This window comes from Pseudomonas sp. E45-MNA-CIBAN-0222 (assembly GCF_040310405.1).
In the GTDB taxonomy this organism is placed as follows: Bacteria; Pseudomonadota; Gammaproteobacteria; order Pseudomonadales; family Pseudomonadaceae; genus Stutzerimonas; species Stutzerimonas stutzeri_AC.
Genome location: NZ_JBEOPU010000002.1, coordinates 57,364 through 113,653 on the forward strand (window position 1 = coordinate 57,364; position 56,290 = coordinate 113,653).

54 protein-coding genes and 1 pseudogene (2 of these 55 running past the window's edge) are annotated in these 56,290 nt (G+C 63.6%); 38 read left to right on the forward strand and 17 right to left on the reverse strand.

Features of this window, described 5'->3' with window-relative positions; translation table 11 throughout:
- Window positions 1–168, reverse strand: the beginning of a protein-coding gene (locus tag AAEZ08_RS03335; protein WP_500123709.1) for a pseudouridine synthase. 399 nt of this gene lie to the left of the window's left edge; the window shows 168 of its 567 coding nt (coding positions 1–168); it begins with the start codon at window positions 166–168; its stop codon lies off the left edge, out of view.
- Between the two features lie 363 nt (window positions 169–531).
- On the opposite strand from AAEZ08_RS03335, the gene urtA reads away from it, so the two are divergent.
- The 5 genes from urtA to urtE all read left to right on the forward strand — a co-directional run bounded on the left by urtA (window position 532) and on the right by urtE (window position 6,320).
- Window positions 532–1,800: an urea ABC transporter substrate-binding protein gene (urtA, locus tag AAEZ08_RS03340; RefSeq protein ID WP_102820819.1), complete on the forward strand. Its 1,269-nt coding sequence runs from the start codon at window positions 532–534 to the stop codon at window positions 1,798–1,800.
- 154 nt (window positions 1,801–1,954) lie between these two features.
- Window positions 1,955–3,526 carry an urea ABC transporter permease subunit UrtB gene (gene urtB, locus AAEZ08_RS03345; RefSeq protein WP_500123710.1) on the forward strand — a complete coding sequence of 524 codons (1,572 nt, stop codon included), beginning with the start codon at window positions 1,955–1,957 and terminating at the stop codon, window positions 3,524–3,526.
- Entirely contained in the window at window positions 3,523–4,602 is a 1,080-nt protein-coding gene (gene urtC / locus AAEZ08_RS03350; RefSeq protein ID WP_500123711.1) for an urea ABC transporter permease subunit UrtC, read from the forward strand. Before urtB ends, urtC begins: the two co-directional genes overlap by 4 nt.
- Window positions 4,599–5,450, forward strand: coding sequence for an urea ABC transporter ATP-binding protein UrtD (urtD, locus tag AAEZ08_RS03355; protein WP_003298278.1), 852 nt, complete (start codon window positions 4,599–4,601; stop codon window positions 5,448–5,450). Before urtC ends, urtD begins: the two co-directional genes overlap by 4 nt.
- 171 nt (window positions 5,451–5,621) lie before the next feature.
- Complete coding sequence (urtE, locus tag AAEZ08_RS03360) at window positions 5,622–6,320, forward strand: urea ABC transporter ATP-binding subunit UrtE (protein WP_500123712.1); 699 nt, start codon at window positions 5,622–5,624, stop codon at window positions 6,318–6,320.
- 110 nt (window positions 6,321–6,430) lie between these two features.
- Here the strand turns inward: urtE and AAEZ08_RS03365 are convergent, their stop codons facing one another.
- Window positions 6,431–7,891, reverse strand: a complete 1,461-nt coding sequence (locus AAEZ08_RS03365) for a methyl-accepting chemotaxis protein (protein ID WP_500123867.1) — start codon at window positions 7,889–7,891, stop codon at window positions 6,431–6,433.
- Window positions 7,868–8,425 (reverse strand): annotated as a pseudogene (locus tag AAEZ08_RS03370) (PDC sensor domain-containing protein); the annotation flags it as partial. The pseudogene AAEZ08_RS03370 and the gene AAEZ08_RS03365, both read right to left, overlap by 24 nt.
- Before the next feature lie 306 nt (window positions 8,426–8,731).
- Here AAEZ08_RS03370 and AAEZ08_RS03375 point away from each other — a divergent pair.
- The 8 genes from AAEZ08_RS03375 to AAEZ08_RS03410 all read left to right on the forward strand — a co-directional run bounded on the left by AAEZ08_RS03375 (window position 8,732) and on the right by AAEZ08_RS03410 (window position 17,278).
- Window positions 8,732–9,565 carry an urease accessory protein UreD gene (locus AAEZ08_RS03375; protein ID WP_500123713.1) on the forward strand — a complete coding sequence of 278 codons (834 nt, stop codon included), beginning with the start codon at window positions 8,732–8,734 and terminating at the stop codon, window positions 9,563–9,565.
- Between the two features lie 140 nt (window positions 9,566–9,705).
- On the forward strand, window positions 9,706–10,008 hold the full coding sequence (gene ureA, locus AAEZ08_RS03380; RefSeq protein ID WP_058065049.1) for an urease subunit gamma: 303 nt from the start codon (window positions 9,706–9,708) through the stop codon (window positions 10,006–10,008).
- 59 nt (window positions 10,009–10,067) lie between these two features.
- Entirely contained in the window at window positions 10,068–10,577 is a 510-nt protein-coding gene (locus tag AAEZ08_RS03385) for a GNAT family N-acetyltransferase (RefSeq protein ID WP_003283030.1), read from the forward strand.
- Complete coding sequence (locus tag AAEZ08_RS03390; protein WP_003283029.1) at window positions 10,574–10,879, forward strand: urease subunit beta; 306 nt, start codon at window positions 10,574–10,576, stop codon at window positions 10,877–10,879. Before AAEZ08_RS03385 ends, AAEZ08_RS03390 begins: the two co-directional genes overlap by 4 nt.
- Window positions 10,880–11,276: 397 nt before the next feature.
- The gene (ureC, locus tag AAEZ08_RS03395) at window positions 11,277–12,977 is read left to right on the forward strand and encodes an urease subunit alpha (protein ID WP_095461262.1); all 1,701 of its coding nucleotides are present in this window, start codon (window positions 11,277–11,279) and stop codon (window positions 12,975–12,977) included.
- 388 nt (window positions 12,978–13,365) lie between these two features.
- Window positions 13,366–14,094, forward strand: coding sequence for a hypothetical protein (locus tag AAEZ08_RS03400; protein WP_058065047.1), 729 nt, complete (start codon window positions 13,366–13,368; stop codon window positions 14,092–14,094).
- Between the two features lie 460 nt (window positions 14,095–14,554).
- Window positions 14,555–16,027, forward strand: a complete 1,473-nt coding sequence (locus AAEZ08_RS03405) for an NCS1 family nucleobase:cation symporter-1 (RefSeq protein WP_181065844.1) — start codon at window positions 14,555–14,557, stop codon at window positions 16,025–16,027.
- Window positions 16,028–16,096: 69 nt separating this feature from the next.
- On the forward strand, window positions 16,097–17,278 hold the full coding sequence (locus AAEZ08_RS03410) for a GAF domain-containing sensor histidine kinase (protein ID WP_036991555.1): 1,182 nt from the start codon (window positions 16,097–16,099) through the stop codon (window positions 17,276–17,278).
- Here AAEZ08_RS03410 and AAEZ08_RS03415 read toward each other — a convergent pair whose 3' ends face one another.
- A complete protein-coding gene (locus tag AAEZ08_RS03415; RefSeq protein ID WP_003283024.1) occupies window positions 17,279–17,545 on the reverse strand; it encodes a DksA/TraR family C4-type zinc finger protein in 267 nt (88 codons plus the stop codon).
- Between the two features lie 302 nt (window positions 17,546–17,847).
- On the opposite strand from AAEZ08_RS03415, the gene AAEZ08_RS03420 reads away from it, so the two are divergent.
- The gene (locus AAEZ08_RS03420) at window positions 17,848–18,567 is read left to right on the forward strand and encodes a TorF family putative porin (RefSeq protein WP_500123714.1); all 720 of its coding nucleotides are present in this window, start codon (window positions 17,848–17,850) and stop codon (window positions 18,565–18,567) included.
- Window positions 18,568–18,656: 89 nt separating this feature from the next.
- Here the strand turns inward: AAEZ08_RS03420 and AAEZ08_RS03425 are convergent, their stop codons facing one another.
- Both AAEZ08_RS03425 and AAEZ08_RS03430 read right to left on the reverse strand, forming a co-directional pair.
- A complete protein-coding gene (locus AAEZ08_RS03425; protein WP_500123715.1) occupies window positions 18,657–19,520 on the reverse strand; it encodes an isocitrate lyase/PEP mutase family protein in 864 nt (287 codons plus the stop codon).
- A gap of 109 nt (window positions 19,521–19,629) precedes the next feature.
- Complete coding sequence (locus tag AAEZ08_RS03430) at window positions 19,630–20,502, reverse strand: DMT family transporter (RefSeq protein WP_103456174.1); 873 nt, start codon at window positions 20,500–20,502, stop codon at window positions 19,630–19,632.
- A gap of 265 nt (window positions 20,503–20,767) precedes the next feature.
- Here AAEZ08_RS03430 and AAEZ08_RS03435 point away from each other — a divergent pair, with 265 nt between their 5' ends.
- The 7 genes from AAEZ08_RS03435 to AAEZ08_RS03465 all read left to right on the forward strand — a co-directional run bounded on the left by AAEZ08_RS03435 (window position 20,768) and on the right by AAEZ08_RS03465 (window position 26,582).
- A complete protein-coding gene (locus AAEZ08_RS03435) occupies window positions 20,768–21,253 on the forward strand; it encodes a GNAT family N-acetyltransferase (protein WP_058065042.1) in 486 nt (161 codons plus the stop codon).
- A 163-nt stretch (window positions 21,254–21,416) separates the two neighbouring features.
- Window positions 21,417–21,917, forward strand: a complete 501-nt coding sequence (ureE, locus tag AAEZ08_RS03440; protein WP_500123716.1) for an urease accessory protein UreE — start codon at window positions 21,417–21,419, stop codon at window positions 21,915–21,917.
- Window positions 21,914–22,606 (forward strand): urease accessory protein UreF, encoded by a 693-nt coding sequence (locus AAEZ08_RS03445; RefSeq protein WP_482694467.1) that lies wholly within the window; start codon window positions 21,914–21,916, stop codon window positions 22,604–22,606. The genes ureE and AAEZ08_RS03445 overlap by 4 nt, the downstream gene beginning before the upstream one ends.
- A gap of 187 nt (window positions 22,607–22,793) precedes the next feature.
- A complete protein-coding gene (gene ureG, locus AAEZ08_RS03450; RefSeq protein ID WP_014818985.1) occupies window positions 22,794–23,408 on the forward strand; it encodes an urease accessory protein UreG in 615 nt (204 codons plus the stop codon).
- A gap of 28 nt (window positions 23,409–23,436) precedes the next feature.
- Window positions 23,437–24,009, forward strand: a complete 573-nt coding sequence (locus tag AAEZ08_RS03455; protein ID WP_125883116.1) for a HupE/UreJ family protein — start codon at window positions 23,437–23,439, stop codon at window positions 24,007–24,009.
- Window positions 24,010–24,170: 161 nt separating this feature from the next.
- Window positions 24,171–24,530, forward strand: a complete 360-nt coding sequence (locus tag AAEZ08_RS03460; protein WP_003283009.1) for a hypothetical protein — start codon at window positions 24,171–24,173, stop codon at window positions 24,528–24,530.
- Window positions 24,531–24,539: 9 nt separating this feature from the next.
- Window positions 24,540–26,582, forward strand: a complete 2,043-nt coding sequence (locus AAEZ08_RS03465) for a pyrroloquinoline quinone-dependent dehydrogenase (RefSeq protein WP_003283008.1) — start codon at window positions 24,540–24,542, stop codon at window positions 26,580–26,582.
- On the opposite strand, the gene amn is transcribed toward AAEZ08_RS03465, so the two are convergent.
- Window positions 26,583–28,055, reverse strand: coding sequence for an AMP nucleosidase (gene amn, locus AAEZ08_RS03470; protein WP_500123717.1), 1,473 nt, complete (start codon window positions 28,053–28,055; stop codon window positions 26,583–26,585).
- A gap of 14 nt (window positions 28,056–28,069) precedes the next feature.
- Window positions 28,070–29,479 (reverse strand): aminotransferase-like domain-containing protein, encoded by a 1,410-nt coding sequence (locus AAEZ08_RS03475; RefSeq protein WP_500123718.1) that lies wholly within the window; start codon window positions 29,477–29,479, stop codon window positions 28,070–28,072.
- A 78-nt stretch (window positions 29,480–29,557) separates the two neighbouring features.
- On the opposite strand from AAEZ08_RS03475, the gene AAEZ08_RS03480 reads away from it, so the two are divergent.
- Window positions 29,558–30,511: a threonine dehydratase gene (locus tag AAEZ08_RS03480; protein ID WP_500123719.1), complete on the forward strand. Its 954-nt coding sequence runs from the start codon at window positions 29,558–29,560 to the stop codon at window positions 30,509–30,511.
- A gap of 98 nt (window positions 30,512–30,609) precedes the next feature.
- On the opposite strand, the gene AAEZ08_RS03485 is transcribed toward AAEZ08_RS03480, so the two are convergent.
- Window positions 30,610–31,467 carry a hypothetical protein gene (locus AAEZ08_RS03485; protein ID WP_500123720.1) on the reverse strand — a complete coding sequence of 286 codons (858 nt, stop codon included), beginning with the start codon at window positions 31,465–31,467 and terminating at the stop codon, window positions 30,610–30,612.
- A 323-nt stretch (window positions 31,468–31,790) separates the two neighbouring features.
- Between AAEZ08_RS03485 and AAEZ08_RS03490 the strand changes: the two genes are divergently transcribed.
- Window positions 31,791–32,633, forward strand: coding sequence for an ion transporter (locus tag AAEZ08_RS03490; RefSeq protein WP_003285128.1), 843 nt, complete (start codon window positions 31,791–31,793; stop codon window positions 32,631–32,633).
- A gap of 20 nt (window positions 32,634–32,653) precedes the next feature.
- On the opposite strand, the gene AAEZ08_RS03495 is transcribed toward AAEZ08_RS03490, so the two are convergent.
- Together AAEZ08_RS03495 and AAEZ08_RS03500 are read right to left on the reverse strand one after the other, a co-directional pair.
- The gene (locus AAEZ08_RS03495; protein ID WP_003285129.1) at window positions 32,654–34,300 is read right to left on the reverse strand and encodes an acyl-CoA dehydrogenase family protein; all 1,647 of its coding nucleotides are present in this window, start codon (window positions 34,298–34,300) and stop codon (window positions 32,654–32,656) included.
- A 142-nt stretch (window positions 34,301–34,442) separates the two neighbouring features.
- Window positions 34,443–36,443 carry a sensor histidine kinase gene (locus AAEZ08_RS03500; protein ID WP_003285130.1) on the reverse strand — a complete coding sequence of 667 codons (2,001 nt, stop codon included), beginning with the start codon at window positions 36,441–36,443 and terminating at the stop codon, window positions 34,443–34,445.
- A 222-nt stretch (window positions 36,444–36,665) separates the two neighbouring features.
- Between AAEZ08_RS03500 and AAEZ08_RS03505 the strand changes: the two genes are divergently transcribed.
- The 10 genes from AAEZ08_RS03505 to lnt all read left to right on the forward strand — a co-directional run bounded on the left by AAEZ08_RS03505 (window position 36,666) and on the right by lnt (window position 46,253).
- Complete coding sequence (locus AAEZ08_RS03505; RefSeq protein ID WP_003285131.1) at window positions 36,666–37,460, forward strand: bifunctional hydroxymethylpyrimidine kinase/phosphomethylpyrimidine kinase; 795 nt, start codon at window positions 36,666–36,668, stop codon at window positions 37,458–37,460.
- A 14-nt stretch (window positions 37,461–37,474) separates the two neighbouring features.
- Complete coding sequence (gene thiE, locus AAEZ08_RS03510; RefSeq protein ID WP_003285132.1) at window positions 37,475–38,116, forward strand: thiamine phosphate synthase; 642 nt, start codon at window positions 37,475–37,477, stop codon at window positions 38,114–38,116.
- 54 nt (window positions 38,117–38,170) lie between these two features.
- Window positions 38,171–39,454, forward strand: a complete 1,284-nt coding sequence (gene hemL / locus AAEZ08_RS03515) for a glutamate-1-semialdehyde 2,1-aminomutase (RefSeq protein WP_003285133.1) — start codon at window positions 38,171–38,173, stop codon at window positions 39,452–39,454.
- A gap of 8 nt (window positions 39,455–39,462) precedes the next feature.
- Entirely contained in the window at window positions 39,463–40,086 is a 624-nt protein-coding gene (locus AAEZ08_RS03520) for a hypothetical protein (protein WP_003285134.1), read from the forward strand.
- Between the two features lie 116 nt (window positions 40,087–40,202).
- The gene (locus tag AAEZ08_RS03525) at window positions 40,203–40,739 is read left to right on the forward strand and encodes a tetratricopeptide repeat protein (protein WP_003285135.1); all 537 of its coding nucleotides are present in this window, start codon (window positions 40,203–40,205) and stop codon (window positions 40,737–40,739) included.
- 104 nt (window positions 40,740–40,843) lie between these two features.
- Entirely contained in the window at window positions 40,844–42,157 is a 1,314-nt protein-coding gene (miaB, locus tag AAEZ08_RS03530) for a tRNA (N6-isopentenyl adenosine(37)-C2)-methylthiotransferase MiaB (protein ID WP_003285136.1), read from the forward strand.
- 130 nt (window positions 42,158–42,287) lie between these two features.
- Entirely contained in the window at window positions 42,288–43,295 is a 1,008-nt protein-coding gene (locus AAEZ08_RS03535; protein WP_003285138.1) for a PhoH family protein, read from the forward strand.
- Window positions 43,288–43,770 carry an rRNA maturation RNase YbeY gene (gene ybeY / locus AAEZ08_RS03540; protein WP_482694475.1) on the forward strand — a complete coding sequence of 161 codons (483 nt, stop codon included), beginning with the start codon at window positions 43,288–43,290 and terminating at the stop codon, window positions 43,768–43,770. The genes AAEZ08_RS03535 and ybeY overlap by 8 nt, the downstream gene beginning before the upstream one ends.
- Window positions 43,771–43,779: 9 nt before the next feature.
- The gene (locus tag AAEZ08_RS03545) at window positions 43,780–44,628 is read left to right on the forward strand and encodes a CorC family transporter (protein ID WP_058065028.1); all 849 of its coding nucleotides are present in this window, start codon (window positions 43,780–43,782) and stop codon (window positions 44,626–44,628) included.
- A gap of 116 nt (window positions 44,629–44,744) precedes the next feature.
- On the forward strand, window positions 44,745–46,253 hold the full coding sequence (gene lnt / locus AAEZ08_RS03550; protein ID WP_500123721.1) for an apolipoprotein N-acyltransferase: 1,509 nt from the start codon (window positions 44,745–44,747) through the stop codon (window positions 46,251–46,253).
- Window positions 46,254–46,357: 104 nt separating this feature from the next.
- On the opposite strand, the gene AAEZ08_RS03555 is transcribed toward lnt, so the two are convergent.
- Entirely contained in the window at window positions 46,358–47,131 is a 774-nt protein-coding gene (locus AAEZ08_RS03555; RefSeq protein ID WP_102820796.1) for a YdcF family protein, read from the reverse strand.
- Window positions 47,132–47,197: 66 nt separating this feature from the next.
- Entirely contained in the window at window positions 47,198–47,650 is a 453-nt protein-coding gene (locus tag AAEZ08_RS03560) for a hypothetical protein (protein WP_003285143.1), read from the reverse strand.
- 263 nt (window positions 47,651–47,913) lie between these two features.
- Between AAEZ08_RS03560 and leuS the strand changes: the two genes are divergently transcribed.
- The 5 genes from leuS (at window position 47,914) to AAEZ08_RS03585 (ending at window position 53,858) form a co-directional block, all read left to right on the forward strand.
- A complete protein-coding gene (gene leuS / locus AAEZ08_RS03565; RefSeq protein ID WP_500123722.1) occupies window positions 47,914–50,520 on the forward strand; it encodes a leucine--tRNA ligase in 2,607 nt (868 codons plus the stop codon).
- A gap of 43 nt (window positions 50,521–50,563) precedes the next feature.
- Window positions 50,564–51,169 carry an LPS-assembly lipoprotein LptE gene (locus AAEZ08_RS03570; protein WP_058065024.1) on the forward strand — a complete coding sequence of 202 codons (606 nt, stop codon included), beginning with the start codon at window positions 50,564–50,566 and terminating at the stop codon, window positions 51,167–51,169.
- Window positions 51,170–51,206: 37 nt separating this feature from the next.
- Window positions 51,207–52,235 (forward strand): DNA polymerase III subunit delta, encoded by a 1,029-nt coding sequence (gene holA, locus AAEZ08_RS03575; protein ID WP_058065023.1) that lies wholly within the window; start codon window positions 51,207–51,209, stop codon window positions 52,233–52,235.
- A 102-nt stretch (window positions 52,236–52,337) separates the two neighbouring features.
- Window positions 52,338–52,496 carry an alternative ribosome rescue factor ArfA gene (gene arfA, locus AAEZ08_RS03580; protein ID WP_003285150.1) on the forward strand — a complete coding sequence of 53 codons (159 nt, stop codon included), beginning with the start codon at window positions 52,338–52,340 and terminating at the stop codon, window positions 52,494–52,496.
- 63 nt (window positions 52,497–52,559) lie between these two features.
- A complete protein-coding gene (locus AAEZ08_RS03585; RefSeq protein WP_003285151.1) occupies window positions 52,560–53,858 on the forward strand; it encodes a lytic murein transglycosylase in 1,299 nt (432 codons plus the stop codon).
- 90 nt (window positions 53,859–53,948) lie between these two features.
- On the opposite strand, the gene AAEZ08_RS03590 is transcribed toward AAEZ08_RS03585, so the two are convergent.
- The 4 genes from AAEZ08_RS03590 to AAEZ08_RS03605 all read right to left on the reverse strand — a co-directional run.
- The gene (locus AAEZ08_RS03590; protein WP_003285152.1) at window positions 53,949–54,293 is read right to left on the reverse strand and encodes a hypothetical protein; all 345 of its coding nucleotides are present in this window, start codon (window positions 54,291–54,293) and stop codon (window positions 53,949–53,951) included.
- A 214-nt stretch (window positions 54,294–54,507) separates the two neighbouring features.
- The gene (gene lipA, locus AAEZ08_RS03595) at window positions 54,508–55,485 is read right to left on the reverse strand and encodes a lipoyl synthase (RefSeq protein ID WP_003285154.1); all 978 of its coding nucleotides are present in this window, start codon (window positions 55,483–55,485) and stop codon (window positions 54,508–54,510) included.
- Window positions 55,478–56,134 (reverse strand): lipoyl(octanoyl) transferase LipB, encoded by a 657-nt coding sequence (gene lipB, locus AAEZ08_RS03600; RefSeq protein WP_058065021.1) that lies wholly within the window; start codon window positions 56,132–56,134, stop codon window positions 55,478–55,480. The genes lipA and lipB overlap by 8 nt, the downstream gene beginning before the upstream one ends.
- Window positions 56,134–56,290: the 3' portion of a DUF493 domain-containing protein gene (locus tag AAEZ08_RS03605; RefSeq protein WP_003285156.1), read on the reverse strand. 128 nt of this gene lie beyond the right edge of the window; 157 of the gene's 285 nt are visible here — the last part of the coding sequence; the start codon falls outside the window, past its right edge; its stop codon occupies window positions 56,134–56,136. The genes lipB and AAEZ08_RS03605 overlap by 1 nt, the downstream gene beginning before the upstream one ends.

Consider the following 56,290-nt stretch of genomic DNA (forward strand, 5'->3'; position numbering starts at 1 on the left):
CAGCAGACCCTCGCTGTCGCGATCCAGTCGGCCGGCCGGGTAGACGCCCGGCACCTGCACGAAATCCTTCAGCGTCGCGCGGCCATCGGCATCGTTGAATTGCGTGAGTACATCGAACGGCTTGTTCAGCAGCAACAGGCGTGGCTCGCTCGGTGGTGCCTTGGCCACTCGCCGCGGCGCGGACGGGCGCGCGGTTCGTGCAGGCGGACGCGAGGATGGAGGACGCGGTGGGCGGGGCATGGCGACGGGTCTCGATGCGGGCCGGCCATGCTAGAAGTGACGCTCGGCAGCCGCAAGTGGCGGAGCCCTCCTGTGCAGCACTGAAATCGGGCAAAGCGGCCTCCAGCGGTGCACCACCGGCCTTCGCGTGCACCAGCATGGCTCACCCCGAAGGCCGGCAAAACAACGACAGATCGCCGCAAAGCCTCGCCCCATAAGGCTTTGCGCCATTTGGCACGGATGCTGCCATTACTCCTGGCGTTCCGATGTTTTCAGCCCACAGTTGCGCACGGACAGCCAAGGAGCCCCACAATGAAACGCCGTCCTCTGATCAAGACCACCCTCGCCGCCAGCGCCCTGATGCTCAGCGGTCTGTTCCCCTTTACCCTGCAGGCCGCCGAGACCATCAAGGTCGGCATCCTGCATTCGCTGTCCGGCACCATGGCCATCTCCGAGACTTCGCTCAAGGATATGGCGCTGATGACCATCGACGAGATCAACGCCAAGGGCGGTGTGCTCGGCAAGCAGCTCGAGCCGGTGGTCGTTGATCCGGCGTCCAACTGGCCGCTGTTCGCCGAAAAAGGCCGCCAGCTGCTGACCCAGGACAAGGTCGCGGTGACCTTCGGTTGCTGGACCTCGGTGTCGCGCAAGTCCGTGCTGCCAGTCTATGAAGAACTCGACGGCCTCTTGTTCTACCCCGTGCAGTACGAGGGCGAGGAGCTGTCGCCGAACGTGTTCTACACCGGAGCCGCGCCAAACCAGCAGGCCATCCCGGCGGTCGAGTACCTGATGAGCGAAGACGGCGGCAGCGCCGAGCGCTTCTTCCTGCTCGGCACCGACTACGTCTACCCGCGCACCACCAACAAGATTCTGCGTGCCTTCCTGATCAGCAAGGGCGTACCGGAGTCCAGCATCGAAGAGGTCTACACGCCGTTCGGCCACAGCGATTACCAGACCATCGTCGCCAACATCAAGAAGTTCTCCGCCGGCGGCAAGACCGCAGTGGTCTCGACCATCAACGGCGACTCCAACGTGCCCTTCTACAAGGAACTGGCCAACCAGGGCCTGGAAGCCACTGACGTTCCGGTCGTCGCCTTCTCTGTCGGTGAAGAAGAGCTGCGCGGCATCGATACCAAGCCACTGGTCGGTCACCTGGCCGCCTGGAACTACTTCCAGTCCGTGGAAAACCCGGTCAACGAAGCCTTCGTCAGCAAGTGGAAAGCCTATGCCAAGGCCAAGAACCTGCCGGGCGCCGACAAGGCGGTGACCAACGACCCGATGGAAGCCACCTACGTGGGCCTGCACATGTGGGCGCAGGCGGTCGAGAAAGCCGGCACCACCGACGTCGGCAAAGTACGCGACGCGCTGGCCGGTCAGACCTTCAAGGCGCCGAGTGGCTACACCCTGACCATGGACGAAAAGAACCACCACCTGCACAAGCCAGTGATGATCGGCGAAGTCCAGGACGACGGACAGTTCTCGGTGGTCTGGGAAACCGAAAGCCCGGTCCGCGCGCAGCCATGGAGCCCTTACATCCCAGGCAACGACAAGAAGCCGGATCACGCGGTGAAGTCGAATTAAGGGTAGGTCCGCAGGGTGGGCCGGGCGGCATTCCGCTTCAGTCCACCAGCAGATATCACACAGCCCACCCTACGACAAGAAACCCACCGGACCGACACTACGAAACATCCGCCTAAACGCTCCACCAAGAGAGCGCCCGCTAGGGAAAACTCACATGAACACTGCCCTGTACCGCATTCTCCTGTTGCTCCTGCTGGCCCTGCCCTGCGCAGCCCACGCCGGAGACGCGGCCGACTACGCCAAGGCCAGCCCGGCCAAGCAAGCCAAGCTGCTGGAAAACTGGGCCAACGCGCCGGCCCCTGAGCGTCTTGAACTGATCGAGGCCCTACGCGCCAGCCGCGTGGCCATCGACCAGAACAAGACGTCCTTTATCGAGGAAAACGGTGTCTACCGTGCCCTGGAAGGTGACGCCGAGCCGGTCGGCACGCCGAAGAAGCTGCGCCTGAATAACCGCCTGCGTGGTCTGCTCAACACCGCCCTGGCGAGCCACCAGCTGTACGCCGAAGACCCGACGCAGCGCCTCGCTGCGGCCAAGCGCCTGCAGCGCAGCGGCAAGCCGGAACAGCTCGAGCTGCTCCAGCAGCGCCTGAACGTAGAGGAAGACGCTGCCGTCAGCGAGGCGCTGACCCTGGCGTTAGCCAACCTGCAGCTGACCGCGAGCGACCCGGCCGTGCGCCTCGCCGCCGTGCGTCTGCTTGGCGAAACCGGTGCTCCGCTGGCGCGGGTAAGGCTGGAAAACCTGCTCGCCGATGAAGCGGAAACCGACGCAGCCGTACGCAAAGCCGCAGAAACCAGCCTGGCCCAGGTCAAGCGCAAGCTCTTGATCGGCGAACTGCTCGGCCAGGCCTTCAGCGGCCTGTCGCTGGGCTCGATCCTGCTACTCGCCGCCCTCGGTCTGGCGATCACCTTCGGCCTGCTCGGCGTGATCAACATGGCTCACGGCGAGATGCTCATGCTCGGCGCCTACACCACCTACATGGTGCAAGTACTGATGGCGCGTCTCGCCCCTGAAGCGCTCGCCTTCTATCCGCTGGTGGCGCTGCCGGTGGCTTTCTTTGTCACCGCTGCGGTCGGCATGGCGCTGGAACGCACCGTGATCCGCCACCTCTATGGCCGTCCGCTGGAAACCCTGCTGGCGACCTGGGGCATCAGCCTGATCCTGATCCAGCTGGTGCGCGTGCTGTTCGGCGCGCAGAACGTCGAAGTCGCCAACCCCGGCTGGCTCTCCGGCGGCCTGCAGGTATTGCCGAACCTGGTGCTGCCGTACAACCGCATGGTGATCATCGGCTTCGCGCTGTTCGTGGTGCTCCTGACCTGGCTCTTGCTGAACAAGACACGTCTGGGCCTGAACGTGCGCGCGGTCACGCAGAACCGCAACATGGCCGCCTGCTGCGGCGTGCCCACCGGGCGTATCGACATGATGGCCTTCGGGCTGGGCTCCGGTATCGCCGGCCTCGGTGGTGTTGCACTTAGCCAGATCGGCAACGTCGGCCCGGATCTCGGCCAGAGCTACATCATCGACTCCTTTCTGGTGGTGGTGCTTGGCGGTGTCGGCCAGCTGGCCGGCAGCATCTTCGCCGCCTTCGGCCTCGGCATCGCCAACAAGATCCTCGAACCGCAGATCGGCGCCGTGCTGGGCAAGATCCTCATCCTCGCGCTGATCATCCTCTTCATCCAGAAGCGTCCGCAGGGACTATTCGCTCTCAAGGGGAGGGTCATCGATTGAACCAGCCACTTACCCTCACCGCCGCACAGAAAGCCGGGCCGAAACTCACCGCCGTCGCCCTCGGCATTGTGCTCGTCATCCTGCTGGCCATGCCGCTGCTGCACATGCTGCCGGCCGAGCATGCCCTGCACGTTTCGGCCTACACCCTGACGCTGGTGGGCAAGATCCTCTGCTACGCCATCGTCGCCCTGGCGCTGGATCTGGTCTGGGGTTACGCGGGGCTACTGTCCCTCGGCCACGGCCTGTTCTTCGCCCTCGGCGGTTACGCCATGGGCATGTACCTGATGCGCCAGAGCGCCGGCGACGGTCTGCCGGCATTCATGAGCTTCCTCGCCTGGAACGAGCTGCCCTGGTACTGGTACGGCACCTCGAGCTTCCTCTGGGCCATGTGCCTGGTGGTGCTGGTGCCCGGCGTGCTGGCCTTCGTCTTCGGCTTCTTCGCCTTCCGCTCGCGGATCAAGGGCGTGTACTTCTCGATCATGACCCAGGCGCTGACCTTCGCCGGCATGCTCCTGTTCTTCCGCAACGAGACCGGCTTCGGCGGCAACAACGGCTTCACCGATTTCAAGACCATTCTCGGCTTCTCGATCTCGGCTCCGGCAACCCGCGCCACGCTGTTCCTGGCCACCGTCGCCCTGCTGGTTGGCAGCCTGCTCCTTGGATGGCGGCTGGCACGTAGCAAGTTCGGCCGGGTGCTCACAGCGCTGCGTGATGCCGAGAACCGGCTGATGTTCTGCGGCTACGATCCGCGCGGTTACAAGCTGTTCATCTGGACGCTGTCAGCCGTGCTCTGCGGTCTGGCCGGCGCGCTCTATGTGCCGCAAGTCGGCATCATCAACCCCAGCGAGATGGCGCCAACGCAATCCATCGAAGCCGCCGTCTGGGTCGCCCTCGGCGGACGCGGCACGCTGATCGGCCCGCTGCTCGGCGCCGGCATCGTCAACGGCATGAAGAGCTGGTTCACCGTGGCCTTCCCCGAATACTGGCTGTTCGCCCTCGGCGCACTGTTCATCGTCGTCACCCTGTACCTGCCCAAGGGCGTCATCGGCCTTATCAAGCGGAGGGGCGAAGAATGAAAACCGTACCCTGCAGCGCCGTCATCGACGGCTTCGACCCCACCGGCGGCGGCCTGACCCGCGATGCCATCGGCCTTGGCCGGGTCGCCGAGAAGGGCCTGGACGTACGTCACGGCACCATCCTCAGCCTCGAAGACATCAACGTCAGCTTCGATGGTTTCAAGGCGCTGACCAATCTCAGCCTCTACATCGGCGTCGGTGAACTGCGCTGCATCATCGGCCCCAACGGCGCCGGCAAGACCACCATGATGGATGTCATCACCGGCAAGACGCGCCCCACCAGCGGCAGCGCGTATTTCGGCGAAACCCTGGACCTGACCCGCATGAGCGAGGTGGACATCGCCCAGGCCGGCATCGGCCGCAAGTTCCAGAAGCCCACTGTGTTCGAGGCGCTCTCGGTGTTCGAGAACCTGGAGCTGGCGCAGAAGACCGACAAGTCGGTGTGGGCCAGCCTCAGGGCCAGGCTTTCCGGCGAGCAGAAGGACCGCATCGACGAAGTGCTGGAGACCATCCGCCTCGGCCAGTCGCGTCATCGCCCAGCCGGACTGCTGTCCCACGGGCAGAAGCAGTTCCTTGAGATCGGCATGCTCTTGATGCAGTCGCCGCAGCTCTTGCTGCTCGACGAGCCGGTAGCCGGCATGACCGACGCCGAGACCGAATTCACTGCCGAGCTGTTCAAGAGCCTGGCGCGCAAGCATTCGCTGATGGTGGTCGAGCACGACATGGGCTTCGTCGAGACCATCGCCGACCACGTCACCGTGCTGCACCAGGGCCAGGTGCTGGCCGAGGGTTCGCTGCAACAGGTGCAGGCGGATGAGCGGGTGATCGAGGTGTATCTGGGGCGGTAAGCGGCTCGCAGGGGTGAATGAGGCCGGCTTGATCCATCAATGCCATTCCACGGTGGATGGGTAAAGCGTCATCCACCCTACGCCCGCCGAGCGCCCATGCCCGCATCATCACAAACCTAATCGTAGGGTGGATAACGCCAGAGGCTTATCCACCAAGTGAAGGAGTCGCACATGCTGCAAGTCCAGCAACTGCACCAGTACTACGGCGGTAGCCATATCCTGCGCGGCCTCTCGTTCGAGGCGAAGGTCGGCGAAGTCACCTGCTTGCTCGGACGCAACGGCGTCGGCAAGACCACCCTGCTCAAGTGCCTGATGGGCCTGATCCCGGCCAAGGAAGGCGCGGTGAACTGGGAAGGCAAGCCGATCACCGGCTTCAAACCGCACCAGCGCGTGCACGCCGGCATCGCCTACGTGCCGCAAGGGCGCGAGATCTTCGGCCGCCTCACCGTCGAGGAAAACCTGATGATGGGCCTGTCCCGCTTCAGCGCCAGGGAAGCCAGGGAAGTACCCGAATTCATCTACGAGCTGTTCCCGGTGCTGAAGGAGATGAAGCACCGCCGCGGCGGCGACCTCTCCGGCGGCCAGCAACAGCAGCTCGCCATCGGCCGCGCGCTGGCGAGCAAGCCACGCCTGCTGATCCTCGACGAACCCACTGAAGGCATCCAGCCCTCGGTGATCAAGGAGATTGGTGCGGTGATCAAGAAGCTCGCCGCCCGCGGCGACATGGCGATCCTCCTGGTGGAGCAGTTCTACGACTTCGCCGCGGAACTGGCCGACCAGTACCTGGTGATGAGCCGCGGCGAGATAATCCAGCAAGGACGTGGCGACACGATGGAAGCAGAAGGCGTACGCGGACTGGTAGCGATCTAGCACGAAGCGTAGAGCGCACCAAACAGCAGCCACAAGAAAGCCCCGCACGAGGAGGGGCTTTTGCTTTCCATAAGCTCAGGCAGGGGTGCCTGAGGACGAGCCGCCTCTGATTAGCGACTCATGCCAGCCAGTCGCTGCGATATAGCCTGCATACCCTGACCGAGCTCGCGCAGGCTGGCGGCATCGCGCGCGCCCTCCTCACTGGCTGTGTGAATACGCACCGCCAGTTCGTTGATTTCCTGCGTTACATGGCTTTGTTGCTGCGCCGCCACGGCGATTTGTTGGGCACGCTGCACGATGTCATCGAAGCTGGAGACGGTATGGCCAAGCGTCACGGCCACGCCGTCAGCCTGTGCGACGGCTTCATGGGTACGTTGCGCACCTGCCTGCATCGTCGACACAGCTTGCGCGGACGCCTGACGCAACTGGGTAATCATCTGCTGGATTTCGTTAGCAGAACTCTGCGTACGCCCAGCCAGCGTGCGTACCTCATCAGCTACGACCGCAAAACCTCGCCCTTGCTCGCCAGCGCGCGCGGCTTCAATAGCCGCATTTAGTGCCAGCAGGTTGGTCTGTTCCGAGATAGATTTGATAACGTCCAGCACACTGCCGACCCGCTCGATGTCAGCACCCAACTGAGTGATCGCCGAGGCGGCGTGGGTTATGTCGCCTGCCAGGCTGCCGATCACTTCGCTGTTGCGCTGTACCTGCCCCTGCCCCTGCTCAGCTGTGGACAGCGAATGACGGGCCGTATCCGAGCAATCGGTAGTGTTATGCGCAACCTCCGCCGCGCTGGCGGACATTTCAGTGATAGCAGTCGCCAACAAGGTATTGTCCTGCCGCTGGGCTTCGGCGCGATCAGCGAGGCCGATCGACAGCCGCGCCAGATCATCGGCCTGCCGTTCGAGGCTCGCCGACTCATCACCAATGCGCCGCAGCATTTCGCGCAGCGATCCCGCGTAGCGATTGACCGCGGCCCGGAGCGCCCCGAGCTCATCAGCGCGACGTACCTCGAGTTGAGCATCATCGCGTCCACCGCCCTGCCCGAGCCGCTCGATCTGGCCGGTAGTTTCGTCAAGCTGCGCCAGCAGACGCCTGCCTGCCAACCAGGCGACGCCCAGTAGCACGGCCAGTAATGGAAGCAGGAGCAGCAGCATCTGCGTGGTCAGCTCGTCAGCAAGTCCGGTAACGTTCGCCTCAGGGGTGACCAGGCCAACGCGCCAACCCGTGCCCTCCATGGTTTCCAGCGTCACGTAGGCCGGGCCGTTCACCAGACCGTCGTGCTCGAGATACAGCGTGATATCCCCAGTACCGCGGGTGGCAATGGCGTCGGCAACGGGCCTTAGCCAGGGCTGCTCACGCACACGATCGCCGATTGTCGGCAGGCCGCCGCTGGCCTTTACACCAGGAAAGAACAGCAGATTGCCGGCCTGATCGAGTGCAAAGGCATAGCCTCCAGTCACGCCACCATTTGCTTCGAGGAAACTGGCCAGGCCATCCAGCTTGAGGTCGAGGGTGGCAACACCGGCAAAAGAACCCCCGCGCTTGTAAGGAACGCTGCAGGTGGTCATTGCCACGCCGCTGACCGTGTCCAGGTAACCATCGGACCAGACACAGCGTCCGGGCGTTGCCGAGCGAGCATCGCTGTACCAGGACTCGGCGTGATAGGCCGGTGTCTGCAGCATGTTGTAGTCGTTCGAATAATCGAGCCCGCCGCGTTCGTTACGGGCCCAGAAGAAACTGCGCCGCTCGACACCGGGAGCAAACGCATTGGGCTCCGGCCACAAACCGCCACCCGCAATCGCCTCATCGCCTTTGCCGTCGATGAGGTTCGGCAGCACCGACATCGCCAGTGACTCTTCATTGGGCATCGTTTCGGCCAGGTGCGCCATGGCCGCGGTCGTTCCTTCGATACGGCTGAGTTGCACAGTCAGCTGCCGGGCCAGGGCGGTGACCGACTGCTCGGCTGCGGCCGTTCCCGTGGCGACGAGCCGGGGTTTGCCGCCCAAGGTCATGACCGCAAAAATGGCCAGTGCCGTGAACAGCAGAAGAAGGAGAACACCAAGCGTCATTCGCGAGGCGATCCGGGTGGGAAGAAAGGACATGCAACAACTCCGCGAGGGACCTACGTTATGCAGGGTTACGGCCGGTCGCCCACAGCATTGAGCGCCAGAAGAAATGTTGCGACGGGCGGTCGGACATCGGACCCATGCAACGCACCATAACCGTGCAATACATCCACTCCCGACTCGCAACGCGCCAACCTGGTGCAATTCACTATTCAGGCAGTACAGATCAGCCTTGCGATCACATCGCCATCTCCAAAGGCCCGACGGCTCTTCTGCACCGCAATGGCGCAAGAGGCACGACTATTGCTGAAGTTCAGCCAACATCACCAACGCGTGCCGATCATGACTGCAGCGAACTCGTTGTTCCTCCCACGCTGGGAAGCGGAGCTTAGCCTCCGCTATGCCGCGTTCGGGCGAACGACGCGGCCAGTGCTGCGTCGCCACAGCGGGCCGCTGCGGGTGCAGAAGCATCTCTACCCCGAGGGGCCGGAAGTCTGTCAGCACATCATCGTGCATCCGCCGGGTGGCATTGCCGGCGGGGATCGGCTGGATATCAGCGCCACGGTTGCCGCCGGTGCCTGGGCGCAGCTGACCAGCCCCGGTGCGGCCAAGTGGTATCGCGCCGTCGGCCCGGCGTTTCAGGACCTGCGCTTGCACGTCGAGGCCGGCGCCACGCTGGAATGGCTACCGCAGGAGACCATCGTCTACTCCGCGGCGCAGGCAGAGCTGAGCACAGTCATCGAGCTGGAAGGCGACGCCCGGCTGTTCTACTGGGACATGGTCGCGCTCGGCCGGCCGGCGGCGAGCGAGCGCTTCGACGCCGGGCATTTCCAGGCGCGCCTGGATATCAGCCGCGATGGCCAGCTCATCTGGCACGAACGCCAGCGCATCGCCGGCGGCGACGGCCTGCTGGATTCGCCGATCGGCCTAGACGGGCGTTCGGTGTTTGCGACCCTGATCGTCAGCGGTGAAATCGATGCCGAGCTGATGGAACGCTGCCGTGAATTGCCCAGCCGCGTGCGCGGCGACCTGACTCAGCTGCCCGGCCTGGTGGTAGCGCGCTGCCTCGCCGACGAAGCGCTGCATGCGCGCGCCTGGCTGATTGATCTGTGGCGGCTGCTGCGCCCCGAATTACTGGGCCGCGAGGCCGTACCGCCACGAATATGGAGTACCTGAATGATCGATGGGCAAGGCTGCGCCGTTGCCCACCCTACGCCGGCGCGCCTGCGTGCACGCCGCCCTGAACAACGCTGCGTGGTCTCGACCACCAGCCGGCGGATGTGAAAAGCGACATCCACCCTACGACTGGAGCTGTTATGGATCTGTCACCGAGAGAGAAGGACAAGCTGCTCATCTTCACCGCCGGTCTGGTGGCCGAACGCCGTCTGGCGCGCGGGTTGCAACTCAACTACCCGGAAGCCATGGCCTACATTTCCGCGGCTCTGCTCGAAGGTGCGCGCGACGGCCGGACTGTCGCCGAGCTGATGCACTTCGGCACCACCCTGCTGAGCCGCGAACAGGTGATGGAAGGCGTGCCGGAGATGATTCCGGAGATCCAGGTCGAAGCCACCTTCCCCGATGGCACCAAGCTTGTCACCGTTCATCAACCAATTGCCTGAGAGACTGGTCAATGTTCTGCGCCCTGCGCGCACTCAGACCATTTCCTAAGGATTGCAACGTGCTGATACGCGACGCTCGCCCAACCGATCTCGAAGGCATCCTCTTCATCTACAACGATGCCGTGCAGAACAGCACGGCAATCTGGAACGACACGCCGGTGGATCTGGCTAACCGCCAGGCCTGGCTTGATGAGCGCCAGCAACAGGGCAACCCGGTGTTGGTGGCGATCGATGATGACGAGCAGGTGATTGGCTATGCCAGCTACGGCCCATGGCGACCCCATGACGGCTTCCGCCACACGGTCGAGCACTCGGTCTACGTGCGCGACGGCCAGCGCGGCGGCGGTGTCGGGCGAGGCCTGATGCGCGAACTGGTCGCCCGTGCCCGCACGGACGGCAAGCACGTGATGGTCGGTGCCATCGAAAGCGAGAACCGGGCCTCGATCCACATGCACCAGCAACTCGGCTTCATCCACGTCGGCCAGATGCGCCAGGTCGGCTGCAAGTTCGGCCGCTGGCTGGACCTGACCATGATGCAACTGACCCTGAACAGGACGTCCCAACCATGATTCCCGGCGAATACCAGATCCAGGACGGCGACATCGAGCTGAACGCCGGCCGCCGCACGTTGACCCTCTCCGTGGCCAACAGTGGCGACCGGCCGATCCAGGTCGGCTCGCACTATCACTTCTTCGAAACCAACGACGCGCTCACCTTCGACCGCGCCGCCACGCGCGGCATGCGCCTGAACATCCCGGCCGGCACCGCGGTGCGCTTCGAGCCGGGACAGAGCCGCGACGTGGAGCTGGTCGATCTGGCTGGCGAGAGAAAGGTATACGGCTTTGCCGGGCGGGTGATGGGCGCGCTCTAAAAGCCCCTCACCCCAGCCCTCTCCCAGGGGGAGAGGGAGAAAAAAACAACCGCCGCAGCGAGATGGACCAACTCCGATCAACCCCTTTCCCTCTGGGAGAGGATAGGGGTGAGGGCAATGCGGGGACGCACGCTACACCGCAGCTCCATCTCCCTCGGGGAGAGAGCAGTAAACCAGCCCGCCACGACGGGATAGACCAGCGCCGCCCCCTTTCTCCGGGAGAGGGTTCGGATGAGGGCAATGTCGGGACGCACGCTACACCACAGCTCCATCTCCCTCAGGGAGGCAGCAGTAAAGCAGCCCGCGCGACGGGTGGACCAACGCCGATCAGCCCCCTCTCCCTCCGGGAGAGGGTTGGGGTGAGGGCAGAGCCAATACGGACGATCAGGAAGCGCCAATGAAGATTTCCCGCCAAGCCTATGCCGACATGTTCGGCCCCACCGTCGGCGACAAGGTGCGCCTGGCCGACACCGAGCTGTGGATCGAAGTCGAAAAGGACTTCACCACCTATGGCGAGGAAGTGAAATTCGGCGGCGGCAAGGTGATCCGTGACGGCATGGGCCAGGGCCAGCTGTGCGCCGCAGATGTGGTCGACACCCTGATCACCAACGCGCTGATTCTCGACCACTGGGGCATCGTCAAGGCGGACGTGGGGCTCAAGGACGGCCGCATCGCCGCCATCGGCAAGGCCGGCAACCCCGACATTCAGCCCGATGTGACCATCGCCATCGGCGCCAGCACCGAAGTGATCGCCGGCGAAGGCATGATCCTCACCGCCGGCGGCATCGACTCGCACATCCACTTCATCTGCCCGCAGCAGATCGAAGAGGCGCTGATGAGCGGCGTGACCACCATGATCGGCGGCGGCACCGGGCCTGCTACCGGCACCAACGCCACCACGGTGACGCCCGGCCCCTGGCACATGGCGATGATGCTCAAGGCCGCCGACGCCTTCCCGATGAACATCGGCTTCACCGGCAAGGGCAACGCCTCACTGCCCGAGCCGCTGATCGAGCAGGTCAAGGCCGGTGCCATCGGCCTCAAGCTGCACGAGGACTGGGGCACCACCCCGGCGGCCATCGACAACTGCCTGAACGTCGCCGACCAGTACGACGTGCAGGTCGCGATCCACACCGACACCCTTAACGAATCGGGCTTCGTCGAGACCACCCTCGGCGCGTTCAAGGGCCGCACCATCCACACCTACCACACCGAAGGTGCCGGCGGCGGCCACGCGCCGGACATCATCAAGGCCTGCGGCTTCCCCAACGTGTTGCCCAGTTCGACCAATCCGACCCGGCCCTTCACCCGCAACACCATCGACGAGCACCTGGACATGCTCATGGTCTGCCACCACCTCGACCCGAGCATCGCCGAGGATGTGGCCTTCGCCGAAAGCCGCATCCGCCGCGAGACCATCGCTGCCGAGGACATCCTCCATGATCTCGGTGCCTTCTCGATGATCAGTTCCGACAGCCAGGCCATGGGCCGCGTCGGCGAGGTGATCACCCGCACCTGGCAGACCGCCGACAAGATGAAGAAGCAACGCGGCGCCCTGCCCGGCGACGGCGCGGGCAACGACAACTTCCGCGCCAAGCGCTACATCGCCAAGTACACCATCAACCCGGCGATCACCCACGGCGTCAGCCACGAGGTGGGCTCGATCGAAGTGGGCAAGTGGGCCGATCTGGTGCTCTGGCGCCCGGCGTTCTTCGGCGTGAAGCCGACGCTGATCCTCAAGGGCGGCGCCATTGCCGCGAGCCTGATGGGCGATGCCAATGCCTCGATCCCGACGCCGCAACCGGTGCACTACCGACCGATGTTCGCCAGTTACGGCGGTTCGCTGCACGCGTCGAGCTTCACCTTCATCAGCCAGGCCGCCTTCGAAGCCGGCGTGCCAGAGCAGCTGGGACTGAAGAAGAAGATCGGCGTGGTCCGGGGCTGCCGTCAGGTGCAGAAAAAGGACCTGATCCACAACGACTACACACCGGACATCCAGGTCGACCCGCAGAACTATCAGGTCCGTGCGGACGGGCAATTGCTCTGGTGCGAGCCCGCCGAAGTGCTGCCGATGGCGCAGCGGTATTTTCTGTTCTGACCTGCAAACCCTCCGCAGGCAATCGCGCTCTACCGCCGCTACGAGCAACGCCGCAGCGGCAACCCTGCCACCAACGCGCACCCAGGCTGGAAGGTCACGGGGCGCGCGAACTCACACGCGGCCGTCAACAACGGCCCTTGCGCTGCACTTCGTCGGTTCGAGAGTGAATCAACCGTTCGACGGATGGGGAAACTAGGGGATCCAATTACCTTCTGCGTACCCCAGACGCGATACCCACCCACGGATGCATGGATGCGAAGCGGCCACCAGTGACCAGGGCAAGGTAGGCATTGCTGGGAGCGCTTTCGGGGAAGGTGTGCGTCGTCGGGTAACCGCGCTAGCCGACACGCGGCTGTGCGAATGACTGAATCCTACGGAGAAACGATCGATGTTCAAAATCAACGCGCTTTTCGCTGCTGTGCTCGCCGTATCCGCTACCCAGGCTTTTGCGGCCAGCAGTGAAGCGGTTATCGAACAAAACGGTTTTGACCAGGTTGCCGATGTCTATCAGGAAGGGGTCGGCCAGGCTTCGTACATCTATCAGACCGGTGCGTCGCAGCAGAACATCGCCACGACCACTCAAACGGGCCAGGACAACTTTTCCGAAGTGTCCCAGGAAGGAGCCCTGCACCAGGCAGACGTCATTCAGACCGGTGTAGAGGGCGAGTCCTACGTGAGTCAGTACGGCGCCGATAACAGCACGCTCATCGAGCAGGCAGGTTTGGCGAACAGCGCTGACGTGATTCAAGATGGATTGAGCAACGACGTTGTACTTCTGCAGGACGGCGCCTTGAACAGCACCGCCGTTGATCAGTTCGGCGAAGGCAACGAGGCGATGATCGTGCAGAGCGGCCAGGAAGGCAGCATTGATGTGAGCCAAGCCGGCAACATGAACGTAGCTGACATCGATCAGGCGGGCCTGGGCAACTCCGTTGACCTGATGCAGCAAGGCGACGGTAACCTCGCGCTGGTCGAACAGTTCGGCGAATCGAGCCAGGCCGTTATCCTGCAAAGCGGCATGGATAACTTCGCCAACGTGACCCAGGCGGGCTTTGCCGATTTCGCCAGCGTCAGCCAGACCGGCAGCAACAACATGGCAATCGTCACGCAGCAGTAAACAGCGCCACGTAGCTCGGCTACCGCAGAAAAGCCCACGCCCCATAAAGGGCCTGGGCTTTTCTGCGTGATGCAGATTGCTGCTGCAGCGCAGCGGTCTGTTCAAAGTGTCACGGCTTCAAAGCGCGCCCCCAATCCGCCCTGCATGTAACACCGCCCCCTTCGACTTGCCTGCACGCCATTCCTACTCGCACCTGCCCAAAGGCGCACTCTGCTGGTGCGCAGCCTGGCTGCAAGCCCATGATTGACGCATCTAAAACGCCAAAGCGCACTCGATAACGGTCCAATCCAGCCACGCTCTGTGTATACAAAATTTCCGGCGAGATACGCCTAAGCTCCTAGAGTTCCCAGCATCTCAGGTGAGGCGTACTGCACCGCCACCTAGGTATTTCGCGAACTCTGCCGTACGCGGAACAAGAACTGCATACAAAAAACAACCAGTCTTGCTCAGAGCGCACCCGATGAATCACGACGACTTTCAGATCAAGCGGATCGACCCCAGTCTGTACAACACCGACCTTGCACCACTCGCCCCCGCTAAACGCAAATGGGGCTGGTTCGAGATTTTCAATGTGTGGTCCAACGACATACAAAGCCTGTTCGGCTACACCCTGGCCGCCACCCTGTTCATCAGTTACGGGCTCAATGGCTGGGCTGTACTGGCCGGCATTGTGGTCGCCGGCTTTATTGTCATGGGCCTGGTACACCTCACCGGAAAGCCCAGCGTGAAATACGGCATTCCATTCCCGGTGATGGCGCGGGCGAGCATGGGCGTGCGCGGCGCGAACTTTCCAGCGGTGGTGCGTGGCATCGTCGCGATCTTCTGGTACGGCGTGCAGACCTATTTCGCCTCGACTGCTGTAGCGCTGCTGATTCGTGCACTTATGGGCGGCGATCCACAAGCGGCCACCTTGCTGGGCTTGACTGCCATCGACTGGGCCGCCTACGTGATCGTCTGCGTGTTCCAGGTGGCGCTGTTCGTTCGCGGTGTCGACTGGGTGACGCGCTTTCTCAACTGGGCCGGCCCGCTGGTCTACCTGGTGATGATCGTGCTGATGATCGCCATCTGGTATCAGGCGGGCCCCAGCCTGCTCGGCGCCTTGGGCAGCATCTTCAGCGGCAGCGGCGAACACGCCGGCGGGCCGATCGCAGCATTCGCCGCAGTGGTGGGCACCATGGTCGCCTACTTCGCCGCGGTGGTGATCAACTACGGCGACTTCGCCCGCTTCGTGAAGGACGAGCGGCAGATGCGTATCGGCAACTTCCTCGGTTTGCCGGTAAGCCTGGCTATCTTCTCGATGATTGCGCTGGTGATCACTGCCGGAACCGTAGTGGTATTCGGCGAAACGCTGACCAACCCCACCGACATCGTTGCGCGCATCGACAACGTTACCCTGACGGTAGTCGCCGCCATCACCTTCTTTGCCGCCACGGTCGGCATCAACCTGGTCGCCAACTTCATTCCGCCGGCCTATGACATCGCCAACCTGGCGCCAGCCAAAATCAGCGCCCGTACCGGCGGCTTCATAACCGCAGGCATTGCCTTCTTCATCGGCGCGCTGTGGGTGGCCTTCATCAGCGAAGTCGGCATCGCCGCCTTCGTCGACACGCTGGGCGCCGTGCTGGCGCCGCTGTACGGCATCATCGTCGCCGACTACTACCTGGTACGCCGCCAACACCTGGATCTGCAGCAGCTGTTCTCCGCCGAGCGCACGGGGATCTATCACTTCAACGCCGGTTGGAATCGCAAGGCGATGATTGCCTTCGGCGTCAGCGCGGTGTTTTCGGTAGCGTCGGTGTGGGTGCCGGGCCTGGAAAGCCTGTCCGGCTTCGCCTGGCTGCTGGGCGCGCTGTTCGGCGGGGTGCTGCACTACGGACTGATGCGTAACCAGTCGCTGCTCGCCAGGGCAGCACAACCCGCTCCGCTCGGCTGACCGGAGCCTGCAGGAGAGGTCGGCCATGTTAAAGTGGCCGGCCTTTTTTACGTCGCTCAGGGCCTGCAGATAGTGCGATCCATCCTCGACGACCTGCTCACCGTCCAACGCATCAGTGCCGTACCGGCGATTCTGCAAGTTGTCAGCGAGACGACCGGCTTGCGCTTCGCTGCGGTTGCCCGCGTCACCGAGACGGATTGGACTGCCTGCGCCGTGCTCGATCGCATCGAGTTCGGTCTGAAGGTTGGCGGCGAGCTCGATATCACCACGACCCTGTGCAGCGAAATTCACGCTTCGCACCGTCCGATCATCATCAGCCAGGTCAGTGCCGACCCCGACTACTGCAATCATCACACGCCACAGATGTATGGCTTCGAAAGCTATATCTCTGTGCCGGTACTGCGCGCAGATGGAAGCATGTTCGGCACACTCTGCGCACTCGACCCGCTGCCGCGAAATCTCTCGGATCCAGCCACACTGGCGATGTTCGAATCTTTCGCGCGCCTGCTGACGCTGCAGATCGACGCCGAGGAGCAGCAGCAGGCCACGCGTGCGGCGCTGGCCGACGAGCGCACCACTGGCCACCAGCGCGAACAGTTCATCGCCCTGCTCGGTCATGACCTGCGCACGCCGCTCGCTTCGATCCAGGCGGCCAGCGATCTGCTGGTTCGTCGCTCCGCCGAGCGTGATACGAAGCAGCTAGCCGAGCATGTACGCGCTTCCAGCCAGCGCGCCTCTCGGATGGTCGACGATCTGCTGGATTTCGCCCGCGGGCAGCTGGGTAATGGCATTCCCCTGAACTGGACGGCGGCAGCCAACCTGCACCTCACCCTGCTGCAGGTGGTCAACGAACTGCGCACCGCCCATCCACGCCGAGTCATTCTCGAACAAGTGCCGGAGCTGCCGGTGTTCGCGTGCGACCCGGACCGGCTCGCCCAGCTGCTGGCCAACCTGATCACCAACGCGCTGCACCACGGCGCGAGCACTGGTCCGGTAATCGTGAGGGCGGAGGTGGTTAACGGGCATTTCCAGCTAGCGGTGCACAACCGCGGTACGCCGATTCCAGCGCAACGACTGGAACGGCTGTTCCGCGCCTACTCGCAGGAAGACGATACGTCGCGCAGCGGCCTGGGACTTGGACTGTTCATCGTCGACCAAGTGGCGAAAGCCCATGGCGGCCGGATGCAGGTGAGCTCTAACGCCGACGTCGGCACCACCTTCACCTTTTCCATGCCGATCCGCCGGGACTAATCAACGCAGCTGACTGTCCTTGCTGCCACGGCGGTTGTAGCCACTGAACTTGGCCTCTTCCTTGTCCTGCTCGGACTGGCACTTAATACACAGCCGAACGCCCGGTACCGCCTCACGTCGGGCTTCTGGGATCTTCTCCCCGCATTCTTCGCAGTGGCTCAGGCTCTCGCCGCGGCCGAGCCGGCTGCGTGCGCGCTGCACCGCGTCTTCGATGGTGCTGTCGATCTGCTCCTGTACCGCACCCTCGTTTGCCCAACCGGTGGCCATCGCACCCTCCTCTGCCCGTCCGGACGCGTTCGTGGGATGTACGCATTCGAACCACATTTGCACCAGACGTTTCAATTTAAGCGTCCACCACGACGGATTACCGCCTCGCCGGCGCACCGGCACCGCCTGTCGATTCACTGGCGCCAAATCGACGAGTGGGGCCCGCCTGTCTACTGTGTTGTCTATCCTCGGCCCCGAATAACCAGGAGGGCAGAGCCGCCGCGCTGGAGCGCTGGCTCGTCCTTCTCTTATCGTGGTCGTCACTGGTCGACCTACCGGACACATCACCAGTGAAGCGGTGTATGGACTACAGATATCTGATAGCGCTGATCCTCCTGCTGGGTGGCTGTGCCAGCCAGCCTGAGGTCGTCGAGCGCGAGGTCGGTCAATTCGATCTCAAGCTTGGCACCGCGCCGACGCGCAGCATGGCCCAGGGCCTGGTGCAGCCCACCACGGCCAGCACGTTTCGTGGCGGCCTTGACCTCACCCATGACAGCGGCGTGTATGTCGGTCAGTGGTCGCCCAGCGTCGGCCTGTTCGACGGCAGCCGGCTGGAGCTCAACAGCTACGTCGGCTATGCCCAACCCCGGCTCGACGATTCGGTGGGCTATGAGCTGGGCGTGATCCGCTACAGCTTTCCCGAAGTCGAGACGCGAAATCGTGAGGAGTACTACGCCGGCATCAACCTCGGTGGCAGCCGTCTGGGCGGCGCGATGAGCAGTTCGCTGGGACGAACGGACAGCACACTGTTTCTCGAGCTAGGAGCGCTGCGGCCATTCGATGTCGGGGTACGGATGAAGTACGCCAGCCACTCGATGGACAGTCCCATGTATCACCCTGGTGGCAGCGTGCGGGTATTCAACGACTGGTCGCTGAACCTCTCCCGCTCGCTGCTGGGCATGCAGATGGACCTGTCCTACAGCGACTCGAGCCTGCGCGGCGCGCAGTGCGGCGTCTACTCGGGGCAGAACGCCTATTGCGAAGGCTTCATGATGTTCAAGGCAGAGCGCTCGTTCTTCTGAGCACGGGCGCAGCGCCGACGAAGCAGAGCCGGCCCTCGCACGGTACCCACGCGGCTGACTTCTGCCAGGCGAGCGTGCCAGCGCAGGGCTTACTCCTTGACCTGCATGTATTCTTCGGCCCAGACGACATATTCATCCGCAGTGGAGTACTTGACCGACAGCTGCGAGGCGTTCAGGTCCAGCGCATCGACCTGGCGCTGTTCGCGCAGGCAGTCGTAGGTCGCCTTGATCGCGGCGAAGTAGGCCGCGTGGCCGTTGACCACGATGCGCACACCGAGTGAGGCCAGGCGGGCGTTGTCGCGCAGGTTGGGGTTGCCATAGGTGACCAGCATCAGCGGCTTGGTCAGCTGGCTGGCGATGCTCTCCAGGTGGTCGAAATCCTCGATGCCGACCAGGCAGATGGCATCGGCGCCGGCCTTTTCGTAAGCCTGGGCGCGGGCGATGACCTCCTCGAAGCCGATCACGCCGGCATTGGTCCGGCCGATGATGGCCATCTCCTGGTCGACCCGGGCTTCCAGCGCCGCGCGAATCTTGCCGACGGCCTCGAACATGCCGATGAGGTCGGTGGAACGGCGGCCGAATTTGGGCGGCAGCAGTGTGTCCTCGATGGTCAGCGCGGAAATCCCGGCGCGCTCCAGTTCGGAAACGGTGCGCATGACGTTCAGCGCGTTGCCGTAGCCATGGTCGGCATCGGCCAGCACCGGCAGCTGGGCGACACGGCAGATGCGCGTGGCCTGCTCGACGAACTCGCTCAGAGTGATGAGGTTGAAGTCCGGCGCGGCGAGTACCTGCAGCGAGGCTACCGAGCCACCGAGGATGCCGACTTCAAAGCCGAGGTCGGCGGCGATCCGCGCGGACATCGGGTCGAACACCGAGGCGGTGTGGAAGCAGCGGTCTGCGTTCAGCAGCTCGCGGAAATTTCGGCGCAGGTCGTTGTGAGAGAGTCGCGGCATATAGGCTCCGTTTGTTGTATGCGGGCACGCAAGGGTCGATTCGCCCTGTCTTTTCATTTCAGTGTTGTTGAGAAGCTGCCTGGTCGGCCGAATGGCACATTTTCGCCGTTTATCCTTCGACCGGTCCCTGGCGGCGCTGCACATAAGCCATGCACAGGCCGCTGGCGATGATCACCGCCATGCCAATCAGCGCCCCGGTATCCGGCGCGTGATCGAAGGCGACATAGCCGACTACTCCGGCGAAGACGATCTGGCCGTAGGTGAACGGCGCCAGCGTCGCCGCGCTGGCGAAGCGGAAGGCATTGGTCAGCAAGAGGTGGCCGAGCATTGCCATGCCGCCGAGCGCGCCCATCAGCAGCGCGTCGTGCAGCGTCGGCGTTCGCCAGTTGAAGACCACCAGCACGCTCAGGGTCGCGCAACCGACCAGGCTGGTCAGGTAGTTGCTGGTCACCGGGTGGTCGGTACCGGCCAGACGCCGTGTCACCAGCTGATACACGGTGAACGACAGTGCCGCGCCAAAGGGTAGCAGCACCGCCGGAGTAAACAGCGCCGAACCGGGGCGCACGATGATCACCACCCCGAGCAGTCCGAAGCCCACCGCCAGCCACTGGCTGCGGCTGACCCGCTCGCCCAGCAGCGCCGAGGCGATGGTAACCAGCACCGGTGTCAGAAAGATCACCGCGGTGGCTTCGGCCAGCGGGATGAAATGCAGGCCATTGATAAACAGCAGACTTACGCTGACCAGGCTCAGCCCACGCAGCAGCTGTGGCCACGGGCGCAGGGTGCGAAACACGCGCTGGCCCATGCGCGGCACGAACAGCGCCGTCATCAGCACCGTCTGCGCGACGTAGCGGGCCCAGATGACCAGAAACACCGGGTAGATTTCCGAGAGGTGTTTGGCCAGCCCGTCATGGCTGGCCAGCAGCAGACCCGACAGCAATATCAGCAGAACGCCGTAGAGCGGGTGATGGTGATCGTTCAACGCAGGCCTCAACCACTTGTTAGCAGGCTAACCATTATGCCTGTCATCTTGTCGCACCGCTGCACCAATCAGCTGAAACCTTTCAGCCGAGCGAGTACGGGGCGCCACTGCCCTGTCCATCCCGCTGCGTGGGCTGACGGGGCGCGGATACGCCGCCCGACGGCAAGCGGAACGCCGGCAATTGGCGTATGATCGCCGGCTTTTTGCCGAGCCGCGCGGCGTTTCGCGGCGTTCGAGTGTAGTCGTGATGTACCAGTTGAGAGCGATGCAGGAGCGCGATATCCCTGCCGTCCTGGCGATCCAGGAAGAATCCTATGCCGCCGAGGTCCTGGAAGACGAGGCGGTGATCCGCTCACGGCTGGCAGCGTTCCCGCAACTGGCGTGGGTTGCCGAGGATGACGACGGTGTCTGCGCCTACCTGTTCGCCTACCACTCGCGCCTGGGCAAGGTGACCCCGCTGGACGGGGAGTTCTGCACCGACGGCGACGCCGATTGCCTCTACCTGCATGATCTGGCCGTGGCCGGGCGAGCCGCCGGCCGCGGCATCGGCCCGGCACTGGTGCGGCATAACCTGCAACAGGCCGGCACCGCACAGCTGCGCTATTCGGCACTGGTGTCGGTGCAGGATTCCACCGGCTTCTGGTCGCGCCTGGGCTACGAAGCCCACGACGAACTCGACCCGCCGCAGGCCGGCAACCTGGCCAGCTACCAGATCCCTGCCGTGTACATGGTGCGCGACCTGCACCAGTAAGGCGCACGCACCTGACCCGACTTCGACAGGCGCACCATGACGGTGCACTAAAAGCCCCATTATCAGGCACGCAGGCCCGATAGCCGCCGCGATCGCGATATATGGGGCCGGTTGGCAAGCCACTTGCTCTTGTTCCGGAAACCATCCGACCGGAACTCTGCTCATGCTGGTGATTCGCCAACGCATCGACGCCCGCCCCGAGTGGCAGGCGGAACTCGAACTGACCTACGACGCGCGCAGCAAGAGTCGCCTGCGCTGCTTCAGTACCAGTGGCGAAGACGTCGGCCTGTTTCTCGAACGCGGCCAGCCGCCGCTGCACGATGGCGAATGCCTGCTCGCCGGTGATGGCCGCGTGGTGCGCGTGCGCGCCCGCCCCGAGCAGCTGCTGCACGTCACCTGCACCAGCGCTTTCGAACTGACTCGCGCGGCCTATCACCTGGGCAACCGCCATGTCGCCCTGCAGGTCGGCGACGGCTGGCTGCGGCTGCTCGACGACTACGTGCTCAAGGACATGCTGTTGCAGCTGGGCGCCCAGGTCGAACATATCGAGGCGCCCTTCGAGCCGGAGCACGGCGCCTACGGTGGCGGCCATCATCACTCCCACGCCGGCGAGGCGGAGTTCAGCTACGCACCGCGCCTGCACCAGTTCGGCGTACGCCCGTGAACGCAGCGGCCGCACCCGGCTCGGCCTGGGCTCTGCTCCGGCTGGCCAGCCCGCAGCTGCCGATCGGCGGCTACAGCTATTCCCAGGGGCTGGAAATGGCGGTGGAGAACGGCCGGGTGAGCGACGCTGACAGCGCCCAGCGTTGGCTTGAGGATCAACTGCTGCTCAACCTCGCCCGCTTCGAGGCGCCGCTGCTGCTCGCGCATTGCGAAGCGGCGGCACAGGACGACTGGCCGCGCCTGTTACAGCTCGCCGCCGAGCACCGCGCCAGCCGCGAAACCCGCGAGCTGCAGCTGGAAAGCCGGCAGATGGGCTATTCCCTGACGCAGCTGCTCGACGGCCTGCCGGAACTCGACCAGCCGGCCCGCGATTGCCTCGCGGCCGCCGACGAGCCCGGCCTGGCACTGGCCTGGTCACTGGCCGCCCGCGCCTGGCGGATCGACCCCGCCGATGCCCTCGCCGCCTGGCTGTGGGGCTGGCTGGAAAACCAGCTGGCGGTGCTGATGAAGACGCTGCCGCTGGGACAGCAGGCAGCGCAGCGGTTGACCTCGCAGCTATTGCCGGTCCTGAGCCAGGCGCAGCGGGATGCCAGCGAACTACCGGAGCGGGACTGGGGTAGTGCGCCGTTTGGACTGGTGCTGACCAGCATGGCGCATGAGCGGCAGTACAGTCGGTTGTTTAGGTCATGAGAGAACTGGCGCGAGTCCCGTGCTTCGCGGCGCCCCATGGAAGCACCCAAGCCACTGCCGACACGCACTGCATCCTCAAGCGGCAAACAAGCTTACCCAACGAATCCCACGCCTGCCCCAACCGGCAGCGACACGTCCTTCGCATCAACCCCGAGGCACCCACACTGCCTCCCAGAGGAGAACACCCATGAACACCCAACCCCTGCGCGTCGGCATTGGCGGGCCGGTCGGTTCCGGCAAGACCGCCCTGACCCTCGCCCTGTGCCAGGCCCTGCGCGATCGCTACAACCTCGCTGTGGTGACCAACGATATCTACACCCAGGAAGACGCCCAGTTCCTCGTGCGCAACGAGGCCCTGGCGCCCGAGCGAATCATCGGCGTGGAAACCGGCGGCTGTCCGCACACGGCGATCCGCGAGGACGCCTCCATCAACCTCGAGGCCGTGGAGCAGCTCAACCGGCGCTTTCCCGGCCTGGATCTGATCATCGTCGAGTCCGGCGGCGACAACCTCTCGGCGACCTTCAGCCCGGAGCTGTCGGACCTGACCATCTACGTGATCGACGTGTCCGCCGGCGACAAGCTGCCGCGCAAGGGCGGCCCGGGCATCTGCAAGTCCGACCTGCTGGTGATCAACAAGATCGACCTCGCACCCATGGTCGGTGCCTCGCTGGAGGTGATGGATCGCGACGCCCGCAAGATGCGCGGCGAGCGCCCGTTCGTCTTCAGCAACCAGAAGGTCGGCCAGGGTCTCGAGGAGATCATCGCCTTCATCGAAAAACAGGGAATGCTCAGCGCCGCCTGACGTCCGCCCGATCACCCAAGGAGTCTCTATGAACCTGCGCAATCCACTGCTCGCCACCCTTCTGCTGCTCAGCCCGACCCTGGCACTGGCACACCCCGGCCACGATCACGCCGGCGTGCTGTCCGGTATCGCTCACCCCGTCTTCGGTCTCGATCACCTGCTGGCGATGCTCGCCGTCGGTCTCTGGGCTGCGCAGCAGAGCGGCAAGGCCCGCTGGGCGCTGCCGTTGGCCTTTGTCTCCAGCATGCTCGTAGGCGGTCTGCTGGGTTTTGCCGGGATCGCGATGCCGCTGATGGAAACCGGTATTGCCGGCTCGGTACTGGCGCTGGGGTTGCTCGTGGCATTGGCCGTGCGCCCGCCACTGGCCGTCGCGGCTGGCCTGACCGCCCTGTTTGCGCTGTGCCACGGCGTGGCTCATGGCCTGGAGCTGCCTGCCTTGGCCAGCCCCTGGGGTTACGCCGTCGGCTTTGTGGCGGCCACCGCTGCGCTGCATGCCCTGGGCTACGGGCTGGTGCGCGGCCTGCCGCAGGCCGCAGCGCCGCTGGTTCGCATCGCGGGGGCCGTATCGGCGGTTACCGGCGCCTGGCTGCTGGTCGCCTGATAGGTGACAGGCATGCCCACAATAACCCTCGCTTATAACCCAGTCCCATCCTGAATCACCGGGAACTCTCGGCGACAGCACAAACCAAAGCTAGTGGACGCGTTCTACGGTGCGGCCTTTAAAGCGCACCGCAGAACGGGCTACCCACTGACAAGGGAGCGATGCTGTTGACCACCTACTCTACGCACGGCTTTGCCTACTGGGCCCTGAAGGCATTTGCCATCGTCCTCGCACTCTATGGCCTGGCGCTGGCGGCGGGCGGCCTCTGGCTGGTGACGCTGGGAGGCTCCTGGTATTACCTGCCCGCCGGTATCGGCATGCTGGTCTCCGGCATTCTGCTGTTATTCATGCGCATTCAAGGCGTGTGGCTCTACTGGCTGGTATTCGTGGCCACGCTGGTTTGGGCACTTTGGGAAGTGGGCCTCGAGCCCTGGCCCCTGGTACCCCGTCTGGTCGCGCCCGCGGTCATCGCGCTGCTTACATTGCTGTTCATCCCCACGGTTCGCCGCCACTCGAATTGAGGTAGACCTATGCGCCTCTGGATCGCGCTCGCCGCGCTGACATTAAGCCTGCCCGACATTCACCACGCCCAGGCTCAGAACAGCCCGACCACCGAACGGGCGACAGCGGCCTCCCCCGCGCCTTCGGACTGGACGTCGTACGGCCGCGACAACGCAGCCACCCGCTATTCGCCGCTCAGGCAAATCACGCGCGACAATGTCGACCAGCTCGAGCCCGCCTGGGTGTACCAGACCGGCGACATGCCGCCACCGGAAGTGGACGACAAGTGGGCCCCGGAAAACACCCCGCTGAAAGTCGGCAACTCGCTGTACCTGTGCAGCGCCATGAATATCCTGATCGGGCTCGATGCCGGAAGTGGTCGCGAACGCTGGCGCTTCGATCCACAGGTGCCGATCGATCACATCCCCTATTCAGCAGCCTGTCGGGGCGTCAGCTATTACGAGGTGCCCGATCCAGAGCCGGCCCAGGCCTGCGCGCGGCGCGTCATCGAGGGCACGCTCGATGCGCGGCTGATCGCCGTCGATGCAGACACCGGCCAGCCGTGCGAGGACTTCGGCAACTCCGGGCAGGTCAATCTGCTCGAAGGGATGGGCGATTCGCCCCCCGGCTACGTCGCGGTGACCTCGGCACCGACCATCGTGCGTAACGTGGTCGTGGTCGGCCACCAGGTGCTCGACGGGCAAAAGGAGGATGCGCCATCCGGGGTGATCCGCGGCTACGATGCCGAAACCGGCGAGCTCGCCTGGGCATGGGACATGGGGCGTCCGGGCGAGACGGGCATGCCGGCCGAGGGCGAGCAGTACACGCGCGGCACGCCCAATGCCTGGACGACCTTTTCGGCCGACGACGAGCTCGGCCTGGTCTACGTGCCCATGGGCAATTCGGCTGTGGATTACTTCAGCGGCAACAGAGAAGACTACGAGCACCCCTACTCCACCGCCCTGGTCGCGCTCGACATCACCAGCGGCGAAGTCGCCTGGGTTTTCCAGACGGTGCACAACGATGTCTGGGACTATGACCTGGGCTCGCAGGGCACGCTTGCCGACTTTCCCATGGGAGAGGGCCAGAGCGTCCCGGCTGTCATTCTGCCGACCAAACAGGGCGATATCTTCGTGCTTGACCGGCGCACCGGCGAGCCGCTCACCGAGGTGCAGGAGCGCCCGGTGCCGGCCAGCAAGCTGCCCGACGAACAGCTGTCGCCGACTCAGCCCTTCTCGGTCGGCATGCCGACACTCGCCAAGCCCAAGCTCACCGAACGCGACGCCTGGGGCTTTTCACCCCTGGATCAGCTCTGGTGCCGGATTCAATTCCTGCAGTCCGACTACGAGGGGATGTACACCCCGCCGAGCGTCGAGCGGCCCTTCATCCAATACCCCGGCTACAACGGCGGCAACGACTGGGGCGGTGGTTCGCTGGACCCCGAGCGCGGCATCTTTGTCGCCAACTACACCGACTTGCCGATGCGTGATCAGCTCATCCGTCGCGAAGAGGCTGATGAGAAAGGCATGGTGCCGCTGGGCGAGCCGGGTGGGACGACCGATTCCGGCGGGCCGGTGCCCCAGGCAGGCTCTCCTTACGCCATCTCGATCAAGCCATGGCGCAACGGCCTGACCGGTATCCCCTGCACCCGGCCACCCTACGGCGGAATCATGGCCATCGACCTGGCCACCCGTGAGGTACTGTGGGACAAGCCACTGGGCACCGCCCGCAACAATGGCCCCTTCGGCATCCCCTCGCGCCTGCCCTTCACCATCGGCACGCCCAACAATGGCGGCTCGGTGATCACCGCCGGTGGGCTGATCTTTATTGCCGCCACTACGGACGACCTCATTCGCGCCATCGATATCGATACCGGCGAAGTGGTCTGGCAGGACGTGCTGCCCGCTGGCGGCCAGGCGACGCCGATGACCTACGAGGTCAACGGACGCCAGTACCTGGCCATCTTTGCCGGCGGTCACCATTTCATGGAGACCAAGATCGGCGATTACCTGGTGGTCTACAGCCTGCCCACCCCGGGGGACTCCAGCTCCACCGAAACGCTGGAGGAGTGACTAGCGAAATGGCGGCTCGTCGAAGCTGCGCAGCTTGCGCGAGTGCAGCGAGTTCAGCTGGCTGCGCAACAGGTCGAGGGCGGCGATGCCGATCTTCAGGTGCTGGGTCACGGCGCGCTCGTAGAACGCATTGGCCGACCCGGGCAGCTTGATCTCGCTGTGCAGGGGCTTGTCCGACACGCACAGCAGCGTGCCGTACGGCACGCGCAGGCGATACCCCTGGGCGGCGATGGTGCCGCTCTCCATGTCCACCGCCACGGCGCGCGACAGGTTGATCAGCGGCCGTTCCTGCGCCCAGCGCAGTTCCCAGTTGCGGTCGTCGTAGGTCAGCACGGTGCCGGTACGCAGGCGCTTCTTCAACGCTTCGCCCTGCTCGCCAGTGACCGTGGCCGCAGCGTCCTGCAGCGCCTGCTGTACTTCGGCCAGTGCTGGCAGCGGAATGTGCGGCGGCAGTACGCGGTCGAGAATGCCGTCGCGGCGCATGTAGGCGTGCGCCAGCACGTAGTCGCCGATGGACTGCGACTGCCGTAGCCCGCCGCAGTGTCCGATCATCAGCCAGCAATGCGGACGCAGAACGGCCAGGTGATCGGTGATGTTCTTCGCGTTCGAAGGACCGACGCCGATGTTGACCAGCGTGACGCCATGACCGTCCTCGGCCATCAGGTGATAGGCCGGCATCTGGTAGCGGTGCCACATCACACCACCGATGATCGCCTGCGCCTCACCCTCCTCCATGCTGCGATCGATGACTACATTGCCCGGCAGCACCATGCGCACGAAGCGCGTGTCGTCACGAAGCATGTCCAGGCCGTGGCGGATGAACTGGTCGACGTAACGGTGGTAGTTGGTCAGCAGAATCCACGGCTGAACGTGGCGCCAGTCGCTGCCGGTGTAATGCACCAGCCGACGCAGCGAGAAGTCCACCCGCGCACCGTCGAACAGCGCCAGCGGATAAGGGTCCGCATGTTCCCAATCGTAGAGCCCGTCGGCGATGTCATCGGTGGCGGCCGAAAGGTCGGTGCTGGGGAATACCCGCGCCAGCTCTGCAGCAGTCACGCCCGTGCCGGCCAGCTCGTCGCCCTGCTCGATCACATAGGGATAGGGAATGTTGCGGTCGCTCATGCCGACTTCAACCGTAACGTTGAAGTCCTGGATCAGCGGTTTCAGCTGATCGAGCAGATAGGCGCGGAACGCCGCCGGATGGGTCACGGTGATGCTGTAAACGCCGGGCGCTTGAACCTTGGCATAAGCGCGGGTCGAGGCCGGGACTTCGCCGTGGCACTCGTAGGTCAGGCGCAGCTGCGGGTAGCGGAACAGGTTGCGCTCCTGAGCGCTGGGCTCGGTGCGGCTGGCAACATAGCGTTTGAGTGCCTGGTTGAGCGCCGCGGTGGCGCGCTCATGGAGTTCGGCAAGGTAGTCCACCGCAGCTTCGGCGCTGGTGGCAATGCGGAAAGTATCACCGGCTGGATTCATGCTGGATTCCTTGTTCATTCGTTGGAAACATCTTGCCTGCTGATCGATGACAGCGATAGCGCCGCAGTCGGCTCATTAGGCTGTCGCCGCAGTGCCAGCTCGCTGGCCAGAGCCTTCAGTCCATGCTGCAGGGCAACCAGACCAGGCGCAGCACTGAGACTCAGGCGTATCGCATCCGACGCCCCGGGACCGACGGCAAAGACATCTGCCGCTGCACATTCGATGCTCGCCGCACGGGCCATACGTGGCAAGTCGACCTCGTCCCCGCGGGCGGGCAACCACAGATGCGGCGACGCGCCTGCAGGCACCCGGGGGCCAAGCATCTTTTGCGCCATGCGCCAGCGTCGTTGGATTTGCTGGCGTTGCCAATCCAACCGACGTGCTGCCGTGCCATCCTCGATCCACTCGCTCGCCACGCGCAGGCACAACGGCGACAGTGCCCAGCCGGTGGCTTGCGCTTCCGGGTCGATGCGCCTCAGCCAGTGCTCAACGGCCACGATAAAGCCGAAGCGCAGCCCTGGGGCGACGGTCTTCGACAGGCTGCCGACCAGCACGCTGCGATCACCCAGCAGCGAAGCCAGCGGTGGCTCGTCGCCGAGCGCACCGTAGACGTCGTCTTCAATGATCAGCAAGTCGTGTCGACGTGCCAGCACAGCAATCGCCTCCCGCCGCGCAGCGTCCATGCTGACGCCCGTGGGGTTTTGCAGGCATGGCATCAGCACCGCGACCCGCGCACCAGTGGCACGAGCCAGGCGATCGAATTCTTCCGGCAGGATGCCGCGCTGATCCATCGCCACGCCGTGCAACGGCAGGCGCAGCTGGCGCGCCGCAGCCTTTATCCCAGGTGAAGTCAGCGCTTCAACCAGGATCGGTTCACCCGGCTCGCACAAGCCCAGCAATGCGGCGAATATGCCCTGTTGCGCACCGGCACAGAGCAGCAGTTGCCCCGGTGGCACCTCAAGCTCGCGCCCCCGCAACCATCGGCTGGCCGCAAGGCGTCCGCGCTGCATGGCCGCAGGCGACGGGTAACCCTGCAATTCGGCGAGATCGGACGAGGCACCCAGCGCCAACAGGCTGCGCTGCAGATCACAATCGTCCGCGTCGATCACCGGCAGATTGGTCGACAGGTCGAGCAACGCCGGCCCCGCATCCGGCTGCTTGAGCAGAAACAGGCTAGCCTCACGGCTGCCGGCCAGCACGTAGGTACCGCGCCCCACCTCGCCGCCTACCAGATGGCGCCGCGCCGCTTCGCGATACGCCTGCATCGCCGTACTCGGGTTGAGTCCCAACGCCCAGGCGAGCCGACGCTGCGGTGGCAGCCGATCGCCCGGCTTGAGCACGCCCTGCTCGATCGCCCGTGAAATGGCATCAACCAACGCCAGGTAGCGCGGCTGATCGTTATCGATGAGTTCAGGAAGCCACATTGCCTGCCATGCAATATAAGGATTTACCCATACAATGGCGGCACCCTAGGCTGTTCGTCAAACAGCCAGGAGTCGCTCATGTTCGAACTTACCGCGTTGCGTCAGGCTGCCGAGCTGATCGGCCGTCACGTCCCACCGACCCCGCAGTACAGCTGGCCCCTGCTGGCGCAACGCCTTGGTTGCGAAGTCTGGGTCAAGCACGAGAACCACACACCCGCCAGCGCCTTCAAGATCCGTGGCGGCCTGCTCTATGTCGACGAGTTGCTCAGGCGTGAGCCCGGGCTGCTCGGCATGATCAGCGCTACCCGCGGCAATCACGGCATCAGCCTGGCGATGGCCGCGCAGCGGTCAGGCATCCCGCTGAAGGTGCTGGTACCCGAGGGCAATTCGACGGAAAAGAACGCGGCGATGCGCGCCTGCGGTGCAGAGGTTATCGAGTACGGCCGCGATTTCGACAGTGCCCGCCAACACGCCGCGGAGCTGGCTGCCCAGAGCGGCTGGCACTTCGTTCCGGCGCTGCACCCGGACCTGATCCGCGGGGTGGCCACCTATGCGCTGGAGCTCTTCGAAGCGGCACCACCGCTACGCCGTGTCTACGTGCCGATCGGCATGGGTTCCGGCATCTGCGGCCTGATCCGCACCCGCGATCTGCTGGGTCTGGATACCGAGATCATAGGCGTCGTCTCCAGCGCGGCAGACGCCTATGCGCAGAGCTTCGAACAGGGTCGCATCGTCTCTACCGAGACCGCTGAGACCTTTGCCGACGGCATGGCATGTCGAATGCCGGCCGCCGAAGCCCTGGAAATCATCAACCAGGGTGCAACCCGCATCGTGCGGGTCGATGACGGCGAGATTCGCCAGGCAATCGTCGCCCTGCACGAAGACACCCATAACACCGCCGAAGGCGCCGGCGCTGCTGCACTGGCAGCCGCGATACAGGAGCAGGAACGCAACCGCGGCGAACGCATCGCCGTGGTGCTCAGCGGCGCGAACATCGACCGCAAGCTGCTGGCAGAGATACTGGCCGGCTAGACACCAGTGAGAGTCACTGATCCAGCACGCCTCGGGAAACTCGTCACGGGAATGCACCAGCGCAACACGGATCTGGCGCCGTGCGCAGGCCGGAGCTATCAGACGCTGATTGAGACGGATGTCCCCGGCAAGGACGCCGCGGGGAGGCTGCTGCCGAGGCCCCGTGCGATTTTCTCGCTGTCGTCGAGCTGCTCTTTTATTTCCGAGATGCGCTTGCGGGAATCAGGATCGCTCGTATCACGAACGCTTTTGACGAGGGCCAGCAGAGCCTTGAGACGGCGTACGGCATCCTCGATCAACTCCGCATCGGCACCGCGCTGGCTAGCCTCGGCGGCGTTCGGCTGCTCGTCCTGCCGCGCCTGCTGCAGATTTTCCAGGTATAACTTCAGGGTCATTGCCGTACGGGACGCCGCCTCGTCGACACCTTCTTCCGTTGTCGCTTCGGGCTGCTGGTCGGTGTCGTCTTCCTGTGTGGCCCCCTGCGGCAGCGATGCCGCCTCTCCCTGCAGCCCGGACTGCTCAGCGGAAGCCGCCGTGGCAGGCGCCGCGCCCTCCCCGCCGCCAGCTTGCTTGGTATCACCGCCTGAATCGCCGAGCACCTTGGCAGCCTGGCCAAGCGCCTTCGCCAATTCGCGAATTTCCCGCAGGACACCTTTCGATGCCAGCCCGCCGCTGACCAGCATCCGCAGCATCTTGACGCGCTCTTTGATGTCCTCGATGCGTCGCCGCGCCGCTTCCTTCTTCGCGCTATCGGCCTCGCGCAGCGCAGCGGAAAACGAGCGAGTGGCCTTGGCGGCCGAAAGCAGTCGCTCCCGTGAGCGCTCGCTGAGGGAAATCCGGGCAGGTGACTCGGAGGCCTGCTCCGCTTGTGCCGCAGATCGGGCTGGCACCGCGGTACGCACGGTCTGACGTGCGGCTGCGACGGAAGCGGCGGAGGCGACTATGGGCAGCGTCATGGAGAACCTCTGGGCAATGGCTCCTTGTCGGCCTGGGACCCGACTAACTTGAGTCGCGCCAGCTCTGATACAGCCCGCACGGCGCGTGCAGCCGTAATCGGTAAGGTGCGGAACCAAGCAACATGACCGGCCAGTCTGCATTTCGCCACGTCAGCGCCTGCCATTCGGACCTCTGTCAAACCGGGAAACGATCCGGTTGATGCAGCCACTTCCCCACGCCGACCTTCGCCGCCATACTCGCGCCCGCCCGGCACTCAGTGCTCAGGCAGTAGAGCCCTGCGGTCACGGTGCAGGGCAATGACGGATACACACAGGTAGGCATCATGCAGGTAACACGCCCAGAGACGAACGCCCGTAGTCGCCTGGAACAGCTCATCGAACGGCCGTTCGTTCAGCGCAGCATCCTGCTGCTGATTGTGATCAACGCGGCCATTCTCGGCATGCAGACCTCGCCGTCACTGGTGGCTAGCTGGGGCGAGCTGCTCAGGGTGGTCGATGTGCTAATCGTCGGCGTGTTCGTGGTGGAAATCGCAGCGCGCATCTACGTTCATCGCGCGGCGTTCTTCCGTGATCCCTGGAGCCTGTTCGATTTCACCGTGGTCGCCATCGCGCTGGTGCCCGCCAGCGGCCCGTTCAGCGTTCTGCGCGCCCTGCGCGTACTGCGGGTGATGCGCATGGTCACCATGGTGCCGTCGATGCGCCGCGTCGTCGGCGCGCTGCTTTCGGCCATTCCCGGTCTGGGCTCGATTGCCATGGTGTTGGCGCTGGTCTTCTACGTGTCCGCGGTGATCGCCACCGGGCTGTTCGGCGCAGAATTCCCCGAGTGGTTCGGCAACCTCGGCCGTTCGATCTACACGCTGTTCCAGGTGATGACGCTGGAAAGCTGGTCGATGGGCATCGTGCGCCCGCTGATGGACGTGTTCCCCTACGCCTGGGTGTTCTTTATCCCGTTCATCCTGATTGCCACCTTCACCATGCTCAACCTGTTCATCGCCATCATCGTCAACGCGATGCAGACGGTTACCGATGCGGACCACGAAGCCACCCAGGCAACCATCGAGGCGGCACGCGAGCACATTGAGGCGGACCTGCATGAGGAGGTCCGCGCCCTGCGTGGCGAAATAGCCGAGCTCAAGGAGCTGCTACGCGGGCAGACCCGACAGTAGGTGATTCAACCTGCTCTGAATCACAGCTGCGGCGCGCTGCGGGCAAGCAGCGCGTCGATGTCCAGCCCGCGCGGCAGGGTGCCATAGACGCGCCCCTGCCCCTCCAGACGGCTGACAATGAACGCATCCGAAACGGCCGCGTTGCCGGCTTCGAGCAGCAGCTTGGCCTGCAGCCCGACGGCTACGTCTTCGGTGAGCTGACGGGCGCGGTACTGGATGTCCTCGGTGTCACCGAAGGCCGTCTTCAATCGCTGAATATGCGCCTTCAGCCGTGCATCACCGTGACCGTCACCGAGTTCGGCGAACAGCACCTCCAGCACGCCGGGCTCCTTGGACAGTGCGCGCAGCACATCCAGGCATTGCACATTGCCGGAGCCCTCCCAGATGGAATTCACCGGTGCCTCGCGGTACAGCCGCGGCAGGATGGTTTCCTCGACGTAGCCAGCGCCGCCAAGGCATTCGCTGGCCTCGGCGATCATGTTCGGCGCGCGTTTGCAGATCCAGTACTTGCCGACGGCGGTGACCAGCCGGGCGAACTTGTCTTCGTGCTCGTCATGGCGGTTGTCCTGGGCACGGCCCATGCGCAGGGTCAGCGCCAGCGCTGCCTCGCTTTCCAGGGCAAGGTCGGCCAGCACGTTCTGCATCAGCGGTTGCTCCAGCAGGATCCGGCCGCCGACCTGACGGTGCGCGCAGTGGTGCATGGCCTGGGTCAGCGCCTGACGCATCAGCGAGCTGGAGCCGATCATGCAGTCGAAGCGGGTCGAGGAGACCATCTCGATGATGGTCGGCACGCCACGCCCTTCTTCACCGACCATCCAGGCCAGCGCGCCGCGGTACTCGACTTCGCTGGAGGCGTTGGCCCAGTTGCCCAGCTTGTTCTTCAGGCGCTGGATATAGAACTGGTTGCGCGTGCCGTCCGGGCGATGGCGCGGCAGCAGGAAGCAGGACAGGCCCTTGTCGGTCTGCGCCAGGGTGAGGAAGGCATCGCACATCGGCGCCGAGCAGAACCACTTGTGACCGACCAGCCCGTAGGCCTGCCCGGGGCCACCGGTACCAACCGGATAGGCGCGAGTGCTGTTGGCGCGCACGTCGGTGCCGCCCTGCTTCTCGGTCATCGCCATACCGATGGTGACGCCGGCCTTCTGCTCCATCGGCAGGTTGCGCGGGTCATATTCGCGGGCGAGGATCTTCGGCAGCCAGCGTTCGGCAAGGTCAGGCTGCAGGCGCAGCGCCGGCACGCTGGCGTAGGTCATGGTCAACGGGCAGCTGCTACCGGCTTCGGCCTGGTTGTGCAGGTACATCAAGGCAGCACGAGCCACCTGGGCGCCGGGCTGCGGATCGCTCCAGGGCAGCGACGGAATGCCGTGCTCGACGGCAGCGCGCATCAGCTCGTGATAGGCCGGGTGAAACTCCACCAGATCAAGGCGATGGCCATAGCGGTCGTGACTCTTGAAGACCGGCTTGTTCTCGTTGGCGAGAAAGCCGGCCTGCATAAGCGGCCCACCGGCAAGCGCGCCGTAGACATCCAGACGCTCCTGCGCCCAGCCCGCTTGATAGCGCTTTACCCACTGCTGCAGCGGCAGATCGATGCGATAGAGATTGGCACCGTCGAGTGGCGGCACCTGGTTGGTGACCTCGTGGGTTTCGGCGCAGCTCTGCAGGTTCATCTGGGCGTCCTCCTTCTAATCCGTTGCGCGACGGCTGCCTGCAAGCGTAGTCGGCGAGCAGCAACGTCAGCACGATGGATCAGCAGTGAAACACGCACCGACGCGAGGGTTGAAGCGAGGTATCGGCCAAAAGGTCCGTGCGTCAGGCAATCGGATCGGAGGGCGGAATAGCGCTCGACGAAGCCGCCGACCGTACGGCAGGAGGACTCAGCGCGAGGCGAACGCGGATGCAGAAACGGCTGCCCAGCCCCGGACGCGAATGCTGGTCGAGCTGCCCGCCGAGCACCTCGATCAACCCGCGACTGATCGCCAGGCCGATACCGAGGCCGCCATAGCGGCGGGTCATGGAGCCGTCTACCTGGCGGAACTGATGGTAGAGAAAAGCCTGATCGGCAGCGCTGAAGCCGATACCGCTGTCGATTACCTCAATGTTCAGCTGCAGTTCGCGCAGCTCCACAACCCCGGCGAAACGTAGCGTCACGGTCCCGCGGGAAGTGAACTTGATTGCGTTATCCAGCAGATGGCAAATGCTCTGCTCGAGTTTCTCGCGATCGCCGTACACAAAGTCGGGGAGCTTGTCATCGAGCTCCAGGTCGAAGGCGAGGCCCTTGTCATATGCCTGCGCGGCAAATTGCTGCTGCAGTCGCGCCGCGGTTTCGCTCAGGCTGAAGCGGTAATCCTCCGGGCGCAGCTTGCCGGCCCGCAACTCGCTAAGAGCGAGAATGTTGTTGACCAGGCGCATCATGTCGCGCGCCGACCCAGTGGCGATGTGCTGATACTGCTGCAGCTCCTCCGGAGTGTCGGATGCCGGCAACAACTCCAGAGCACCCATCACACCCATCATCGGCGTACGCAATTCATGGCTGATATTGGAGAGGAACTCATCCTTGAGTCGGTTGCTCTCGGCCAACTCGCGGTTGAGCTGTTCCAGTTCGGCACGGGCATCCTCGAGAATCGTGGCGCGCTCGTCCTTCAGTGCGTTGATGCGATCGGCCAGCGCCATCGACAGCAGCACCACTTCCAGCGCGGCACCCAGCTGGCTGGCATACATCGTGAGGAAGTTGTGCGGCAGATGCCCAAGCACCATCAGAGTGTTGATTTGCCCGCCGATCAGCAACGCACTCCAGGCGATGATGAAGTAGCGCGCGACACGCATGCCGCGCAGCCAGGCGAGGATGCCGGCAGCGAACACAGCCAGAGTGAAGAGCAACGCCAGCGCGGTTGCCAGGCGCAGCGACAGGCCATAGTCGGTGGTCAACGCCAGCACCATGACCACCACGGAGAAGCCGATAATCAGCCGCAACAGCCGGTCCATCCAGCGGCTGTGCTCGGCGGTGCGCAGGAAGCTGCGGGTGAACAGGCAGCCAAACAGCCCGGTGGCACCGATCAGCAACGGCGTGGCGGCATTGGCCCACCAAGTACGATCAGGCCATAGAAACTGTACGCCGGCGCCGTTCACCGAGACCTGATAGAGGCCGAACGCGGCGATGTAGAGGATGTAGTACAGGTAACTGGGGTCGCGGATGCTGATATAGATGAACAGGTTGTAGACCAGCATCGCCAGCAGCACGCCATAGATCATGCCGAGCACATAGATGCGCCCAGGCTGCGCCTCGAGGTAGGCATGCTGCGACCAAAGGCTCAGCGGTACCTGAATCGAGCCTTCGCTCTGCACGCGTAGGTACACCCGCTGCGGCTGGTTGGCCGGCAGCTCGATTTCGAACAGGTAGTTGCCCTGGCGGATCTCGCGACTAGCCCATGGCATGGTGTCGCCGGTGTCACGGGCGAGCCGGTAGCCGCCGTTCCCATCGGCAAGGTACAGCTGCAGGCTGTCCAACGGCGGATAGGCCACCTCCAGCAACCAGCGCCGCGCCTCTTGCGAGGCTTGTGGTCGATAGTTCAAATCGACCCGCACCCAGTGTGCTGAGCGGGAATAGCCAGCGTTGAAGACGGCGCCCTGGTGGGGCTGGAAGCGACTTTCGAATGCTGGCGAGGCAATATCTTCTATCCGCGTCTCGCCGTGCGGATCTTCGAACACCTGCATGAGTGACCCTAGCGGCAGGTGGCGGGTCTCTTCGTCGAGGTCGACGGCGACGGCCAGCGCAGGCACAAGGGCCAGGATGAACAGGAAGACGTACCGCATGGTGCCTCGTGCTGGCCAGATGACGAATACGAGCTCACACCCCGTGAACCCCGCCGTCCGGTCCGAAAACCAAAGTGCCAGCAATCTACCATAACGGCCCTTCAAGCCGGAAAAAGCGAATGCCCCTGGCGATCAATCCGATGGCCGGCGCCGGCAACGGTGGCGGTTCGACGCACAACTGGCGCGTCCCGCTGTCAGCGTTTGGTGATAAGCTCGCACGCCATGAAAAACCCTATTTCAAGACCCGTCGTTCTCTGCCTGTCCGGCCATGACCCTAGTGGCGGCGCGGGCCTGCAGGCAGACATCGAAGCGCTGCTGGCCCAGGCTTGCCATGCCGCACCGACCGTCACCGCACTGACCGTGCAGGACACTGTCAACGTCACCGACTTCCGCGTGCTCGACCGCGAATGGGTACTTGCCCAGGCCTATGCGGTAATCGCCGATATGCCGATCGCCGCCGTCAAACTGGGCATGCTTGGCTCGGTGGAAATGGTCGAGACCGTTCTTGAAATCATGGCCAAGCTGCCCGGCGTGCCACTGGTCTGCGATCCGGTGCTACGTGCCGGCGGTGGCGGTGCATTGGGCAAGGAGGACGTAGGCTATGCCATGCGCGAGCGGCTGTTTTCCGCTTCTACCATCGCCACCCCCAATCTGCCGGAAGCTCGCATTCTTGCCGAGCTGCCAGACGGCAGCGCCGATGAGTGTGCCGAGCGATTGCTACCGCATATCCGCCACCTGCTGATTACTGGCGGCCACGGCGACGAAACCGAAGTGCATAACCGTCTTTACTGCCGCGACGGCAGCCGTCACGATTTCACCTGTGCACGCCTGCCAGGTAGCTATCACGGCTCCGGCTGCACCCTGGCCAGTGCACTCGCCGGTCGCCTGGCGCTGGGTGAAGAACTGACCAGCGCGGTCAGGTCCGCACTCGATTACACCTGGCGCACCTTGCGCGATGCCGAGGCGCCCGGACACGGGCAATTCGTCCCGCGGCGCCTGCCGCTGGACCTGGTCTGACTGGAGAGCAGCGCATGAAGGAATCGACCCGGCTGCGCGGCCTGTACGCCATCACCGACAGCAAGCTGCTAGCCGAAGGCCGCCTGCTGCCTTACGTCGAAGCAGCACTGAAAGGTGGCGCGCGCCTGCTGCAGTATCGCGACAAATCCAGCGACGAGGCCCGCCGACTGCGCGAGGCCGATGCACTGCGAGAGCTCTGCGCGCAGTATGGCGCGCAACTGATCATCAATGACGATGCCGAGCTGGCAGCCCGCCTTGGCGTTGGCCTGCACCTCGGCCAGGAGGATGGCTCCCTGTCCGCTGCACGAGCCCTGCTCGGGCGCCAGGCGATCATAGGCGCCACCTGCCATGCGCAGCTGACGCTCGCTGAGCAGGCCGCCCGCGAGGGTGCGAGTTATGTCGCCTTCGGCCGTTTCTTCCAGTCGCAGACCAAACCCGGCGCCCCCTCCGCCGATCGCGAGCTGTTGCGCGAAGCCCGCGCACGCGTCGGTCTACCCATCGCCGGCATCGGCGGCATCACACTGGATACGGCACCGTCGCTGATCGCTGACGGTGTGCAGATGATCGCCGTGGTGCATGCGTTGTTCGCCGCCGAAAACGCCGCTGAGGTCGAACGCCGTGCCCGAGCGTTCAGCCAATTGTTCCTCACTCCCTGATTCCGCCACGGCAGACCGCACCACGTCGGTCTGCCCTTGTTTTGCGAGGCCCGCATGTCCCGTTCCGAAACCCTTTTCGCCAGCGCCCAGACCCACATCCCGGGCGGCGTCAACTCCCCCGTTCGCGCCTTTCGTAGCGTCGGTGGCACGCCGCTGTTTCTCAAGCACGCTGCCGGCGCCTATGTGATCGACGAGGATGACAAGCGCTACGTCGACTACGTCGGCTCCTGGGGCCCGATGATTCTTGGCCACAGCCATCCGCAGGTGCTCGATGCCGTGCGCCGCCAGCTCGAGCACGGGCTGTCCTACGGCGCGCCGACCGCAATGGAAACCGAGATGGCTGAGCTGGTCTGCCGCCTGGTGCCATCGATGGAGATGGTGCGCATGGTCAGCTCCGGTACCGAAGCGACCATGAGCGCGATCCGCCTTGCCCGTGGCTATACCGGCCGCGACGACATCATCAAGTTCGAGGGCTGCTACCACGGTCACTCCGACAGCCTGCTGGTGAAAGCCGGCTCCGGCGCGCTGACCCAAGGCGTACCAAGCTCGGCCGGCGTGCCGGCGGACTTCGCCAAGCACACCCTGACCCTGGCCTATAACGACCTCGCTGAAGTCGAGGCCACGCTGAAGGAAAAGGGCGAGCAGGTCGCCTGCATCATCGTCGAGCCGGTAGCCGGCAACATGAACTGCGTTCCACCGGCGCCAGGCTTCCTAGAGGGACTGCGCACGTTGTGTGACGCGCACGGCGTTGTGCTGATCTTCGATGAAGTGATGACCGGCTTCCGTGTTGCACTTGGCGGGGCCCAGGCCTACTACGGCGTGACCCCGGACCTGTCGACCTTCGGCAAGATCATCGGTGGCGGCATGCCGGTCGGCTGCTTCGGCGGCAAGCGCGCGATCATGCAGCACATTGCCCCGCTCGGCCCGGTCTACCAGGCCGGCACGCTGTCCGGCAATCCACTGGCCATGGCTGCCGGCCTGACCACACTCGAGCTGATCAGCCGCCCCGGCTTCCATGACGAACTTGGCGCCTACACCAGCCGTATGCTGCAGGGCCTGCAGGACCGCGCCGATGCCGCCGGCATTCCCTTCGTCACCACTCAGGTGGGCGGCATGTTCGGCCTGTATTTCAGCGGCGCCGATGACATCGTTACCTTCGCCGATGTCATGGCGAGCGATGCCGATCGCTTCAAGCAGTTCTTCCACCTGATGCTGGACGGCGGCGTCTATTTGGCACCGAGCGCATTCGAGGCAGGCTTCACCTCCATCGCCCATGGCGAAGCCGAGTTGCAGATCACCCTGGACGCGGCCGAGCGCGCCTTCGCCAAGCTCAAGTGAGCCCGACGATGGAACTGCTGCAGGCCATCCTGCTGACTCTCACTGCCGGCGCCAGCGCGGTGCTGATTGGCCGCGCCCGGCGACAATACGGCGAAGCGGATCAGCCGGCACTGTTCAGCGCGCTGCTCGGCTTCATCCTGACTGCGGCCAGCGGCGCATGCGCCGCCGCCACGCTGATTGGCATGGATCTGGAGGACGCCTACCAGTGGCTGGAGCGCGCCAGCCTGCTGCTCGGTTTGCCGCTGATAGCAGTGGCTGCGCTGACCCTGGCAAGGCGCTGGGTGTGGAGTCGACCGAACTGGGGGCGCGTGGTGTTGGGGCTGTGCGTGTTCTTCGAGCTGGCGCGTCAGTTGGGCTGGAGCGAGCCCTACGCGCTCGGTCTGGTGCTGACCAGCGCACTGCTGGTGATCTACGCCGGCGTACTGCAATGGCCGGCAAGCCTGCCAACCGTTGCCGGGCTGGTAGCGGGCGTCCTGTTGCTCGGCATGGCACCGCTGCCAAAGGCCATGCTGTTCGACAATCCGCTCAGCAATATAAGCCCACTGCTATTGGCGATCGCCAGCCCGCTATTGGCCGTTCTGCTGGTGCGGTTGCCGGGCAGCACTCGCGAGGATCATGCCGCAGTCGCATAAAAAGCCGATGGCAGGCGGTTAAAGGCTTTGTAAGCAGACTGCAGCTTATCCATAATGTGACGGCTGGCTCGTTCCAGCCTTTCATTACCGCCCTGCTCCTCGAGGCGCCAGATTTCATGATCCGCACCGGCCGCATCCTGTCTTTGGGCTGTCTGCTGCTTCTCTCGCCTCTCACGGCCACCGCCGGCGGGAACACTTTGCTGATCCCGGCGACTGCGCGCTGCGCGCTCGACACGCTTCCCGAGGATCTGCCCGAAGCGCTGCGCAGCTGCCAGCAGTCTGCCAGTGAGGGTGACGTACAGGCCGCGTACGAGCTGGGCGAGTTTCATTACGACGGGCGGCGCGCCCCGCGCGACCTAGCCAAAGCACTGTACTGGTTCGAGCAGGCCTCACTGCGTGGTCACGCAGCGGCACAGCACCGGCTGGGCGTCATGTTCTTCCGCGGCGAAGGCGTCAAAGCCAACAACGTGCAGGCCTACATCGTACTGAAAATGGCTGCCGTCAACGGCGAAGATAATGCACTGGATACTGCCGACCGAGTTTCCGGCCAGATGCGCCGCGACGAACTGGAAATCGCCACTCAGGTGCTTGGCCAGATCTTTCGCGACTATCTGATGCAGCTGCAGGCCGCCGACGCACCGCTTATTCCCTGAGCAGGAAACACCTGGTCGAACCTGCGGCATCCGTCCGTGCTTTCCCCTGCTCGGTCCTGGGCATATAATCGCCGGTCATTTTTTGCACAACGCCGGCCCGTAACATGACCCGCAAGCTTTTCATCGAAACCCATGGCTGCCAGATGAACGAGTACGACAGCTCGCGCATGGTGGACCTGCTGGGCGAACACCAGGCCATGGAGATCACCGAGAACCCGGCAGAAGCCGACGTGATCCTGCTCAACACCTGCTCGATCCGCGAGAAGGCCCAGGAAAAGGTCTTTTCGCAACTTGGCCGCTGGCGCGAGCTGAAGCTGGACAACCCACAGCTGGTGATCGGTGTCGGCGGCTGCGTGGCCAGCCAGGAAGGTGCGGCCATCCGCGACCGCGCGCCGTATGTCGACGTGGTCTTCGGCCCACAGACACTGCATCGCCTGCCGGAGATGATCGACGCCGCGCGCACCACCAAGAAGCCGCAGGTGGACATATCCTTCCCCGAAATCGAGAAGTTCGATCGGCTACCCGAACCTCGCGTCGATGGCCCAAGCGCATTCGTATCGGTTATGGAAGGCTGCAGCAAATACTGCACCTTCTGCGTGGTGCCTTACACCCGCGGGGAGGAAGTCAGCCGGCCACTGGCCGACGTGCTGGCGGAAGTCGTGCATCTCGCCGAAAACGGCGTGAAGGAAGTCACACTGCTGGGACAGAACGTCAACGGCTACCGTTATGACGGCCATGATTTCGCCGATCTGCTGCACGCGGTTTCGGCAATCGACGGCATCGGGCGCATTCGCTACACCACCAGCCACCCGCTGGAGTTTTCCGACGCCATCATCCAGGCCCACGCCGACATCCCGCAGTTGGTGAAGTACCTGCACCTGCCGGTGCAAGCCGGTTCCGATCGGATACTGGCGGCGATGAAGCGCAACCACACTGCGCTGGAGTACAAATCGCGCATCCGCCGGCTCAGAGCGGCGGTGCCGGACATCCTGATTAGTTCGGACTTCATCGTCGGTTTCCCCGGGGAGACCGACAAGGACTTCGAGCAGACCATGAAACTGATCGAGGACGTCGGCTTCGATTTCTCCTACTCGTTCGTCTACAGCGCACGCCCCGGCACGCCGGCGGCCGACCTGGTTGACGACACCCCGGACGAAGTGAAGAAGCAGCGCCTTGCCATCCTTCAGCAGCGCATCAATCAGCAAGGCTTCGAGAACAGCCGACGGATGGTAGGCAGCACTCAACGCATCCTTGTTACCGATTACTCGAAGAAGGACCCAGGCATGCTGCAGGGCCGCACCGAGCACAATCGCATCGTCAATTTCAGCTGCGATAACCCACGGCTCATCGGCCAATTCGTCGACGTGCACATCGATGATGCCCTGCCGCACTCGTTGCGTGGCACCCTGCTATCTTGAGAATCGCGGTTGCGGCCCCCATGTGATTACATGGAGCCGCGACCGGCTACGCAACTGCGCTTTCCGCTTTGCGCCCGCGGCGCTATTCTTCCCCCATCACTTCGCCGATCACGGCCATATATAAAAGCCCTTGAACGCACCCATAGAACCACATCGCTTTACCCTCGAACCTTTTGAAGCCCATCGCTTCGCCAACCTCTGCGGCCAATTCGACGAGCATCTACGCCTGATCGAACAGCGCCTGGAACTGGAAATCCGCAACCGCGGCAACCAGTTCGAGCTGATCGGGCCAAGCGACGTGGCTAAGTCTGCCGAACAACTGCTACGCCGGCTGTACCGGGAAACCAAGAACACCGAGCTCTCTCCCGATATGGTGCATCTGTACCTGCAGGAATCCGGGATGGAGGAATTGGCCAACCCGAACGCTCACCAGGGCGTCGCCCTGCGCACCAAGAAAGGCATGATTCGCCCTCGCGGTGCGAATCAGCAGCGCTACGTCAAAGCCATTCTCGACAATGACATCAACTTCGGTGTCGGCCCAGCCGGCACCGGCAAGACCTACCTGGCGGTGGCCTGCGCGGTGGATGCGCTGGAACGCGAGCAGGTGCGTCGCATTCTGCTGGTACGCCCGGCGGTAGAGGCTGGCGAAAAGCTCGGCTTCCTGCCCGGCGACCTGGCGCAGAAGATCGACCCCTACCTACGCCCGTTGTACGACGCCCTCTACGAGATGCTCGGCTTCGAATACGTCGCCCGTCTGATCGAGAAGCAGGTGATCGAGATCGCCCCGCTGGCCTACATGCGCGGACGCACGCTCAACAACAGCTTCATCATTCTCGATGAGAGTCAGAACACCACTCAGGAACAAATGAAAATGTTCCTCACGCGGATCGGCTTCGGTTCCACCGCGGTGATTACCGGCGATATCACCCAGGTCGATCTGCCCCGCGGCACCAAGAGCGGCCTGGCACATGTCATCGAGGTGCTCAAGGACGTCAACGGCATCAGCTTTACCCACTTCAAACCCAAGGACGTGGTTCGTCATCCGTTGGTGCAACGCATCGTCGAAGCTTACGAGTCTTTCGAAGATCGCCAGCTCCCGCCCGGCAAGCGTGCCGCGCAGGACACCGCCGGTGATTGAGCTCGACTTACAGTGCGCCACCAGTGGTGCAGTCCCGGCGCTTGCCGACTTGCAGCACTGGTGCGAACTGGCGCTGCGCCAGCGCAGCGGCGACTCGGAGCTGACTATCCGCCTGGTTGACCAGGCCGAAGGCCGCGAACTAAACCACACTTGGCGGCACAAGGATTACGCGACTAATGTGCTGTCGTTCCCGGCCGACGTCCCCGACGAAATGCTGGATATTCCGCTGCTCGGCGATCTGGTCATCTGCGTACCAGTGGTAGAGCGCGAAGCCGCGGAGCAGGGGAAAGCGCTGGCGGCGCATTGGGCGCACCTGGTCATCCATGGCTGTCTGCATTTGCTTGGCTACGATCACATCGACGATGTCGAAGCCGAGGAAATGGAAGAACTGGAGCGACAACTGCTGGCCGAACTGGGTCATCCCGACCCCTATGCCGAAGAATCGCCCGTTACGGGCACTTGCAAGGACTCTTGAGTCAACGACATGAGCGAAGATCGATCGATCAGCGGGCAGAAGACCTGGCTGGAAAAAATCACCCAGGCTTTTGCCCATGAACCCAAAAATCGCCAGGAGCTGCTGGAAATCCTGCGCGAAGCCCATCAGAACAAGCTGCTCGACAGCGAAGCGCTGGCCATCGTCGAAGGCGCCATTCAGGTCGCGGACCTGCAGGTCCGCGACATCATGGTGCCCCGCTCCCAGGTGATCAGCATCAGGGCCGACCAGTCGCCGCGCGAGTTTCTGCCAGCGATCATCTCTGCAGCGCACTCGCGCTATCCAGTCGTCGGCGAAAGCCTCGATGAGGTGATCGGCGTCCTGCTGGCCAAGGATCTGCTACCACTGATCCTCAAGGACGAACACCACGGCTACGACATCAAGGATCTGTTGCGCCCGGCGACCTTTGTGCCCGAGTCCAAACGCCTCAACGTGTTGCTACGCGAGTTTCGCGCCAACCACAACCACATGGCCATCGTGATCGATGAGTACGGCGGCGTGGCTGGGCTGGTGACCATTGAGGACGTGCTAGAACAGATCGTCGGCGACATCGAGGATGAGCATGATGTCGAGGAGGACAGCTACATCCGGCCATTGCCCAGCGGCGATTTTCTGGTCAAGGCCCTGACGCCGATCGACAGCTTCAACGAATTCTTCAACAGCGCCTTCCCCGACGATGAATTCGACACTGTCGCCGGCCTGGTGATGAGCACCTTCGGCCATCTACCCAAGCGCAACGAGGTGGCCGAGATCGAGGGCTTCCGCTTCCGCGTACTGAACGCCGACAGCCGTCGCGTGCACATGCTGCGCCTGACTCGCCTGGCCGATCCAAACCGCTGAGCATGGCGTGCCGCGCAGCAAGTCTGCGCGGCACGTTTTGCCAGCGCAGCGTTGGCTTGCCTAGCCTCATCGTTTGCCCGTAGCCTCCCTCCGCACCCGTCGCGCAAGGAACCCCCATGCACTGGATCTCCCGCCCCGGCTGGCCTGGCAACCTGCTAGCCGTGGCCGCCGGCAGCCTGACCACCCTCTCGCTGGCGCCGTTCGACATCTGGCCGCTAGCGCTTCTGTCCGTCGCCCTGCTGTACCTTGGCCTGAGCAAAGCCGGACCCAAGCAGGCTGCGCAACGCGGCTGGTGCTACGGTTTTGGCCTGTTCGCTTCCGGGGTCAGCTGGGTCTACGTCAGCATTCACGACTTCGGAGCGGCGTCGCCGGCCTTGGCCGGGCTGCTCACGCTGGGTTTCGTGGCCGGTCTGGCGCTGTTCTTCGCACTGCTCGGCTGGCTCTGGGCGCGCCTGCTGCGTGATCGCCATTCGGCTCTAGGCGATGCGCTGACGTTCGCTGCGCTCTGGCTGGCATTCGACGCGCTACGCGGCTGGATACTCACTGGCTTTCCCTGGCTTTACACCGGCTACAGCCAACTCGATGGCCCCCTGGCCGGCTTGGCGCCGCTCGGTGGCGTCTGGCTGTTGAGCTTTGCGATCGCTCTGACCGCAACGCTGCTGGTTGCGATGCCTCAACTGCGCACTGAGAAGCCACGCCTTGCGCTCGCCATCGCGCTGCTGGCAGCGCCCTGGGTCGCAGGGCTGCTGCTCGACGGGCACGCCTGGACCACCGCCAAGCGCGAACCGTTGAGCGTGGTTGCCGTGCAGGGCAACGTCGCGCAAAGCATGAAGTGGGACCCGAAAAAGCTCGAAATGCAACTACTGCTGTATCGCGACATGACGTTCCGCAGCCGACCCGCCGATCTGATCGTATGGCCAGAAACCGCCGTACCGATCCTCAAGGATCACGCCGAAGGCTATCTGCAGATGATGGCTGGCTTCGCCGAGCAGCGTGATGCAGCACTGATCACTGGCGTACCGGTGCGCCAACCCAATGCCGATGGCGACCTGCGCTACTACAACGGCCTGACCACCGCGGGCGACGGATCAGGCACCTACCTCAAGCAGAAGCTGGTGCCTTTCGGCGAATACGTGCCGCTACAGGATTTGCTGCGCGGCCTGATCGCCTTCTTCGACCTGCCAATGTCCGACTTCGCCCGCGGCGAGTCCGGCCAGCCATTGCTGCAGGCCAAGGGCCTGAAGATCGCACCTTACATCTGCTACGAAGTGGTTTATCCGGAATTCGCTGCTGGGCTCGCCGCACAGAGCGACCTGCTGCTGACGGTGAGCAACGATGCCTGGTTCGGCCGTTCCATCGGACCGCTGCAACATCTGCAGATGGCGCAGATGCGCGCCTTGGAAGCTGGCCGCTGGATGATCCGCGCGACCAACAACGGCATCACCGTGCTGATTGACCCCTATGGACGCATCACCGAGCAGATCCCACAGTTCGAACAAGCGGTGCTGTACGGCGAAGTCACCCCTATGCAGGGCCTGACGCCGTACCTGCGCTGGCGCTCATGGCCGCTGATTATCGTGTGCGTGCTCCTGCTCGGCTGGGCACTGATCAGACGCAAGGCATAGTCCGCTGCCTTCGTAGGGTGGGCTTGCGCCCACCGCCAGCCTGCGCAAGGCCATTTACGACGGGAGCCCACCCTACGATCGTGCGCTGTCGGATCGTGTTCGACTCAGTCATTCGCCGAACGGTAGACGAGCGGGTAGATCGCCATTCCGACCACTTCATTGATCAGCATGCCGTTCTGCCAGAACGCCTTGGCCTCCGGCAACCAACCATTCAATGGCCGACCATTGGGCACGCCCATAAAGCCCACCGGCGCTGCAATCACCTCGATTCCGTTTTGCTCGAAGCACCAGCGCGAACGCGGCATATGCGATGCAGAAGTGACAAGCACTACCCGCTCGATTCCCGCGGCGCGCAACATCTGCGCGCTGTAAACAGCGTTTTCCCAAGTGGTGCGGCTACGCTCTTCGAGCCAGCGAGTAGTGACATCAAGATCGCGCTGCAATACTTCCGCACCAAGCATCGCCTCGCTGGGTGGTTCGCCGAAGTGCAGACCACCACTGGTGAGGATAGGCAGGTCGGAAGCCTTGGCTATGCGTGCGGCATAGCGCAATCGTTCGAGGGCGATATAACCAGGCTGATCACCCCCCCAGGCAGGATCGCTCTGCTCCCGTCCCGCACCTAGCACCACGATGGCGCCGGCTTGCTCGTTCAGCTTTGACCACTGCACCTCGCTCAGTGCCGGCTCGCGTTCCACGACCCGCGCCGACCATTCGACCACTACCGGCAAGCTCATCAGCCAGAGGCCGCCAAACCCTGTGACAAAGCAAAATGCCGCCAGCTTCGGTGCGCGCCGGCGCAGCCACCAGCCCAGCAGTAGTAGAAGCAACAGCCCGCCTGGCGGTAACAACAGCTGCTTGAACAGATAACGAATCGGCATCCGACTTCCCCGGCAAAGGCCATCACTCTAGCGGCTGCCGGAGCATTTGTCGGCTGCAGCCTCCGCTCAATGACGTGGGTAGGTATGCAGCCGCTGCCGTGCGCGCAGCAACTGCGAGCCGCAGGCGGGGCATACCGCAGGTCCAGCCTCATCGGGCCAGCCCACCTCGGTATTGCATAAGGCGCAACTCAGCGTCTGTTGCAGCGCTAGCGAGGTATGCTTGCAGCGCGCGCCGTGTCTGTTCCGTCCCCCGCCACGCACCAACGGACGCAACGCCTGGCGTGACAGATGAGCTTGTTCCTCGGCGGCGGCATGCCATCCGGAAAGCCATTGGGAATCACGCTGCAGATAGGCACGGATCAGCTCGAACTCCGCAGGCGTCAGACCACGTACCTCCAGATCACCAGCGGCCTCCGATTCGCCGGTCGTGCCGCGTTCCGCCTCCTGCAGCGCCGAACTCAGTCGCTGCAACACCCGCGCATATAGACTGCTGTCCTCAGATCGCGGCTCTCTGCCCATCAGACTCACCTCATATTCGTCCCGCCCCTGATCAAGCGTAGCTCAGCTTCGCTCGCCCAAGCCGCGCACGACGGACGGAGCCCTCAAGGTGGCGGCAAATCGGGTTTCCCTAGGCCGCGGGGGGTCATGTATGCTACGGCGCTTCCATGCCTCCGCCCGCCACCTGCTGGGTTACGGTTTGCGCCAGGTCCGTCGGACCCGCCAGCCGCCCCAGCGAGAGTTTTTTCGCGGAGAGCCAGCCCCCTATTCCAACGCCAGTAGCCATGCACGAACAGTATCAGCCCAGCCAAATCGAAGCCGCCGCGCAGTCCCACTGGGATTCGCAGAAATCCTTTGAAGTAAGTGAGCAGCCCGGCAAGGACACGTTCTATTGCCTGTCGATGTTCCCCTACCCCAGCGGCAAGCTGCATATGGGTCACGTGCGCAACTACACCATCGGCGACGTGATTGCGCGCTATCAGCGCATGCAGGGCAAGAACGTCCTGCAGCCCATGGGCTGGGACGCGTTCGGCATGCCGGCGGAAAACGCCGCAATGAAGAATCAGGTGGCCCCGGCGAAGTGGACCTACGAGAACATCGCCTACATGAAGGCCCAGCTCAAAAGCCTGGGTCTGGCGGTCGACTGGACACGCGAAGTCACTACCTGCAAGCCGGACTACTACCGCTGGGAGCAGTGGCTGTTCACCCGCCTGTACGAAAAAGGCGTGATCTATCGCAAGAACGGTACTGTCAACTGGGATCCGGTCGACCAGACTGTGCTGGCCAACGAGCAGGTCATCGACGGTCGTGGCTGGCGTTCGGGCGCGCTCATCGAGAAGCGCGAAATCCCGATGTACTACTTCAAGATCACCGCCTACGCGGATGAGCTGCTGGAGAGTCTGGACGAGCTGGATGGCTGGCCCGAGCAGGTCAAGACCATGCAGCGCAACTGGATCGGCAAGTCCCGCGGCATGGAAATCAGCTTTCCCTACGACGTGGCGAGCATCGGCAGCGAAGGCGTGATGAAGGTCTTCACCACCCGCCCAGATACGCTGATGGGTGCGACCTACGTAGCCGTTGCAGCGGAACATCCGCTGGCCACGCTCGCCGCGCAGAACAATCCCGAACTGCAGGCCTTCATCGATGAATGCAAGCGTGGCGGCGTCGCCGAAGCTGATATCGCTACCCAGGAGAAGAAGGGCCTCGCCATTTCCCTGCACGTGCAACACCCACTGACCGGCGAATTGCTGCCGGTGTGGGTCGCCAACTACGTACTGATGAATTACGGCGAAGGCGCAGTCATGGCCGTCCCGGCGCACGACGAGCGCGATTTCGAATTCGCCAGCAAGTACGGCCTGCCGATCAAGCCGGTGGTACGCACCAGCGCCGGCGATCAGACCCCAGCGCCCTGGCAGGACGCCTATGGCGAGCACGGCGAGCTGATCAATTCCGGCATCTTCGACGGTCTCGACTTCGACGGCGCGTTCGATGCCATTGAAGTGGCGCTGCAGAAGAAAGGCCTTGGTCAGGCACGCACGCAGTTCCGTCTGCGCGATTGGGGCATCAGCCGCCAGCGCTACTGGGGCTGCCCAATCCCGATCATCCACTGCGACAGCTGCGGCGACGTGCCCGTGCCGGAAGACCAGCTGCCCGTCGTGCTGCCAGAAGACGTAGTGCCGGACGGCGCTGGCAGCCCGCTGGCGCGCATGCCGGAGTTCTACGAGTGCAGCTGCCCGAAGTGCGGCGCGCCGGCCAAGCGTGAAACCGACACCATGGATACCTTCGTCGAGTCTTCCTGGTACTTTGCCCGCTATGCCAGTCCGAACTACGACCAGGGCATGGTCGACCCGGCGGCGGCCAACCACTGGCTGCCCGTGGATCAGTACATCGGCGGCATCGAGCACGCCATCCTGCACCTGCTCTACGCGCGCTTCTTCCACAAGCTGATGCGCGACGAAGGGCTGGTGAGCTCCAATGAGCCGTTCAAGAACCTGCTGACCCAGGGCATGGTGGTCGCCGACACCTACTACCGCACCCTGGAAAATGGCGGCAAGGACTGGTTCAACCCGGCCGACGTGATCGTCGAACGTGATGCCAAGGCCAAGGTCATCGGCGCAAAACTCGCCAGCGATGGCCTGCCGGTAGAAATCGGCGGCACCGAGAAGATGTCCAAGTCGAAGAACAACGGCGTCGACCCGCAGGCCATGATCGATGCATACGGCGCCGATACCTGCCGCCTGTTCATGATGTTCGCCTCGCCGCCTGACATGAGCCTGGAGTGGTCCGATTCCGGCGTGGAAGGCGCGAGCCGCTTCCTGCGTCGTGTCTGGCGCCTTGCCCATGCGCATGTCAGTGCCGGCCTGCCCGGCGCCCTGGATATCGCCAGCCTCAATGACGAACAAAAAGCTGTACGCCGCGCGATTAATCTGGCGATCAGGCAGGCCAGTGTCGACGTCGGTCAGCACCACAAATTCAACACCGCCATTGCTCAGGTAATGACGCTGATGAACGTACTGGAAAAAGCCGCAACAGGTACCGAGCAGGATCGCGCGCTGCTGCAGCAAGGCCTGGAAACTGTCGCTTTGTTGCTGGCGCCGATCACTCCGCACATTTGCCACGAACTCTGGCAGCAACTGGGCAAGCAGGGCGCGATCATTGACGCGCAATGGCCAAAGGTCGACGAGACCGCACTGGTGCAGGACAGTCTGACCCTGGTCGTACAGGTCAACGGCAAGCTGCGCGGCCAGATCGAAGTGCCGGCGTCCGCAACCCGCGAAGCGGTCGAGGCGGCCGCACGCGGCAACGAAAACGTGCTGCGCTTCACCGAAGGCCTGACGATCCGCAAGGTCATTGTGGTACCGGGCAAACTGGTCAACATCGTCGCTAACTGATTCGGCCCCGGCGCCAGCGCCGGGCCTGCAAGGGGATAACAATATGAACAAACGCAATGTGGTCGTGCTGGGCCTGACCCTGCTACTGAGCGCCTGCGGCTTCCAGCTGCGCGGTACCGGTGATGTGGAATTCGGTCTCAAGGAGCTCGATCTCCAGGCCCGCAACAGCTACGGCGAAACGGTGCAGCAGCTCGAAGACCTCCTGCAGAGCAATGGTGTGCGGGTTTACCCAGGCGCCAAGTACAGCCTGAACCTCGCCCGCGAGCAGACTCGCCAGCGCACTGCCAGCTACACCAGCTCGGCACGCAGCGCGGAGTATGAGCTGACCAGCACGCTCGACTATGAATTCCGCGGCCCACAGAACACGTTGCTGCTCGAAGACAGCATCGAAGTGCAGAAGGTCTACGTGCATGACAGCAACAACCTGATCGGATCGTCCCAAGAGGGCGACCAGCTGCGCCAGGAAATGCGCCGCGAAATGCTCCAGCAGCTAGCCCTACGCATCCAGCGCATTACGCCGTCCCAGCTCGACCGTCTGCAGCAGGAAGCCGAAGCCAAGGCACGCGCCGAAGCCGACGCGATGGAGGCCGCCCGCCGCGCGCAGGACGCGCAGCCTCGTCAGTCGCCTATCCAGCTGCCTATCCAGTGACAGACTCGGGGGCCGTAAGGCCCCCGTCTTCGCGCCTATGAAACTTTCCCCCGCTCAGCTAGGTAAACACCTGCAAGGCCCGCTGGCGCCCGCCTATGTGGTGTCTGGCGATGAGCACCTGCTGTGCCAGGAGGCTTGCGACGCGATTCGCGCAGCGACCCGTGCGCAGGGGTTCAGCGAGCGCCAGGTCTTCCACGTCGAAACTGGGTTCGACTGGGGCCTGCTTATTGAAGCGGGAGCCAGCCTTTCGCTGTTCGCCGAGAAGCGTCTGCTTGAGTTGCGCATACCTAACGGTAAACCCGGCGACAAGGGTGCAGCCGCGCTGATCGAGTATCTCGCCCGGCCCGCCGAGGACACCGTACTACTGATCAGTCTGCCCAAGCTCGACGGCAGCACCCAGAAGACCAAGTGGGCAAAGGCGCTGATCGAAGGCAAGGACGTGCAGTTCCTGCAGATCTGGCCGGTAGACGCCGCGCAGTTGCCGCAATGGATTCGCCAGCGCCTCGCCCAGGCGGGTTTGTCCGCCGATCAGGAAGCCGTCGAGCTGATCGCCGCCCGAGTCGAAGGCAATCTGCTGGCTGCCGCCCAGGAAATCGAAAAGCTCAAGTTGCTAGCCGAAGCCGGCCAAGTGACCGCAGAGACCGTTCAGGCCGCAGTTGCCGACAGCGCCCGTTACGACGTCTTCGGCCTGATCGACGCCACCCTGCACGGGCAGGCCGCGCACGCCCTGCATATGTTGGACGGCCTGCGCGGCGAAGGTGTGGAGGCACCGGTGATCCTCTGGGCGCTGGCCCGCGAGCTGCGCCTGCTGGCCAATATTGCCCAGCAGTACAGCCAGGGCATCCCCCTCGACCGAGCCTTTGCCCAGGCCCGCCCGCCAGTGTGGGACAAGCGCCGACCAATCGTTTCCAAAGCACTGCAGCGGCACAGCGCCAACGGCTGGAGCCAGTTGCTGATGGATGCGCAGCGCATTGATGAGCAGATCAAGGGCCAAGCCGCCGGAGATCCCTGGATTGGACTGGCCAACATCTGTCTACAGTTGAGCGGCCGACGTATCGGCGGCTAACGTGCTGACGCTGGCCGGCAGCACCCTTGCTGCACTGGACATTTTTCGTACAAGGCCTATGATTCTCTCGCCCGAAAGCGGGCCATCCACGAGGGCAATCGAATGAGCACACGCAAGAAACGGCCGAACAAGGCCAAACACCTGGTCGCGCAACCGCTGTTCCGCCTCCGCCAGGAAACGCCAAAGAAAGGCAAAGGCAGCTACCGCCGCGAAGCCTCCCAGTCCACCAACTGGGAGGCTTCGGTCCTTCTGGCGGCCTGAAAACCCAATACCTCCGAAAGCGTGATAATGTCTGCGGCCGACGACACGTTTCGAGAGTGGTGCATGTATCACACCTTCGTTCCCGTTCTGCTGCTACGTACCCTGGTCGCTGCCTCGGCAATGAGCCTGGTAGTCGCCTGTGCAGCCGAACCCCTTGCGCAGTCCGCACTGGTCAGTAATGCCACTCCTCCTGTCAGCCAACGTAGCGACAGCACAAACGTCGACATCCGTTCGCAAGCCCCCCATCTCAGCTTCAGCCAATGGCGCGATGAATTTCGCGTTGAAGCACTCGCAGCAGGCATTCGCGCCGAGACCTTCGACCGCGCGTTCGCTGGAATACAGCCCGACCCCGCAGTAATCGAGGCCGATCGTAGCCAGCCCGAGTTCACCCGGCCTGTATGGCAGTACCTGGAAGGGGCCATCTCACCCCAGCGCGTGCGTAGCGGCCAACGCCTGCTTAACGAACATGCCGCCACACTGGACAAGATCGAGGCCCGCTACGGCGTCGATCGAGAAACACTGGTCGCCGTCTGGGGCCTGGAAAGCAGTTTCGGCCAGATCATGGGCGACAAGTCGGTCATTCGTTCGCTGGCCACCCTCGCCCACGAAGGCCGCCGCCCGGCATTCGCCAAGAGCCAACTGATCGCCGCTCTGGAAATCCTCCAGCATGGCGACGTCGCACCTCAGCGCATGCGCGGCTCCTGGGCCGGCGCCATGGGCCAGACGCAATTTATCCCAACCACCTACAACACCCACGCTGTGGATTTCGACGGCGATGGAAAACGCGATATCTGGAACAGTTCAGCGGACGCCCTCGCCTCTGCGGCGCATTACCTGCAGGCGTCCGGCTGGAAACAGGGACAACCCTGGGGGGTCGAGGTACAGCTACCCAAAGAATTCGACTACGCCCTGGCCGACGCCGAAATACGCAAGCCTCTCGCTGAGTGGCGGCGCCTGGGCCTGCGCGGTCTGCCCAGCGGCCAGGACGAAGCCAACGCCAGCCTGTTGCTGCCTGCCGGCCACCGCGGCCCGGCGTTCCTGGTCATGGACAACTTCCGCGCCATCCTGCGCTACAACAACTCCTCCGCCTACGCACTGGCCATCGGCCTGCTGGCTGAGAACCTCCAGGGCAAGGGCCAGGTAGAAGGCAGCTGGCCACGGGGCGAACAGCCACTCAGCCGCTCGGAGCGACTGGAGTTGCAGGAGCGCCTAGTTGCCCAGGGCTTCGACCCGGGCACACCGGACGGCATAATTGGCGCAAATACCCGTAAAGCCATTCGTGGCTTTCAGCAGCGGCTTGGCTGGCCGGCTGACGGGCATCCAACCCAAGAGCTCCTCGGTCGTCTGCGCGCTCAGCCTTGACCGAAAGGTAGTGGCGACACAAAAAAGCCCCGGCATAGGTTCTGCCGGGGCTTTTATGTTCTAGTCAGCGCTAACGATGCCTGAAAGGCTTCAGTGCTTGATGGCTACCTCGTAGAGGTAATCCGGTAGCGGGTCGATAACCACCTGCTGCCCTTGATAGTGGGCCTTCACTGCCTCACGCGGCACGACGCCGTGGGGGACCCGCTGATCGCCGCCCAGTCGCTGGCGTGCGCGGTAATCAATGACGCACCCATCAGCCTCGACCCAGAAATGCGGCGACACCACTTTGCCGTCCAGTTCGACCTGCCCCAACATCGCTCGGTATGGAATGCGCTGCTTGGCCAGCCGCGTCACTACGAGACGGCTCATTGCGTCGCACTCGACCTTTGCGCCATCCAGATCGTCAAGCAAGTCCTTTAAATGGGGTTCGTTCATCTGCAGTGGCCCTCGGTTGGCCTCGTGGTGTAAACGAGGGCCACTATAGACCAAAGTCTAATGCGGCGTAATGCCGCAATTTTCTTGCCAATGGTTTCACATCAATCGCTGTCCGACGTCTCGCTTACTTTGTCTTTTAGTGCTGACAAAAAAACCGCGTACGCAATCAATGCAGTACGCGGTTTCTTTTAGCTTTGTTCAGCCAAGCAGGGACTTAGTCTTGCTTGGCTCCATGCGCCTGCTGATCAGCGTGATACGAGGAACGAACCAACGGGCCGGAGGCGATGTTTTTGAAGCCCATCTTCATGCCCTCTTCGGCAAACCAGGCAAAAGTATCGGGATGGACGAAGCGCTGTACTGGCAGGTGGTTGCGCGATGGCTGCAGGTACTGACCTAGGGTGAGCATGTCGATGTCGTGCTCACGCATGCGATGCATGACTTCAATCACTTCCTCGTCGGTCTCGCCGAGGCCGAGCATCAGACCGGACTTGGTCGGCACTCCCGGCACGCGCTGTTTGAATTTCTCCAGCAGATCCAGCGACCACTCGAAATCCGAGCCCGGACGCGACGACTTGTAAAGCCGCGGTACGGTTTCCAGATTGTGGTTGAACACATCTGGCGGCTCGTTGGCAGTAATGTCCAGCGCGATATCCATGCGGCCGCGGTAATCGGGCACCAGCGTTTCCAGCTGAATCGACGGCGACAGCTTGCGGATCTCGCGCAGGCAGTCGGCGAAATGCTGAGCGCCGCCATCACGCAGGTCATCACGGTCCACCGAGGTGATCACCACGTACTTCAGCCGCATGTCGGCGATGGCCTGAGCCAGGTTCTTTGGCTCGTCCGGGTCCAGCGCGTTCGGACGGCCATGGCCGACGTCACAGAATGGGCAGCGGCGCGTACAGATGTCACCCATGATCATGAAGGTGGCAGTGCCACTGGAGAAGCACTCACCCAGATTGGGACAGGAGGCTTCCTCACACACGCTGTGCAGCTTGTGCTTGCGTAACGTCTGCTTGATCTGGTCGACCTCGGGGGAAACCGGAATACGCACGCGAATCCAGTCCGGCTTCTTCGGTAGCTCATCGGTAGGAATGATCTTCACCGGAATCCGCGCAACCTTCTCGGCACCGCGCAGTTTGACGCCAGCCTCAACCTTGGCTGGGCGCTTGCCTGCCGTTTCTACACTACTCATATGCTTCGATTCCGCCCGCGAGGGTCTTCTGTTGCGCGTATCCGAGCTGCTGAACCAGATGATCACGCAGCCGATCGGCCACTTCAGAGATGTCGATCGGCCCGATCAGGTCACGCAATTGGGTCATGGGCAGCCCTGCATAACCGCAGGGGTTGATGCGCCGGAAAGGTTCTAGATCCATATCCACGTTCAGCGCCAGGCCGTGGAAGGACCGGCCGTTGCGTATGCGCAGGCCCAGGGATGCGATCTTTGCGCCATTTACGTAAACCCCTGGCGCATCAGCTTTAGCTGTTGCCTCGACACCGTAGCCGGCGAGCAGCTCGATCAGACTCCATTCGATGCGACTGACCAACTCCCGTACGCCGATACCGAGCCGACGCACATCGAGCAGTAGATAACCCACCAACTGACCAGGCCCGTGGTAGGTCACCTGCCCGCCGCGATCCACCTGCACCACCGGTATTTGACCTGGAAACAGCAAATGCTCGGCTTTGCCGGCCTGCCCCTGGGTAAATACAGGAGGATGCTGCAGCAGCCAGATCTCGTCTTCGCTACAGGCATCGCGGGTGTTGGTGAAATGCTGCATGGCCTGCCAGGCAGACCGATAGTCGATCAGACCGAGTTCACGTATACCCACTTCGTGGGTCATCACAGCACCATGTGAACACGGCCGGTGGCCCGCAGATCGACATGAATGGCCTGCAGCTGCTCGACGCCTGTAGCGGTGATAAGCACCTGCAGTGAAAGAAAGCGCCCGTTGCGGCTGTCACGGGTGACGACAGTGGTCTCGTCGAAATCTGGCGCA

Bases quoted from the DNA above. Each gene is read 5' to 3' on its own strand.
- urtA (WP_102820819.1), top strand. From the start codon at position 532: ATGAAACGCCGTCCTCTGATCAAGACCACCCTCGCCGCCAGCGCCCTG.
- urtB (WP_500123710.1), top strand. From the start codon at position 1,955: ATGAACACTGCCCTGTACCGCATTCTCCTGTTGCTCCTGCTGGCCCTG.
- urtD (WP_003298278.1), top strand. From the start codon at position 4,599: ATGAAAACCGTACCCTGCAGCGCCGTCATCGACGGCTTCGACCCCACC.
- urtE (WP_500123712.1), top strand. From the start codon at position 5,622: ATGCTGCAAGTCCAGCAACTGCACCAGTACTACGGCGGTAGCCATATC.
- AAEZ08_RS03365 (WP_500123867.1), bottom strand. From the start codon at position 7,891: ATGACCACCTGCAGCGTTCCTTACAAGCGCGGGGGTTCTTTTGCCGGT.
- AAEZ08_RS03375 (WP_500123713.1), top strand. From the start codon at position 8,732: ATGACTGCAGCGAACTCGTTGTTCCTCCCACGCTGGGAAGCGGAGCTT.
- ureA (WP_058065049.1), top strand. From the start codon at position 9,706: ATGGATCTGTCACCGAGAGAGAAGGACAAGCTGCTCATCTTCACCGCC.
- AAEZ08_RS03390 (WP_003283029.1), top strand. From the start codon at position 10,574: ATGATTCCCGGCGAATACCAGATCCAGGACGGCGACATCGAGCTGAAC.
- ureC (WP_095461262.1), top strand. From the start codon at position 11,277: ATGAAGATTTCCCGCCAAGCCTATGCCGACATGTTCGGCCCCACCGTC.
- AAEZ08_RS03400 (WP_058065047.1), top strand. From the start codon at position 13,366: ATGTTCAAAATCAACGCGCTTTTCGCTGCTGTGCTCGCCGTATCCGCT.
- AAEZ08_RS03405 (WP_181065844.1), top strand. From the start codon at position 14,555: ATGAATCACGACGACTTTCAGATCAAGCGGATCGACCCCAGTCTGTAC.
- AAEZ08_RS03415 (WP_003283024.1), bottom strand. From the start codon at position 17,545: ATGGCCACCGGTTGGGCAAACGAGGGTGCGGTACAGGAGCAGATCGAC.
- AAEZ08_RS03420 (WP_500123714.1), top strand. From the start codon at position 17,848: ATGGACTACAGATATCTGATAGCGCTGATCCTCCTGCTGGGTGGCTGT.
- AAEZ08_RS03425 (WP_500123715.1), bottom strand. From the start codon at position 19,520: ATGCCGCGACTCTCTCACAACGACCTGCGCCGAAATTTCCGCGAGCTG.
- AAEZ08_RS03435 (WP_058065042.1), top strand. From the start codon at position 20,768: ATGCAGGAGCGCGATATCCCTGCCGTCCTGGCGATCCAGGAAGAATCC.
- ureE (WP_500123716.1), top strand. From the start codon at position 21,417: ATGCTGGTGATTCGCCAACGCATCGACGCCCGCCCCGAGTGGCAGGCG.
- ureG (WP_014818985.1), top strand. From the start codon at position 22,794: ATGAACACCCAACCCCTGCGCGTCGGCATTGGCGGGCCGGTCGGTTCC.
- AAEZ08_RS03455 (WP_125883116.1), top strand. From the start codon at position 23,437: ATGAACCTGCGCAATCCACTGCTCGCCACCCTTCTGCTGCTCAGCCCG.
- AAEZ08_RS03460 (WP_003283009.1), top strand. From the start codon at position 24,171: ATGCTGTTGACCACCTACTCTACGCACGGCTTTGCCTACTGGGCCCTG.
- AAEZ08_RS03465 (WP_003283008.1), top strand. From the start codon at position 24,540: ATGCGCCTCTGGATCGCGCTCGCCGCGCTGACATTAAGCCTGCCCGAC.
- amn (WP_500123717.1), bottom strand. From the start codon at position 28,055: ATGAATCCAGCCGGTGATACTTTCCGCATTGCCACCAGCGCCGAAGCT.
- AAEZ08_RS03475 (WP_500123718.1), bottom strand. From the start codon at position 29,479: ATGTGGCTTCCTGAACTCATCGATAACGATCAGCCGCGCTACCTGGCG.
- AAEZ08_RS03480 (WP_500123719.1), top strand. From the start codon at position 29,558: ATGTTCGAACTTACCGCGTTGCGTCAGGCTGCCGAGCTGATCGGCCGT.
- AAEZ08_RS03485 (WP_500123720.1), bottom strand. From the start codon at position 31,467: ATGACGCTGCCCATAGTCGCCTCCGCCGCTTCCGTCGCAGCCGCACGT.
- AAEZ08_RS03490 (WP_003285128.1), top strand. From the start codon at position 31,791: ATGCAGGTAACACGCCCAGAGACGAACGCCCGTAGTCGCCTGGAACAG.
- AAEZ08_RS03495 (WP_003285129.1), bottom strand. From the start codon at position 34,300: ATGAACCTGCAGAGCTGCGCCGAAACCCACGAGGTCACCAACCAGGTG.
- AAEZ08_RS03500 (WP_003285130.1), bottom strand. From the start codon at position 36,443: ATGCGGTACGTCTTCCTGTTCATCCTGGCCCTTGTGCCTGCGCTGGCC.
- AAEZ08_RS03505 (WP_003285131.1), top strand. From the start codon at position 36,666: ATGAAAAACCCTATTTCAAGACCCGTCGTTCTCTGCCTGTCCGGCCAT.
- thiE (WP_003285132.1), top strand. From the start codon at position 37,475: ATGAAGGAATCGACCCGGCTGCGCGGCCTGTACGCCATCACCGACAGC.
- hemL (WP_003285133.1), top strand. From the start codon at position 38,171: ATGTCCCGTTCCGAAACCCTTTTCGCCAGCGCCCAGACCCACATCCCG.
- AAEZ08_RS03520 (WP_003285134.1), top strand. From the start codon at position 39,463: ATGGAACTGCTGCAGGCCATCCTGCTGACTCTCACTGCCGGCGCCAGC.
- AAEZ08_RS03525 (WP_003285135.1), top strand. From the start codon at position 40,203: ATGATCCGCACCGGCCGCATCCTGTCTTTGGGCTGTCTGCTGCTTCTC.
- miaB (WP_003285136.1), top strand. From the start codon at position 40,844: ATGACCCGCAAGCTTTTCATCGAAACCCATGGCTGCCAGATGAACGAG.
- AAEZ08_RS03545 (WP_058065028.1), top strand. From the start codon at position 43,780: ATGAGCGAAGATCGATCGATCAGCGGGCAGAAGACCTGGCTGGAAAAA.
- lnt (WP_500123721.1), top strand. From the start codon at position 44,745: ATGCACTGGATCTCCCGCCCCGGCTGGCCTGGCAACCTGCTAGCCGTG.
- AAEZ08_RS03555 (WP_102820796.1), bottom strand. From the start codon at position 47,131: ATGCCGATTCGTTATCTGTTCAAGCAGCTGTTGTTACCGCCAGGCGGG.
- AAEZ08_RS03560 (WP_003285143.1), bottom strand. From the start codon at position 47,650: ATGGGCAGAGAGCCGCGATCTGAGGACAGCAGTCTATATGCGCGGGTG.
- leuS (WP_500123722.1), top strand. From the start codon at position 47,914: ATGCACGAACAGTATCAGCCCAGCCAAATCGAAGCCGCCGCGCAGTCC.
- AAEZ08_RS03570 (WP_058065024.1), top strand. From the start codon at position 50,564: ATGAACAAACGCAATGTGGTCGTGCTGGGCCTGACCCTGCTACTGAGC.
- holA (WP_058065023.1), top strand. From the start codon at position 51,207: ATGAAACTTTCCCCCGCTCAGCTAGGTAAACACCTGCAAGGCCCGCTG.
- arfA (WP_003285150.1), top strand. From the start codon at position 52,338: ATGAGCACACGCAAGAAACGGCCGAACAAGGCCAAACACCTGGTCGCG.
- AAEZ08_RS03585 (WP_003285151.1), top strand. From the start codon at position 52,560: ATGTATCACACCTTCGTTCCCGTTCTGCTGCTACGTACCCTGGTCGCT.
- AAEZ08_RS03590 (WP_003285152.1), bottom strand. From the start codon at position 54,293: ATGAACGAACCCCATTTAAAGGACTTGCTTGACGATCTGGATGGCGCA.
- lipA (WP_003285154.1), bottom strand. From the start codon at position 55,485: ATGAGTAGTGTAGAAACGGCAGGCAAGCGCCCAGCCAAGGTTGAGGCT.
- lipB (WP_058065021.1), bottom strand. From the start codon at position 56,134: ATGACCCACGAAGTGGGTATACGTGAACTCGGTCTGATCGACTATCGG.